The sequence below is a fragment of the Nostoc sp. genome, from assembly GCF_036917615.1.
Taxonomy (GTDB): Bacteria; Cyanobacteriota; Cyanobacteriia; order Cyanobacteriales; family Nostocaceae; genus Nostoc.
Genome location: NZ_JBALCZ010000062.1, coordinates 1 through 57,671 on the forward strand (window position 1 = coordinate 1; position 57,671 = coordinate 57,671).

The window sequence follows — 57,671 nt, forward strand, 5'->3', positions numbered from 1 at the left end:
TGGTCTCCGCAACAACTGACATCCGGAGACCGGGGTACCTCAGCCGCACCCGCCCTGGCATCTGATGGGGGCAGGTTGTACATGGTTTGGAAAGGCGTAGGGGATGACAGCGCAATCTACTATTCCTCTTTCGATGGTGGTTTCTGGTCTCCGCAACAACTGACATCCGGAGACCGGGGTACCTCAGCCGCACCCGCCCTGGCATCTGATGGGGGCAGGTTGTACATGGTTTGGAAAGGCGTAGGGGATGACAGCGCAATCTACTATTCCTCTTTCGATGGTAGTTCGTGGTCTCCGCAACAACTGACATCCGGAGACCGGGGTACCTCAGCCGCACCCGCCCTGGCATCTGATGGGGGCAGGTTGTACATGGTTTGGAAAGGCGTAGGGGATGACAGCGCAATCTACTATTCCTCTTTCGATGGTGGTTTCTGGTCTCCGCAACAACTGACATCCGGAGACCGGGGTACCTCAGCCGCACCCGCCCTGGCATCTGATGGGTACACGTTGTACATGGTTTGGAAAGGTGTAGGGGATGACAGCGGAATCTACTATTCCTTTTTTCGATAAATGATCTCTCCCGGTTTGCCCATTTTTTTTGAAGTTAGAGAAATTGGTAAATAACGTAGTCATAAGGGTTTGAGAAAAATCAAGTTTTTGGAGAGTAGCAAATGGTCAACCAATACCGAAGATTAATTTGCAACGCTTGCGATTGCAATCTGGGACAAACGCTATAACCCTAATTATTCCGTTCCGTTTTTTTTCTAACCACCTAAAAAATGAGCGAACCAGGAGTGATCTATATAAATATGGTATTAATGGTTTTTTGTTGCTTGGGCTATTTATAAATGGTGTTTTATAACACTAAATCGGCAGACTTCGATGAGATTTACTATTCCTTTAATATCAGATAAAACATTCTGCAATCTGATATTAATCTCTTATGCAAACCCTATATGCTCGATGAATTAGAAGCCATAATTCGCTGTGGGCTGGGGAGCAAATTCGCCTCTTACCTAGCTTTAGAGCTTTGTCAGGATTAGTAGTCCAACAGAAAAATATGAAGTTGAAAGAGAAGAACTTAAGTGTTTTTAGGTAGTTGCACAGTAAACAGACTACCTTTACCTAGTTCAGAGGTGACCTGGATAGTTCCTGCGTGCCCTTCTACAATCCGATGGGATAGATGTAGTCCTAAGCCACTACCTGAGCGTTTATGTTTACCTTGGCGAAATCGCTCGAAAATTGTTGCCTGATCATCTGGCGCAATCCCATATCCTGTATCTTGGATCTCAATTGTTACCGAATTTGGATTGGCCAGATTCGGTGATTTTTCAAAAATGCGGATTGTTATGCCTCCTGTATCTGTAAATTTGATCGCATTTGCGATCAAGTTATTTAGCACCCGCCGTAGTTCCAAGCGATCGCCCATAATAATACCAGCATTTTTTCCCTGTGAGTTTAATTCACGGGTGTCTATTTCCAGAGTCAAATCTTTTTCACTAGTTAGAGGACTTAGTTCGCTCACTACTTCTTGAGATATCTCACGTAAATCGCATTCTTCCCAATTCAACGTTTTTTTACCTGCCTCGAAGCGATAGACTTCTAGGAGGGTGTTCACCATTTCCATCAAATTTTTGTTACTGCGAATCATGACTGCGATCGCCTGTTTCATTTCCGGCGAAATTTTGCAGAATGTTTCCATCTCAAACAAATTCAACATGCGATCGGAGGCTACTAAGGGAGTTCGCAAATCATGAGTCAGACGGGAAACAAAATCTTCCCGTTGGCGGGCCATTTTTTGTTGTTCGTCCAGACTGTGCTTGAGGCGCAACAGCGATCGCACTCTTGCCAGTAGTTCATCAGTATCAAATGGTTTACGAATAAAATCGTCAGCACCAGCATCCAAACCTTCGACAACGCTGGATTGGTGAAAGGCAGTAATCAACAGAATTGGAATATAACTAATTGCTGGGTTCTTCCGAATCTGACGTGTGACTTCATAGCCATCTATTTCCGGCATCATCACATCTAACAGAATCAGATCGGGTGGAGATTGTTCAACTTGCCGCAAAGCCTTTATTCCATCTGAAGCCAAATCAATTTCATACCCTTCACTTTCTAAAATTGCTTGAACCAAAATGAGATTATCTGGAGTATCGTCAACTGCGAGGATACGAGAAATTTTATTATTTTCAACTACAAACATAATTTATCAACTTTTATTAGTTTTTTTGGAAGTAATTTATAGTTTAAATTTAGGATATTCTCTTGGAGCTTACCTAGCTTGAAAAGATGAATGATGCGGATTTTTTGCAGAGCAGAAAACCCCGTCGTCATCTAACTGTATAGCTGGAGTATCGGCTGCTACAGTCGATAATGTGATTTGACGCGGCAATTCAATTTTAAACATTGAACCGCTCCCCAATTTGCTATCAAGAAAGATTTTGCCGCCCATCATTCGTACCAGCGAATCTATAATTGCCAAACCCAGACCTGTACCTGGATATTTGCGAGTTATAGTTTGATCAACTTGCCAAAATGCTTCAAAAATACGTTTAAAATCTCTAGGTGCTATGCCAATACCTGTATCCCGAACAATAATTGCCACTCGATTTACAGGTAGTTCTTTAACCTCAACCCAAATTTCACCAGACTCGGTAAACTTAATAGCGTTCGAGAGCAGGTTAATTAAAATCTGTTTGAGCCGAGCTGGATCATTAAATACCAAAGTATTTTGCAAATCGGTTTGCATTAACAATGATAGATTTTTGGCGTCAGCTAGGGAACGCATTTCATTTACAGCCAAATTTATCACCTTTGATACATCAAATCGTTCCGCTTTTAAGTCTAATCGTCCTACCTCCAGCTTGGAAAAGTCGAGAACTTCATTCAGCAGCATCAGCAAATGCTTCCCATTATTAAAGATGCGCTCAACCATATCTGCTTGCTGGTGCGTTAGTTGACCAAACTTGGGACGCAACAGGATTTGCGAAAAACCAATAATCGCATTCATCGGCGTTCTGAGTTCGTGGGACATAGTTGCCAAAAAATGTGATTTTAGCTGTGATGCCTCCAATAACTTGAAGTTTTGCATTTGAATCTGTTGCTGTTGTCTCTCCAATTCTTGGTTCTTACGAATGAGATGTTCATGACTTTCTCGGAGTTGCTGGTTTGCCAAAGCTACCTGCATTTCAGCCCAATAAACTCGAATCGCAGTCCGCAAAACCTGTGCCAAGGTTTCTGGGGATATCCTAGACTTAGAAAGATATTCTGTAGCACCAGCTTTGATTAATTGGACAGCAATTTGTTCATCTCCTTCACCAGTTAGGACTACTAAAGGAACTTTAATTTCAGAAGAACGTAGCTGTTGAAGCAAGCTTAGTCCATCCTGGTCTAGTAAGCGATAGCCGAGGAAAACACAATCATAGGCAGTAGTGGTTAAGGCAGAAAACGCATCATTACCATTGCCTACTTCAGACAATTCCATCTGAACACCTGCTTCCGCTAGGGCACAACGGACTGCCATCCGGTCTCCTTGGTCATCATCTACAACCAAAATTTTCAGCGTCTTTTTCATCGGGTTTTATTTTCGCCACCAAACATAGGTTGATGTATAACATTTCTCTTTTAGGATTATGCAAGCAAAGAATATAAGATTTTCGGACATTTAAAATCTGTAACTTCATTGACTAAGGCATTTATCACAATATCCAATACTTGTTGAGCGTTGCCATCATTTCCATAAACTGAATCAGGTTAATAATATTAACTTTGTTGAATGCGTGCTTGACATTCATCAGATCAACTTCGTTATCCTCCACTAGTAGTATGTTAATCACTCTTTTGGGCTTTTCCTGAGGTCGAATTTAGTCTGTAGTATCCTCAATCTGGTTAATTACCCAGAGTATTGGAATTAAACTCTTAGCAAATGACCAATGGCTCTCAAAAAATTAGTAATTAACAAACCGAAAACTATTGATCTGAATACAGCAAACAGAACTGATATAAAGTAAAATAAAATACTTTACTTAACTTAAAACAATTGTAAATGAGTCAGCAAGCCACCGTCGTCACCCCTTGGTGAGAGTTGCATACCATTCTTGAGCAATTTTACCCATCAGATTGGTTAAACCAGGTAAATAAGAAAGTACTGCCTATACCTATTTGTGAATTTGAAGTAATCTACCTCCTGGAACTTCGACCATTTTCTAAACGATCGCCAAACTTGTGTTAGTATTTTTTTGGCGATCGCGGACTTCCACTATTTGGAAAGTTACCAACACTTCTGGTGAATTTTAGGAAGAATACCAAGTCCTTCCAAGCCTTTTGGCATTAATAAAGATTACTTGTCCACTTTGATTTTCTAAGGGTTTAACTTGTGAGCCGTGCGTCCACATGGTGGACGCACGGCTAATAACCCTTCGTAGTTGTGCTTGAATTCCTTTTGAAATTATCCACCATCGAGCCTGACTTTTTACGTTATGTAGAAAAACAAAAAAAAGACCTAAACCCTGAACAAGCTTTCCTAGAAGGGTTGGGCGAAAATTCAAAGCTTTATACAAGATAATAATAATTAACTAATGGAACATAACAACTCAAAACTGAATTCTAAGCAAGAGGAGCAATTTGCCTGTCGTCTCTATATTTCATACTTTTTGTGCAAATATCCATATATCTCCAGCTAGATTTGTCCTCTATCTAAATAGAAAAAATCCGATATTTATTATTTCTACCGATGGATGCAGGTTGGTTGAAATATCATCTATCTTTGGGGTGGGAAAATAAGAGATAGCGCTTACAAAAGATAATACTTTCAAAGATGCAAACAGCGTAAGAGTGAATGTAGCTATGAATGAAATTAGCATTATTTTAATTGAAGATCATGACTTAACGCGAATGGGGCTACGAGCGGCATTACAGTCTCACAGCGCATTGAAAGTAATTGGCGAAGCGTCAAATGCTACCCAAGGACTAAAACTATTAGAAACGGCAAAGCCAGATGTAGCTGTTGTAGACATCGGTTTGCCTGACATGGATGGCATTGAACTCACCCGTAAATTTAAACGCCACCAAGCTGAAACTGGGCAAACGACGACGAAGATTCTGATCCTGACAATGGATCATACAGAGGATGCTGTACTTGCAGCCTTCGCGGCGGGTGCTGATTCTTACTATATGAAGGAAACAAGCATCAGTAAATTGACGGAGGCTATACAAGCAACTTATGGCGGTAACTCTTGGATTGATCCGGCAATTGCCAACGTGGTATTGCGGAAGATGCGCCAAGGTATTCCTGGAGAGAGCCAAAATTCTGACAAGCCGAAGACTGTAAAAATTGAGGCGCTGGCGTCAGAATACGAGCAAGTTTTGGAAACATACCCTTTGACTCAACGAGAACTGGAAATCTTAGAGTTGATTGTAGCTGGGTGTAGCAATGGGCAAATTGCCGAGAAACTCTACATTACAGTTGGTACTGTGAAGACCCACGTTCGTAATATTCTAAATAAACTGTGTGCCGATGACCGTACCCAAGCTGCTGTGAGGGCCTTACGTTCTGGGTTGGTGGCGTGAGGGACGAGGGATGAGGGAGCAAGAATTTTAGATTTTAGATTTTAGATTTTAGATTGAAATTTAATCCAAAAGACGCTCTCTACGAGACGCTGTGCGTAGCTTGCTTCCCCGCAGGGGTACGCGGACTCGCTCTAAGCGTTGGCGCAGCCCAAGGTAGAGAAGCCATGCCGTTGGCGCAGCCCAAGGTAGAGAAGGCTTTACGCTGCGCTATCGTCAATCCAAAATCCAAAATTGAATTGCCCAATCCCCAATGCCCTTTCATCCCAATCGTTCCTGTAAACATTCAGTAATACGTAGTGCTGCACCTGGTTTACCCATGCGTCGCAGACCATTTTCGGCAATAATTTGCAAAATATCAGGATCTTTGAATAGGGACTGGACGATTTTGGCAACTTCTGTTGGCTGCTCGACTAAAATCAAAGATGAGCCTAAATGACGACTTTGAGCTTCAGCAAAAGTAGGGTTATATTGGGGCCCATTACCGGGAATCGCGATCGCAGGTTTCCCTAAACCGATAAACTGTTCTGTGGCTGTACCTGCCATTGCGATCGCTAAATCTCCCAAATGCAAGCAATCATTATAGGCTTGTTGTGTCAACAGAAGATATGCATTCCTTTGTTTAAATGTCAATACATTTAGCTCAGAAATTTGGATAGGACATGCTGATTCAGTGCGCCAGCCTTGGGATTGTACACTTTGGGATAAAATATTAGAGTCTAAACCAGGAGCGATCGCACCTAAAAACACCACTGTGCCAGAAGTGTAAAACACCGAATCTCGCTCTTGAAAACTTGCCATCAACGCAGATACGGCAATCATAATTGTCTCCCAGTTAGTATATGCCTCTGGCGGACGGGAGCCAGGAAGAAGAGTCACCATAAAAGGTCGAACTATCTCTTGCTGTTGACTATTCTTAGTATAAAATTGTTGGCGTGAAAACGTCGGTTGCAGACCATCCATCATCGGATTACCCAAATTAAAAGCTGGAATTGGCCATTGTTTTAATGTTTCTGTCGTCAGCGCATCTCTAGGAAACACCGCCTTACAATGGCGACGACTCATTAACCAACGTTCCCAAGGATGGTAAACTGAACCGGAGAAGTTTTCCCAACGCGCACCTTTGGATTTCCGTGGTAATAATCCAGCTTCATCCCGCACATAATATTCAGATTTTGCCGTACCCACAAAAGCATAATTGGTGCCACTGAAAGTTGCAAACAACAGCGGGACAATATCTCCCACTGCTAAAATCGCTCTTTTATTACCTAATTTTTTTTGAGAACTCACCCAACGGCGGATAGCTTTAATCTGGCTGAGGGTAAGTTGCAATAAACCACCGCGTACATCCCGCACTAATTGGCGTCCATCCATATAAATAAAGCCGCCAGAAGGCATAGTGCGGACTGAACCGATGAGGGGGATATCCAACTGTTGATAAGCACGTCCTTCACCCACCAGAGGTAAAGCAAATATCTCTGGTGGGTTTGATTGTCGTTGAAGTTCTTGCAAAATCCGAACTGCAATTACATCTTCCCCATGACCATTACTTAATACAAGTAACCGCAAAGGAGAAGTTGCAGCTTGCGAGTTAGAAGCTAGAGATAATCGAGATATATTACTCATAAGAAACAAAAGATCAAAATTAACTGTCTGTTGGGGTAAGAGGTATAAGAGGATGTTTTAAAAGGCGAATAGAATTCGCTACTAGACAAACGTACTCCTTCGGAGAAGCAAGCTACGCGTAGCGTCACGTAGGGAAGTCCACGGAGGTGGACTAAGAAAAAATCAAGGGTTTTTAACCTGCGATCGCGCAGCGTCCCGTAGGGAAGGCAGGTTTTGTCTGTGTAGCCGCGACTTCTAGTCGCCAGGGCTTTACAAACATCCTCCAAATAGGGAAATCCGCGAAGAAGCTGGAAGTTAGTATTATCCTTATTTCTTTACTTCCCTACAACTAACACCAATTTCGTATAGATAGTATTGTTTAAAATTCCTGGAACAGCCTTTTGTTAAAAAGAGGAAAATTCTAAAGTCATTTTCCCCGTCTCGCCTATAGCCAAACGCCTTAAAGCCAATTACAGCCAATATCTACCAGTGCAGTTATTTAATAGCAAACAACCACAAGTATTTGCTGTGAATGTCCAAGCTGGTACCGTCCTTGGTAATTTACCGCCTTACGAAAGCTTTAACTTGGGTGGTTACAACTCAGTGCGTGGTTATGATTCTGGAGATGTTAGCAGTGGGCGCAGTTATGTGTTAACTTCCGCAGAATATCGTTTTTCCGTCTTACCAATTGTTGGGGGTGTATTATTTGCCGACTTTGCCTCAGACTTAGGCTCAGGTGATACTGTATTAGGAGATCTAGCAGGTGTACGGGGCAACCCAGGTTATGGTTTTGGTTACGGGGCTGGAGTGCGCTTAAATTCACCACTAAGCTTAATTAGGGCGGATTTCTTACAAAAACCGAAAAAGAAGAGTCAAGTAGGTGAAAATTTCTCTAGCTTTAGGCAAAATTCCCGTTTTGGCACGATGACCCTTGGAAGTTGAAGTCGTCAGTTGACTACTGGATGCAGTGCGTTGCAGCAACATCCAACCGTGCATCAAATTCCGTTGCTAAATCGCCAACAACCTTGCTGTAAATAATAGCTAGACATTAAGTATAATCAAGGTTTAAATAGAAAGGGTTATTTCTTTTTAGGGAAGTGATAAATATGGAATCAATAGCACCCATTAGAAATAACATTTTTCTGCCAAATATTTAAAGGTACTATTATGGCACAGGATTTGACGGGTCTAGGAGAAGCTTCAAAAGCAATTGTAGAATTCTATAAAGAATCGGGAATAAAAGAATTAATAAAAACATTGTTTGGCCCAGCAGCTAAAGAAATCGGTTCTGGTTTAGGAGATATTGCAAAAAACTGGCGACAAGAGAATGCTTATAAAATTTTACAAAAAGTACAAAAACGGATAAAAGAAAAACATATTTCAGGAAGCAATGTTGACAAAAAGTTTCTTCTAAAATGGACAGAAGAAGCATCGCTTGAATCAAACGAAAGTATGCAAGAAAAATGGGCTAACTTATTAATATCAGCGTTGGCAGGAATTTCAATACATCCTAAATATGTAGAGACCCTAAGATTATTGGATGTTACAGATGCTAATGTGCTAGAAATTATACGCGATTATTGCAAAACTAATAATAGAGTAACAAATGATGGAGTAATAACAAAACTAAAACAAAAAGGAATAGATGTTTCAGACGAAATATTACGGGATAGTTTATTTAACTTAGTTACAAGAGATTTATGTGATGTAACTACCCTACAAGGTAAACCAACATACAATGAAATGAATGTTGAAAGTATTCGTATTAGCCATTTTGGGAATAAATTTTTAAATATAGTCAACGGCGAAAGCTGATATGAAAATTTAAAAATAACAGAGAAAGGAAACTAAATATTTATAAAAAAAGCAACAAAAATCACTAGTTAAAAGTTAAGGTCAACTAGAAACAAAAGTAAAAGTAGTGCATCTGCTAAATTCTATGTAATTTTAAAGATTACTGAATTGGTGTTTTTAAGTCAAGTCAGTGAATTGCTCTTTGGCATTGTAGCAACTAGCGTGTCAAGTCGTGTTTCCTCCCTGACATCACGGATATAGAAGACAGTTTTATCCTATTTCCTACTTCAGGATTCCTTTACTCCCGCGTTATCCTATGAAAAAGATAATACTGTTGTGATCATGGGGAGGTTTTTCCCGCTTAGGGAGTTCCAACAACTAAATTATCCCGTAAAATAGACAGGCGAAAACCCTGCCCTATATATATAAAATATGGGAAAAAATATGGGAAAATTTTTTGGAAATCCCTCAAGACTCAGAACTCGCTACTTAATCTGCTCACTCAGGACTCAGGACTCTTTATGTTAGCAGGCACAATTTTGCAGGATGGAAAATATACCCTAATTCAAGAAATAGGGCGGGGGGGCTTTGGCATTACCTTTAAAGCTACCCATCGCTACTTGGGTCAGGAGGTGGTGATGAAAACCATCAATGAACGGCTGCGACAACATCCTGATTTTGCAAAATTCGAGCGCCAATTTCAAGATGAAGCCAGACGATTAGCTACGTGTATCCACCCAAATATAGTCAGAGTCAGTGACTTTTTTGTGGAAGCTGGACTGCCTTACATGGTGATGGAATACATTCCTGGCGAAACCTTGGGAGACGCATTTGTATTACCAGGGATACCAATGCCAGAAGCCAGAGCAATTCATTATATCCGGCAAATTGGGGCAGCCTTACAGGTAGTACATAACAATGGTTTGCTACACCGGGATGTCAAACCAGATAATATTATCCAACGCCTTGGAACCCAGGAAGTAGTACTGATTGATTTTGGCATTGCCAGGGAATTTAATGGCGGTGTCAGGCAGACTCACACGGGTCTGGTTTCTGAGGGCTATTCTCCAATTGAGCAATATCTGACGCAAGCGCCGCGCACTCCCGCCACAGATGTTTATGGTTTAGCCGCAACCTTGTATGCACTGTTGACTGCCCAAGTTCCCATACCAGCATTATTGCGCGATCGCGAGCAAATGCCTGCCCCCCGCGAACTGCAACCACACTTGAGTGCTGCTGTCAATCAGGCGGTAATGCGCGGTATGGCGGTGGAGTCTCGTTTTCGGCCAGCGACAGTTGCTGAGTGGTTACAATTGCTACCTGAAGATGGGGTAAATGGGACACCGCAAGCCTTAGGCACTTACGCAGTGCCAACTGTCAATTTATCTGCCCAACAAGCAGCAACTTTAATTGGGAAAACTGCTCAAAATCGCATTCATAGATCATCTGCGTTGGCGCAGCCCGTCGCAGGCATCGCTAAGGAAAATGTACTGGCTAAAAAGCTGGGGTCATCTAAGGTATTTATTGGTATAGGTGTAGCCCTAGTTGCTGCTACAGCAGGTTTTGGTATTACGAGCATGTTACCCAAATCTCAGCCGCAGCCAACCGCAAAGCCGCTTTTTGAACAGCCAACTCCAGATCCGGCGGCGAAAGTACCTAGCTTCGATAGTACATCTTCACCTTCGGGTCAAGAGACTAACACCACCTCAAGAACCGAATCAGCACCTGTCTCTAATTCTAAGCAGCGCCGGCGCAATCGTCGTTCTTCCCAAGAAGAATCTTCCAGCAGCCCGACACGAGAATTACAACGCGGCGATTCCAAACAATCCACACCTTCACTTAGTGTTTCTCCCACACCCTCGCTAGTGGAGAAACTACGGGCGATCAGGTCATCTCGTAAAGCCTCCCCCGCACCATTGCGACAAAATAACTTACCCGCTTCTAGTCAAGATTCTACCTCCCCCCAACATGTGAATCCATCAAATTCTGTCGTCATACCAGCAGCGCCACCACTAGAATCCAAACAGTCAGATCCTTCTGGTGTAGTAGTACCAACACTGGAAAAGCAAAATTCCCCGACTAATAGTCAACCCCAAAATGATCAGCAATCCCAGGAAAATCTCCAAGATGACAATAATTAGTCAATTTTAGATTTTGAATTTGGGATTTTGGTGAGCAGATGCTGACAACGAGTTTCCCGACTTCTACTCCTATGTGAAGCAAAGCTGGGCGTAGCGTCTTTGAACAAGAGAAGGGACTGGCGATCGCGCAGGGTTATTTGCTATTTTATACAACAATTTCCCCCTTCTGATTAATCTTCACCGGATTCTTGGGAAAAGCTTGATTATTCAAATAACGCATAAGTCTTACAGTCTGAAAACGCTGATCAATATGAGGGATTCCCTGGCGATCCATCCGCACGGGGATAATTTTACTTGATACCAAATCTCCCACAGAGTTTAGTTTAATTTCTAAAATCATTGAGTCACCCGTCTCGGCATTTGTAGATAAAGTCCGATATCCCAAAAAGTTTCCTAAAGAATAGGCAATGATTTTTCCCTTATAAATTTCCATCGCTCTCGGAACATGAGGGCCATGTCCTAGTACTAAGTCTGCTCCCGCATCAATCATGTTTCGAGCAAACTTGATCGAATTACCTCGGTTTTCTCCATAAAAAAACTCTGTCTGATTCTTAACGTGTAGTGCCCCCGTTCCTTCGGCTCCAGCGTGCATCGATACTACTACAATCTTGGCATGATTTTTAGCTTTTACTACAAGGGCTTGGGCTGCTCCTAAATTCTCGATGGAATTGTACATTTCATAAGGAGAAAACCCGACCATTGCCACAGGGATATTGTTAGCTTTCAAATAGAGAATTTGATTTTTATGACCTAATGTTGCAATGCCCACAGCCTGAAGATTTTTCATTGTATCTTTGAACCCTACCGGGCCGAAGTCCATTGCATGGTTATTCGCCATATTAAATACATTAAAACCAGCCTCAGCAAATAGCTGGGCATATGCAGGTGGGGAGCGAAAGGCAAAGACTTGCCCTCGACTAATATTTTTGACAGTGTAAGGATAATTAGTTAAGCTACTTTCAAAGTTACCAAATAAAATATCAGCTCCTTGCAAATGAGTTCTCACTGACTTTGGTAATAATTGATCTCGAAATCGGGGTAATCTATAGTTAGGGAAATTCGTGCCGGGAATAATATCTCCAACGGCTTTAATAGTAATAGTGTCTGGAAAAGTTTGTTGTTCTGTTATTGATGGCGTAAGTTCAGGGATAGCTAATGGAAATTTCACAGGTTCGGTAGGTGTAGTAGCAGCGTTTAATCGCTGTGATTGCCCAAGCCGGATAACGACTCCTATACTAATACCCAGATATAAACAGACGCTGATAAAACTATATGAGAGCACTCTCCCCATGCTGTGATTTGCCATCGTTCACTCCTCGTACGATCGCATTAGTTTATCTCAAAAATCTGTGCTGGCAGTGTATATTTTAGTGTTTTGTGAGAAATATTTGACTCAGTAAATACTGAAGTATAATTCCGTTTCACACAATATCCGTTACATATACATAGTTAGGGGCGCAGCTGTGTGCCCTTACTTGCTAATAATCATACATGCCAATTATCAAGCCAAACATCATTGGTTTTTCTGGTTCTTCGGCAATCTTTTTCAACGGAGAGGGGGGGATTCGAACCCCCGTTGAGTTTCCCCAAAACGCATTTCGAGTGCGTCACCATCAACCACTCGGACACCTCTCCAGCTATTTATTCACAGTTATGAAGTATTTATTCTATACTCAAATGCCGTGAAGAAAGGAAAATTTTAGCGCATTTCTTATACTACTATAACATTATCGCTTTTTTTGGGTAACGGAATGCTCTGGCAACGTCCAAGCCCAAGACATTTCCGATCATCGTGGTTGGCGCAATTACTAGCGAGTCAATGACACCCAGAGATATTATTCTGCTGCTGTTGGCGCAGCGTCTCGTAGAGAAGGCTGATCCTCAGGTTGAGGTCAATTTCTTACACCAACTAAAAATTACTCCACGCGATTGCGACGAACAAGTTTGCAAACGTTGGGAAGAATTTCAACCAAGTCTAATACCTTAAAACTTACTTTATTCATCAATGCTTAAGTCAAAATCAATCAACATTCCCAAACCAACTCGCTATCAAAATGCGGCGATAGATTATTACATAGGACTCATAAATACCTCCTATCTCCATTACGGGTATTGGGAGCCACTACCTACTGCTGGTGAGGAATTGACCATAACTCGCATGCGTGCGGCGCAAGTTGCCTATGCAGCAAAGCTTTTTAGTTTCATTCCAGAGGGGACAAAAACTGTGCTTGACGTAGGCTGTGGTATTGGTGGTAACGCAGCATATTTGTGCGATCGCGGTTTGAGCGTTGAGGGATTAGCACCCGATGTACTCCAACAAGAAAAGTTTATCAAGAATACCAACTCTCAAATACCTTTCTACTTAACAAGATTTGAAGATTTTCACACCTCACGCTCCTACGACCTAGTTCTGTTCAGTGAAAGCAGCCAATATATTGCTGTTGACGATTTGGCTCAGGGTGCAGCTCGTTTATTAAGTAGTGGTGGCTATCTATTGATTGCGGATATGATGCGTTCTGATGCTGGATATCAAAAGGGCATTTTTTCTAATTGTCATGTCGCCAGCGAACTTCAGACAGCGTTGATCAAGTCTGGATTTAAGTTAATTAAGACTGAGGACATTTCCAGCCAAATTGCACCAACGATTGACTTGTGTCTTGAGAACTTCCGTACTTTTGGACTGACTACCATCAAATATATTGCTGATGTTGTAGCGATCGCAGTCCCACCGTTACACGCACTTGGTCGTTTAGCGTTCAAACGCTGGCTGGAAAAGCCGATTGTCGAAGGGTTAGCAGCACGCACCATTTTTGATAACCATCTCTGTTATCAAATCCAACTCTGGCAGTTATCAATTCATCAGGTTAATCAAGATCACCTCTGAAACAAATACCTAAGATTGACAATAAGCTTTTATCACCAACAATATATTAGCAGTTGGTTAGAGGATGTTTTAAAAGGGTCTTTTACTTTCATGATGATCACAGCGAAGCATCTCAGTACATGGCTGAAACCTTGTTTTTTCGTTGTAGAAGATTGTACCTTTTGGGACTTTTAAAACAACCTCTTATATAAAACTTCCCCAAAGTTGCCCATGATTTTACAAAGAAAGGACTTTGGCGTTTACTTCCTACTTAATTTTCAAGGTATCGACAAATACTCCATAGATGGGTAGTTTTTGGCAGGAATTAGCTCACAGTTTCTAACCCTAAGACTGACACATCTTCAAAGGTGCCGCAGCTACGCTCATCGTAAACATCGCTTCTCTAACTGCCAAGGTATTATCTAGTCGAACACCGTGCAGCATAAAGCTTGAGGTTTTGCATGAAAGTAGCAGTCTTCAGTACAAAAGCCTATGATCGGCGGTTTTTGTCAGATGCAAATTCTCTCACCCAACACGAGTTAGTGTTTTTTGAACCCCGTTTAAATCGGGATACTGCTATCCTCGCCGCCGGATTTGCGGCGGTTTGCGTATTTGTGCATGACCAGGTTGATGCCCCAACTTTAGAGCTTCTCGCCTCATGGGGAACTCGGCTGGTTGTCCTCCGCTGTGCAGGGTTTAACAATGTAGACTTACAAGCCGCAGCGGACTTAGGAATTACCGTTGTACGTGTTCCCGCCTATTCACCCTATGGGGTAGCAGAACATGCTGTAGGATTGATTTTGAGCCTGAATCGCAAAATTCATCGTGCCTATAATCGTGTCCGAGAAGGCAATTTTTCCATAGATGGACTGTTGGGATTTAACTTGCATGAGCGCACAGTGGGGATTGTCGGCACCGGCAAAATCGGTCTGATTTTAGGACAGATTATGAAAGGGTTTGGCTGTCACCTACTCGCCTATGACGTTTATCGCAATCCAGAATTGGAGGCGCTAGGTGGAAAGTATGTAGAACTACCTGAGCTATTTGCCAACTCTGATATTATCTCCCTGCATTGCCCTCTGACTCCGGAAACGCATCACTTGATTAACGCTGAGGCTATAGAACAGATTAAGTCAGGCGTGATGCTAATTAACACTAGTCGAGGAGCGCTGATTGATACCCAAGCAGTGATTGAGGGATTGAAGTCTGGTAAGATTGGCTATCTCGGTGTGGATGTCTACGAACAAGAATCGGAATTGTTCTTTGAGGATTTGTCTGGCGAAATTATTCAAGATGATATTTTCCAGCGTCTGACAACGTTCCCCAATGTACTTATTACCGGACATCAAGCCTTTTTTACAGCAGAAGCTCTCTATAATATAGCAGAAACAACTTTTGCTAATATTACCGATGTTGAACAGGGTGGTTCTTGTGCCAATGAAATTCGCGCTCAACCGTCAGCTTAGGTAATGCTTGGCGATCGCTAACCTAAATGACTAAATAACATTAATCTGCACATTCATGTACGCCTAAGAATAGATCACGCAAAGACTTGGGACTAAAATCACCAGTCGATCCTGATTATCAGGCAAATTTTCCATCTCCTCACTAATTAGCGCCTGAAAATCTTCGTCACAATGATTATGCAGATGAACCGCAGTAGCTAGGAGTCTGTCAAGAATTTCAGCTTGTTAGTCTAATCTTTTCTTGATGTTTAGTAATTCTTTGAGTTAAAGATTCAATCGCCTTTTGATAGTGCTTCGTCGCGTTTACTCCGAACGATAGGCAATGCGGAGACTTTGAACTAAAATCACCAGAGATGCGATCGCCATTAACCCGCCCCAAAACCAGTAAGGTAAAAGCAAGTACCGCTGCATTTGCGCTGTATCCGAGAGTCCAAGGGGGCCAGCAGAGCTACTAAATAAATAATCAAGTTGATGGTACGTACTTACACAAGCTTGTACACCCAGAAATTGAATAACAAACCCTTGTGCCCAGCGAGGAGCTTTCAGGGCGATACCCAAGATTATTAAACCCAGCAAGGGAATTGCCACCAATCCAAACCAGGAACGTACCCAAATTAATGTGGAAAATAGCAAAAAACTCCCTAATATTTTTAAACAGAGGGTTGCTGCTCTAAAACTGCGGGAAGCCAGAATCAAAGCTGCACCGGCAACAGGCGGGCCCATTGGGCCTGCTGCTGCGACCATTGCCGGGCCAATTGGCCCCAATGACGACTGGATGCCATAAGTTGCCACACCGGAACCATTGCTAAAAATCTGTAACTTCTGAAACTGCCCCCCAAATAGCAGTGCCATTAAGCCGTGACCCATTTCATGAAACCAAGTTGCCAGAATTGTAAACGGGTATAAGATATAATCACCTCCTGGTACTTGCCACAGTAAAGCAGTTGCGATCGCTGCTGCAACTAGCCACGTTAGCCCCATGCGTTCAACAACTGGCGGGGCTTCTTTGGTCAGCAAGGGTTTAAAATTTTTGTTTGGTTCCCTCATAGGTCACTCTATTTTTGATTTTAGATTTTCCCCACAGATGAATTTGGGGGCATTCTATTTTGAATTTTAGATTCTAGATTTTTTCTTCAATCCCTTCGGGTGACGCTCGTACCTCGCTAACGCTGCGCTAACAGCAGTCACTTATGGGGGAAACCCCCTTCTCTACGAGACGCCAAGGGCGAACGCGTAGCGTCTCGTAGAGAAGACCGCGCTGCTTCACCAAAATCCAAAATTTAAAATTGGTAGTGTATTTTCATCCATCCTAGTGCAATTATTAAGGTAGTGGAGTTGCTGGGCAATGCAACAATTCGCACCTAGAAGCGACGGCTGTAAACTATGGTGCGTTATCCGTAAATAATGCTTACTCCAACAACGTGGAATAACCTCAAAGATGTCGCCTCAAAGCAAAATATTAGTGTCAGTAAAATAATTGAGGAATGGGGAGGGCAAATTTATTCGCCCACGCCTTACCCCTGCATTAATGGAGGGGGTAAGGCGTGAAGATTTTGGTCACAATTGATGGAGAATCAGTTAAGCAAGTTGAAAGAGGAATGTCATCAAGTCTCCTTTACCCAAGCTGATGCGATCGCCTGGTCGCAAGCGGTGACGATTCCCCGGTGAGAGCGGCAAATTATTAATGTAGGTGCCATTAGAACTTCCCACATCCTCTACATAGTGAGCGTCTCCCTCGACGCGAATATCTGCATGAATCCGCGAGACAATTTCTGAATTGGGAAATCCGGAAACATCTATATCTGGGGGAATCCGGTCATTGAGCTTGCCAATATGAATCACAGAGAGATTTTGCGGCAATTCAATTAAGCGATCGCTTTGAATGTGGATTAACCGCGCTGTAACCTGCTGCAATTGCGTTCTAGCAGCAGTTGCAGTTGGTGCTGATGCTGGTGCTGCTGATGGAGGTACTTCGGCTTCAGAGGCTGGCGCTGGTTCCACAGGTGGTGGAGTCGGAATACTTTGTACAGAAACTACGGGTTGAGATGCAATGGTTGGCGGTGGTTCTGGGGAGCTGCTTTCTGTAACAGATACCTGTGGCGGAGCTCCTGAGGAAACAGCCACCTCTGTTGGTGGTAAAGATGAGCTGGGGGAATGAGAGCTAGTAGAACCGCTTATTCCCAAAGCATCTGGTTGTAAAAGTTCTAACAGTGGATCGGGTGCAACTAACGGCGGAGCTTCTACAGGAATATCGGGAGTAACTGTTGTAGCTACCGCAGTATGAACATGTAGAACTCCTGCGGAGTGAAGGTTATAGCCACACTGACCGCAGAATGCAGCATCTGCCTGCACAGTTGCCCCACAACTGGGACAGTTAGTAGTCGCGGGTAACGGTGTATAGCAAGCTTCACACTGGACAGCGCCGTCAGGGTTGGGATGATTGCAATTAGGGCAGACGATCATCGATATTTAGCCTTTGTTCAAGATCATCATAAATATAGGTAGGACTGGCAAGCAGAGGGCGGCCCTAGCTTTAGATTCTAGCAATTACTGCTGATAGAACGGTTAGAAGAATTCGTAATTGATAATTCGTAATTGCTTTACACATAAATACGCTTACTTAGAGCAAGGAATGTGTTTTTTTCTTTCCCATAAACAAGGTTAATTGCTTTAAAACCTTGATGAGTTAATTACGAATTACGAACTACGAATTACTAATTACTAATTACCTGTTCAATGTTGGAGTTCCAAACCTGCTGCCGCATCCAGTAGCCACCAAAGTTCTCCTTGGGGCTGAATTAAGCGGGATGGGTAAGTGAAGTCATCGGCTACAGGTGCAAAGACTTGCGCCAAAGCTGGTCGTTTATTAGCACCAGCAACCAGAAAAATCACGCTGCGAGCAGAGTTGATCAAGGGATATGTGAAACTTATCCTGGGGTTTTCGTTTTTGTTACCCACAGTAACCAGACGATCGCGTACTTTCAGAGCCTCTGTGTGGGGAAACAAAGATGCGGTATGTGCATCATCACCCATTCCTAGTAATACTACATCCAACGAGGGAAATTCGACCCCAGAAGAATTGAAAAATTCTTTGAGCTGTTGTTCATACTTAGCAGCAGCCAGTTCTGGATTGGCTTCTAAAGTTGGTACGGGGTGAATATTAGCCGCTGGGATATCAACACGATCTAGCCATGCACGACGCGTCATCAGTTCATTGCTATCAGGGTGATCTGGTGGTACGTAACGCTCATCCCCCCAGAATATATGAATTTTATCCCAAGGCAGTTTTTGATTAGCGATAGCTTCGTATAACGGTTTAGGTGTACTACCGCCAGATAAGGCGATGGTAAACCGCCCACGCTGCTCAATGGCAGTTTCTAACTTGGACAGAATTAATTCTAGCGCTCGTGCAACCAGTGCTGGCTGATCCGGTAGAACTTCAACAGTTTTGTTCATGGCTTCATCATATTGCTGGCTTCCAGCAATACAATACCGAACTTATTACAATCCCCCTTTTTAACTTTTGAAACATTTAACATCGTGGATTAAGTAGGCTGGAAAAATCTAGACGCTCATTATCACCTTCAACGGTGAATTGTCAGTAGTCAGTCGTACTAACTACTAACCACTCTGATGATTATTTTTATTTACACCCAGTTACTTGATACTTTGTTGATTAACGCCACAGAGGATACATTTATTAATTCTTATTAAAAATTAATAAAACTAATTAATCACAAACAACGTTTCCCAGTCAGCGATCGCTTCGCGTTGGGCAATTAACAATTGCTGAATTCCTTTTTCGGCGACATCTAGCAACTGATCCAACTGAGTCCGGCTAAAGCTGCCTTCTTCGGCTGTTCCCTGGACTTCAATGATTCCCAGATGTTGATTCATCACCACGTTAAAATCTACTGTTGCAGCCACATCTTCAATATAATTAAGATCCAAAAATGGCTCTCCCTCCAATAATCCCACAGAAACCGCTGCTACCTGTCCACATAGAGGCGATCGCTCCAACACACCCTGCTGCAACAATTTAGAAATCGCATGAGCTAACGCGACAAAAGAGCCTGTAATGGCTGTTGTCCGAGTTCCAGCGTCTGCTTGTAACACATCGGCATCCACAGTCAGCGTGCGTTCTCCCAGTGCCTCAAAATCCACTGCTGCACGTAAGCTCCGTCCAATTAGACGTTGAATTTCTTGCGTCCGTCCAGATAATTTCAATAATTCTCTTTCTTGCCGTTTTTGGGTAGCAGATGGTAGCATCCGGTACTCAGCAGTTAACCAGCCTTTACCAGTTCCTTCGAGAAACTTCGGAACTCCTTTAGTAACGCTAACGGTACAAAGTACTTGAGTATCACCGCATCTTGCGAGAACAGAACCAGGCGCAAAGCGCGTGAAACTGGGGTAAAAGCTGATCGAACGTAGTTCGTAAGGAATGCGACCGTCTGGACGCTGCCAAGCCATTGGAGTTGCCTCAAGTTTTACAATACTGCCTTAAGGTTACCTTAGTGTTGCAAATCATCATTTGAGAGGCATTGGGCATTGGGAAAGAAGAGGCAGAAGTTCTTTAATCTTTAATTTTGAATTTTGAATTTTGAATTTTGAATTGATTTGTCTCCCCTACTTCTTTTCTAAGGAACTGAAAGCAAAGTCAAAATATTTTGCTGCACCATCTCTGGTGACTGGTCGCCGTTGATGCTCAACAAGCAGCGACGACGGTCGTAATATTCTAGGATGGGAATGGTGCGCTCGTAAAATAATTCTACACGGCCTTGCACGATTTCCGGTTGGTCATCTGGTAGCGATCGCCCCAAGGATCGGCTAACCATGACAGCTTCTGGGACTTGCAGATAAATCGCCCAATCTAGCTTTTGCCCTAAATTATCCAATAAAAAATCTAATTCTTCAGCTTGGAAGGCAGTATGGGGATAGCCTTCTAACACCCAATTGCAGTTAATATCTGGTTGTCTGAGGCGAATTCGGATCAATTCAATGATCATTTCGTGTGGAACTAACTCCCCTTTTTCCATGTGGGACCGCACGTGGTAGCCTAGTTCACTCAGGCTAGGGTAAACCGAAACAGAAGTCCGGGGGTCAGCTTCCGACCATCGAAATTCCGGCAGGGGCTTGTCGCCAGATATTGCTTCCCGTAAAATCTCACCTGTAGAAATCAGAGGAATATCAAAATATCTGCAAAGCCTTTGTGCTTGAGTGCTTTTACCCGATCCTGAACCTCCCAGAAACACCAATCTCACAACAATTAACTCCTCATCCTGTCAAATTCACTACTTCCTAAGTCTGTTTTGCCCAAACAACCGGAAAATCTAAACATCTAGCGATTTTCAGCCGCTATGCCCAGCTTTGTTAAATAATTGGAACTTTAACTCATGTGCTTTCATTTTTACAACTACTTTCAGAGAAAAAACGAAAATAACTCTTGACTTCAGCATAAACGTAGTGTTTGACTAAGAATGCAATTTGCCAAATCCACCATACCTGTGAAAAACAGATTGATTATACAGGCAGATTTGTAATAAGTACCGCCAGCACAAACCTTTAATTTCTTGTAACTTTTTGAACTTCACCTTATGGTTGCCCAGCTAGAAACCCCAAGTATAAATTCAACTCTAACGTTACCATATCCAGTTGAAGGACTAGTACAAGTTTTCACTAGCTCCCATCGCAACTTTTTTACGAGCGTTATGGCTCAAGCACTGAGAATAGCTGGACAAGGAACGCCAGTATTAATAGTGCAGTTTCTCAAAGGAGGTATCCGTCAAGGACAGGATCGACCTATACAATTAGGACAAAATTTAGATTGGATTCGCTGTGATTTGCCTCGTTGTATCGATACACCACATTTAGACGATACGGAAAAACAAGCCTTACAAAAGCTGTGGCAGTATACACAGCAGGTAGTATGTGAGAGTAAGTATTCTCTCGTTGTCTTAGATGAGTTAAGTTTAGCGATTAACTTTGGTTTAATTCCTGAAAGCGAAGTTTTAGCCTTTCTGGTAAAACGCCCTCCCCACGTCGATATCATTCTTACAGGGCCAGAGATGCCAAAATCTCTCTTGGATGTGGCAGATCAAATTACAGAGATCCGCCGGAGTTATCGGCCCTAAACAAAATACTCAGTTCACGATATCCTAGTAATTCTGTTTGAATTAGCTGTGAAGTTGTGATTAAAAACGATATCTGGATTACTGAAATGGCTCAACAGGGTTTAATTTCGCCCTTTGAGCCAAGCTTAATCCGAAAAGTGCAAAAAGATGAGTCTGTAGCGGTTCAACCTGTAATCAGCTACGGTTTGTCTTCTTATGGCTACGATATACGCCTTTCTCCGGCTGAGTTCCGTATTTTTCGTCACATTCCCGGAACTGTAGTTGATCCTAAAAACTTTAATCCCCAAAATCTGGAGCCAACAGCACTGCACACAGATGCCAATGGCAGTTACTTTATTTTACCTGCTCACTCCTATGGTCTGGGGGTTGCTCTAGAAAAACTGGAGGTTCCTGAAAATATTACAGTAATTTGTATAGGTAAATCTACATATGCAAGGTGTGGAATCATTGCAAATCTAACCCCTGCTGAAGCTGCATGGCGGGGTCATCTAACTTTAGAATTTTCCAATTCTTCCAGCGCAGACTGTCGCATCTACGCTAATGAAGGCGTGGTGCAATTGCTATTTTTAGAAGGTGAACCTTGTGCTATCAGTTACGAAGCTCGTCAAGGTAAATATCAAGATCAACTAGAGATTGTAACGTTGGCTCGTGTTTAGACTGAATGATATCTAAAAAAACTTTATACAAAAATAGAACTTAAATCTATTTTGGCAAGTCCGAGTCGGTTTGCAATTTGGGCGTACTCATTAACTAAATAGTAGATATCAATAGTGAGAAGATCGTTTGATACATAGTTTATTTCAGAAAGAGTAAAGCTTTTCTTAATCAAAGTTTTGGGAGGTAAACCAGGAAGTGAGAAAAAAAGACTTAGGTTGTAAAAATATCCGTCTAAAGAGTCACAAACAGAACCGAGAAAGGAATAAATGCTCTTAAGTCCAGTACCGCCCTCAAACTGATAATTATTAATTCCTAGCTGATTACAGCTCTTTAACAGATCAATAATTTCACTTTTGTTTGAAAGTAAAAACTTCTGCTCTACACTGATATTCATAAAATTTTGCTATTTCATCAAATTTTGTCTTGATTGTAGCTTAAAAAATTCTAAAGTTTTAAACTTTAAATACTCAATTTGCTTAAGGTGCTAATCTTGCCTTTCCTAGACGCTGCTTTTCATACCATTGTGCGTAGGCATAGACATCGCACAATCTCCAAAGCTCAATTGATGGCAAACTCTGTAAATTGGCGCATATAAGGAGAGTGAAACGCCAAAACGATATCTTCTTTTGGTATACCCAGTTCGAGGAGTTGTGTCGCAATGCCGACTTCGGTTCCATCATGCTGTATCCAGATTTTACCATCTTTGATATCGAGATGTAGGCTGCATCCATGTGTTCGACGATTCCCGCGCCAGCCTGTATGTAGCAAGAGGTAGTGGTCACGTTCCGTATCTAGAATGGCTTGTGTTTCCATTTCCTCTGGTGATAAGCCTCTTTTTGCTCGTTCTAAAATTAACTGTTGAATGATTTGACGATACTGCTCTACAGCCATTGGACAATAACCTCCTGTTTTTCATCGTAAACCAATAGCCGAATTTGAGTTCGTGAAATCACTGACCGGATAAAACGACGCTGAAAAAATGAGTTATGAATTGATTCAGGCACTGCAAGATAAAGTTTGCCTTCCGGTTCAAATTCTTCAAGAGCAAATTGATAATTAATAAATTGTCTAAAGGCTGTGTGGAATTCTGATACACTTGATCGCCCAATAAAACTCTTAATTTCAACTGCAATTTTTTCGCCTGCTCGTTCGACAGCTAACATTTCTGCTGCCAAATCTATTTCAAAATCTACATCTCCAAGGCTGATCTCGTAGGGATCGGCAGTAATTGACCATCCTTCTTTTTCCAAAGCCATTCTAACTGCATCGTGAAAGCGGTCTTTAGCCATTCAGCTTTTTCTGAAAATTTATTAGGACACTTGACTAGTATCTCAATTTTATCCTCAGCCATTGGATTACTCCTCACTCCTGCTACTGTTCCACTTCTGTCACTGCCAAAACCGTTTTCTGAGGGATTGTTTCCTCATCTAATATATTCAGCAGTGATCGCCCTGAATCGAACCCAAATTTCGGAACGCCTAAACGCGAGGGGATAACAGTATAAGGAGACTCATAAGCCAATATTTAAGGTGCTAACCTTGCCTTACCTAAACGCTGCTTTTCATACCATTGTGCGATCGCAGGTGCCCAATCTTCAAAATGAGGCCACATCATTTCACATAACTTTTGAATTTCAAGTTGAGCATCTTTCTTGTTTCTCAAGTCACAAAAATGCAAGAAAGACCTTAAATTGAAACTAACTACAAAATGCTGGCGATAATCAAAAGGCACTTTACCTCTTGCATGTTCTTCAGACATTCCAGCCTCAAAATCAGCTTTATATCGTTTAGCTGCGTCTTCACACCATTGCAAATCTGCTGCTCGTTGCTCTGATGAATAGTGGTACTTTTTGCCCTGTCTATCAGTGTAATAACCAACGGGACGTAGGTAGAAAACATCTTCTATGTCTTTCTTACGTTCTACTACCTCAATAAATTGGTTGCCTGTGTACCTAAAAGATTGTACGTCAAATGATACACTTACACGATGAGTACGAGCCTGCTGCATGACACTGTGGGGAAAGTAGCCACAGTTGAAAACAATCTGGGGATGCTCTAGAGGCCCATAGTGTCCCCTCTCACCCGCTAAAAGTCGCTTAACAATAACTTCGCCGCTTTGTGACTCCGAGGGCCAGGAGTCGCGCTCATCAAACACGAACCCATCAGTATAGTCCTGGTGCATCGCGGCATAAATCACCTGCTGCGGGTTTGGTGTTTTGGCAATAACCTCTACTCGAAATCGATGCATTAGCTGTCGGGGAATGGATTTGTGACTGAAAGTGCTTATGAACAAGGAGCGGAGCCTGTTAGTTAAACATGGCTTTGAACTCGATCCATCATCATATCTCTGGCTTGGACTTCTACTTGAGGAGATTAAAATACTTTACAAATATTAATATGTTTGTTACAGTTATTTACATAAAGAGAAGACAGGGAAAAAACCATGCGTACAAACACTGCTATAATTGACGACCAGGGTAAACTGAACAACTTTGCGATCGAGCCAAGGGTTTATATAGATGAGCAAGGCGATCGCACAGGCTTCACTCCTTTTGCAGAACTGCTCAACGGTCGTTTAGCAATGATTGGTTTTGTCTCTCTGATAGCATTAGAAGTATTGACAGGAAACGGCATCGTTGGTATTTTGACAAGCCTGTAAAAACTGAATTCCTGTAACATAACTCTCAACAAATCTAAGAGACGGTAAATTTACCGTCTCTTAATTTATGGAAAACTTAGTGGTAGAGTAAAATATACTGATAGCAAAAGCCGTTAGTTATCAGCGTAAAGTTATCAGGTAAATTATGGCTTTAACTGCTTCAACGATGTTGCCGCTAGGCACGAAAGCACCAGATTTTGATCTACCGGAAGTGATATCTGGAAAGGCAACTTCACTTTCCACCTTTGCAGATAAAAAAGCGCTGTTGGTAATGTTCATTTGTCGGCATTGCCCATTTGTCAAGCACGTCCAAAAAGAATTAGCGCAGTTAGGAAGAGATTATTTTACAGGTGATTTAGCGATCGTTGCCATCAGTGCTAACGATGCACACAATTATCCAGATGATGCGCCAGAGTCGTTACAAGCATTTGCCACAGAACAAGGGTTTAATTTTACCTTGTGCTATGACGAGAGCCAGGAAACGGCAAAGGCTTACACAGCAGCTTGTACACCTGATTTTTTTGTATTTGATAGCGAACGCAAGCTTGTTTATCGGGGACAATTAGATGATAGCCGCCCCAGTAATGGTAAACCTGTAACAGGCGCAGATTTACGCGCAGCCATTGAAGCAGTGCTGGCGGATAAACCTGTTACAAGCGAACAAAAGCCGAGTGTTGGTTGCAATATTAAATGGAAACCTGGAAACCAACCCAGTTATTTTGGTTGAAAGGGACTAGGTATTGGGTATTGAGTATTGGGAAATCTTCTTAGTCCTCATTGCCTCCTTATCCCCAAAGAGCGCCACGTGTTCCCCATTGCCCCTTATCCCCAGAGGGGGCCCCGAGTTCCCCAGTCCCCATGACTATCAGTGTTTAATTTCCAAATTTAGTATGTAGCATCCTAATTGGACTTTTTCTGCCCATAATTCATATTCCAGACGCAAATGCTCTGGCAAGGGATGTCCATTGAGAGCTAGGCTACTAGTAAAATTTCGTAAACGAATAGGATCGTTAGGTTGCAATGATTCAGTTGGCAACCAATAACGACTAATACCATAAACGCCCTGTTCCCAAAAGTGACGGTAACTCACTTGAGCGTTACCTTGCATAGTCATGATCACCCGGTAAGGGGAAATCTCCAGCCACAAAATCCTGGGACTGCTAGGGGCGTAAGCTTTGCTCTTAGTTTGGGCAAGTGTGTCCTTTGGACTTAAAACACTCTCTACTTCGCAGCTAATTAGGGGCGGTGCAGTTAACAGCAAATGGAACCGATTAGTATCTTTTTGATACAATGTCCCGGCAGTTTCAACAACAGACCAGATTGGTAGGTCAGTGGAAATAAGTGATAAGCACACGGGCTTGCGGTGATGGGTCAGCATGGGAGCGATAAAGGCTAATAGCTATTGAACAAAGTGAAATGAACACTCTAGCTGTCTAATAGGTCAGGGTAAGAAACTAAATAGTAAAACAAGCTTAATATTAATGAATCCGCTGATTTGTTAAGCTATACGAATCCGGATAGAAACAGGTTAAATGTCAGCTTAGACAGCAAAAACAGTACTTTTTCTAGAGAGAGCTAATTCGTAAGTAAAGCTTGTAAATATTCTAAGGCTATAGCCTCAAAATAGTGGGAGTCGTTGTAGATGCTAAGAAACCTTCTTAAGGGAGACTTTCCGTAGATTGGAGTAAGTTTCATACAGCAAAAAGCGATAGGATACTAGGCCGGAAGTCACCAGCAGCGACAAACAAAGTAGCTGTTGAACTTCCGGTGTATTCAAAAGCCAGTGTATCCTAATGTCGGCTTGTGTTATAACCGTAGAAACTCACGAAGACCTTTGTCACAAGTTAATTATTCAGCTGCCCTCTTTTGGGCTATCTTTACAGGGTTACATCCGGGTAGCTGGGGAGCTTCACTATGCTCTAATCTTGGCGCTCTAGCCGAAGGTGAAATCGAAATTCAGTAACACTTCTGTTAAAAGAAGAACCCCGCAGCAGTGCTGGTTGTTTTCAAGCTATGATGCCCAAATTTCGGAACTTTGGGGCTAAACGAGCATCGACCCAGAAACCAAAAGCTTAACCGAACCGCATTGACCCCACACCTGTCTGGTTAATGTTAAGAAATATTTCCTTAATAGCATCTATGACTGGTGACGTGGATCACAAAGGATAAAACGCGTTACATTTATTTACGATGTCTTCAGTAGACCTTTATATATCTAACTCTATTTCATCACTCTAGAAAACGAAAAATCAGATGCCATTTTTAATATAAGACAAGAAATGGGTTTGAGTTTTTATTTTCTAATACAATGCACAAAATGGTGACTTTTTGACAAAAGCCACTTGTAAGAAGGATTCTAAATTATTCTCTGGCAATAGTGATCATAGAGCGCTAAACCCATTTAAAAGGAAATTGCATGTGGATCGTCAAAATTGCTTTACGTCTTCCGTATACATTCGCGATCGCTGCCTTGATGATTGTGATCTTGGGTGTAGTAACGATATTTGGCACAGCGGTTGACATTTTTCCCGCAATTAACATTCCGGTTGTCAGTATAGTTTGGACTTATACTGGTACTACATCTGAGGAAATGGCACAGCGAATAGTGACAATTAGCGAACGTGCCATGACAACAACCGTTGGTGACATCGAACACATTGAGTCTCAATCTTTAAGTGGTGTTAGCGTCGTCAAAGTTTTCTTCCAACCGAGCGTTAATATAGCCTCAGCCGTCGCTCAAATCACCTCTGTCAGCCAAACAATTCTCCGTCCTTTACCACCCGGGATCACGCCGCCATTCATCATTCAATACAACGCTTCTAGCGTGCCGATTATCCAGATGAGTGTCAGCAGCAAAAACTTGCCGGAACAAGCGCTCAACGACTTTGCTACTAACGTTGTCCGCACCCAGTTAGCAACAGTGCAAGGTGCGAGTGTACCTTTGCCCTATGGTGGTAAACCTCGGCAAATTATGGTTGATATCGATCCCCAAGCGATGTTGGCTAAAGGCGTTTCTGCCCAAGACGTGACTAATGCTGTCAGTGCCCAAAACTTGGTTTTGCCCGCAGGCAATATGAAGATAGGCGCTCGCGACTTCGCCGTACAAATCAACAATAGTCCAGATGTAGTGGCAGCCCTCAACGACTTGCCGATAAAACAAGTCAATGGTAATGTGACTTACATTCGTGATGTCGCGCAGGTACGAGATGGCTTTGCCGTACAAGCGAATATAGTACGTGAAAATGGCAAGCGCTCAAGCTTACTGAGTATTCTCAAGAGTGGCAATGCCTCAACTATTGATGTGATTGATCGGGTAAAAAAAGCTTTGCCTCGCATCCAATCCACTTTACCCCCAGGACTGAATTTAGCGTTTTTGTTCGATCAATCTGTATTTGTTAAAGCTTCGATTCAAGGCGTTCTCAAAGAAGGATTGATTGCCGGGTGTCTCACCGCGCTGATGATTTTGATTTTTTTGGGAAGTTGGCGCAGCACTGTAATTGTAGCGGTATCGATTCCCCTCTCGATGCTGGTTTCGATTATTGTGATGAGTCGTTTAGGACAAACTTTCAATATTATGACTTTGGGTGGTTTGTCCTTAGCTGTCGGTATTCTCGTAGATGATGCCACAGTAGAAATTGAAAATATCCACCGAAATCTCGGACAAGGTAAAGCAATTAAGCGAGCAATCTTGGATGGAGCTCAACAAATCGCAACTCCAGCACTTGTCGCAACATTATGTATTTGTATTGTCTTTGTACCGGTGGTGTTTTTGAGTGGAGTGGCAAAATACCTGTTTGTCCCGCTAGCGATGGCGGTAGTCTTTGCCATGCTTGCTTCCTATCTGCTATCTCGGACTGTAGTACCGACGATGGCAAATTATTTCCTACCACAGGAAGCGCACTTGCATAGAGAAAGCGAGGATCATAATGGTCATGGCGACAAGCATAATATAGATTCGCCAGTCCAAAACAATAATGGTCGTGATAACCATCATATAGATTCGCCAGTCCAAAACAATAATGGTCGCGACAACCGCCACACCCATTCACTAGTCGAAATCCATAATAGTCGCGACAACCACCACACACATTCGCCAGTCCAAAACAATAATGGTCATGACAACCACCACCAAACAGAAGAAGCAACAACGAAAACTGCCGAACCTGTTAAGAAAGATTGGATATGGCGGCTACACGAAAAGTTTAACCGACAATTTGAGAAATTTCGCAGTTGGTATTACGATGTCCTGACCTCAGCATTAAATCACCGCCGTATAGTCTTTGTGCTGTTTGGTGCTTTTATAGTAAGTGCAGGAGTTTTGTTGCCGTTCGTCGGTCAAGATTTTTTCCCTGAAGTCGATGGTGGTCAGTTTAGCCTACATGTTCGAGCCTTACCTGGTACTCGTTTGGAAGAGACAGAAAGAATTGTCAGCCAAGTCGAAGGCGTTATCCGCCAGACTGTACCGAAAGAAAATCTCTCGAAGATTCTGGATAACATCGGCTTACCCAACAGTGGCATTAACCTTACCTATGGCTACAACGGTGCTACAATTGGGCCGGCTGATGCTGACATTCTTGTGTCCCTAAAAGAATCTGGTTCAACTTTTTCTTACGTCAAGCAACTCCGCCAAAAATTGAAAGCGACATTTCCCAACTACACCTTCTTTTTTGAACCGGCTGATATTGTTACTCAAATTCTGAATTTCGGTTTGCCTGCTGCTGTTGACGTGCAAATATCTGGGCCTCTGCAAAACTCAAAGGCTAACTTTAAAATTGCCAAAGAAATCGAAGCCCGGATGATGCTCATTCCTGGCGCTGTAGATGTACACATGCAGCAAGTTGTCGATGCGCCAGAGTTACGTCTTGATGTAGATCGCACCGAGGCTCAACAACTGGGTATGACCCAGCGTGATGTTGCCAATAGCGTTCTCACTTCCTTAAGTTCAAGCGGTCAAGCCGCAATTAACCAATGGCTCGATCCTAAAAAAGGCGTAAGTTACACCCTTGCTGTACAAGTTCCCCAGTACAAAATTGACTCTATTGACAGCCTGAAAAATACGCCAGTTAGTAACGGTCAAACTGCACCCCAACTTTTAGGTAATTTGGCTAGTGTCAAACGCGACACAGTGATGCAAGTTGTAAATCACTACAACATTCAGCCAGTTTTTGATATCTACGCTAACTCTTACGATCGCGATCTGGGGGGAGTTGCCCGCGATGTAGATCGAATCATCGCTGATTATAAGAAAAAATTGCCTCACGGTAGTCAAATTAATGTCCGTGGGCAAGTGCAAACGATGAACTCTTCCTTTCTTGGACTTGGTTTCGGACTTGTATTTGCAATTGTGCTGGTTTACTGCTTAATGGTAGTGAACTTCCAATCTTGGCTCGATCCCCTGATTATTATGATGGCATTGCCAAGTGCTTTAGCTGGTATTGTCTGGATGCTGTTTGTCACCCGCACCACTTTTAGTGTTCCTTCGCTAATGGGTGCAATTATGAGTATAGGTGTGGCGACATCAAACAGTATTCTACTGATTACTTTTGCTAATGACCAGCGTCTGGAAGGTGAAAATGCCTATAAAGCAGCGCAAGCTGCGGGTCACACGCGATTGCGTCCTGTGTTGATGACTGCCTTAGCCATGCTCATTGGGATGGTGCCAATGTCTCTCGGTCTTGGTGAAGGTGGTGAGCAGAATGCGCCCTTGGGTCGCGCTGTAATTGGCGGCTTGTCAGCTGCAACAGTTGCGACTCTCATCTTTGTACCTGTTGTATACAGCATGTTACGGCGTAAACAACCTCGTCCTATTGATCAGGATGATGACGATTTAAATTTCTCAGATCCACAGACCGCATACTCGTTGTCATCATCCCAAGGTAAGGAGTAAGCAATTTAAAGAACAAAATTGCCAAAGCCAATGATGGTAATGACTCTAGCTGCTGAATTTCTGCAAATTAGATAATATGGGACAGCTTACCTATGGATTCTCAGCCTCCTGCATCTCCTGATTCTCAACAACAAACGACTTCTAAAAAAAGGCGCGGCATCGGTCGAATTGGTTGGGCTGTAATTGGTGCTGTTTTTTTTGGTAGCCTACTAGCCATAGGTATTCTGCCCCGGTTAAGCCAAAGGTCAGAATTAAAAGCAGCAGTCAAGGAAGCAAGCACCGTACCCTCAGTCAACATTATCACTCCCCGTCGCGCTGCTGCTACTACCAATTTGGAACTACCTGGGAGTGTTGTAGCCCTTAACCAAACGACCATCTACGCTCGTAGTACTGGGTATTTGCGGCGGTGGTACGCAGATATTGGCGATCGCGTGCAGGCTGGTCAATTATTAGCAGAGATTGATTCACCAGACATAGATCAGCAAGTTTTGCAAGCAAAGGCAGAGTTAGCACAAGCACAAGCTAACGTGCTTCAAAGTCGTGCTAGTTTAGCTAAAGGCGTTTCTGATGTGAAGCAAGCCCAGGCTAATCTATTGATCGCACGTCAGAGTTGGCAGCGCTGGAGTGTTCTTGTCAAGCAAGGTGCAGTGCCTCAACAAGATGCAGATACAAGATATGCCACATATCAGGCTAATCTTGCCAACGTTGAGGCAGCAAAAAATACTGTCAATTCTGACTCTGCTAACGTCAAAGCTGCACAAGCTAACGTTTATGCAAGTCAAGCAAACTTCCAGCGTAATACCGTATTGCAGTCTTACAAGAAAGTCACTGCTCCTTTCGCAGGGGTGATTACCGCACGTAATGTAAATACAGGTGTTTTAATTTCAGCAGGTAGTGGCACCAGCAATACTAGTAGTAGTAACACCAATACCAGCAATACCAACACTAGCAATACTAGCCTTTATACCATTGCTGCTTATGACAAGCTAGACGTGAATGTGAATGTTCCACAGAGTTTATCACCGTCATTTCAGACTGGTCAAACAGCAGAAATTACAGTCAAAGAGTTACCGCAACGAGCGTTTACGGGTAAAGTAGTGCGTACTAGCAACGCAATAGATCCAAATACTCGCACTTTGCTGACACAATTAGAAGTGGAGAATTACAACGCGACGCTACGACCTGGGATGTATGCCACTGTTAAATTTGCCATTAACCGCACTAATACTCCCTTTGTTGTGCCAGATAGTGCCTTAGTCGTTAACGCTGGAGGTACGCAGGTAGCAACTCTAACCAAAGACCAAACAGTGCATTATCAAAAAGTTGTCGTTGGGCGAGATTATGGTACTGAAGTAGAAATTACATCAGGTCTGACAGGAAATGAATCGCTGATTGCCACTCCTACGGTTGATGAGACAGAGGGTTTGCGAGTGCAGCCAGTTGCACAAACAAAGTAGACTCAATGTTGTCAATTTACAGCGCTTTCCATCTAAGTAAGGTACACTAACCCACCCGCGCGATCGCGCACCCTCCCCAAGGCATCGGGGAGGTTAGGGAAGGGGTCTACTCAATTAACTTGCAATCTGCTGCTTGCCGAAGGCATCGTTCTCAGTGAGGATTTTATTTTTTGGAAGTCCCTTATAAGCAGTAACCAATAGTTGAGGAACATCAAAACCGCCCTTAAGCACAAGGTCGTATATTATCTGCCATCCCCTTCGAGTAAACAACAGCTCCCAAAACGATGGGCTGGATTCTGAGTATAACTGTTTCCAGTAAAGCATCTCATTACGAGTCAAAAAACACTGGTCGCAACGGTAGTAATCTACACAAAAACCTGTTGTTTCTAAAAGCGTAAATATTTGATCCTGAGTGAAGGCATGAAGGTGGTATGGATCGAAATGGCGTGTTTCACCCAATGGTACAGATATTATCAATACACCATTAGTAGCTAAATAATTATGAAGCTGTTTCAAAAAACTGGTCGGATCTTTTAAATGTTCTATTGTCTCAAATGATACAATAACGTCAAAAGGCTCTGAACACTCAAACTGCTCTGCATCAGAGCAAATGAAATCTATTCCAGGTATTTGGTACTGTTTCTGAGCATATTCTACAATCTGTGAGGATATATCGACTCCAACTACACTACTTGCGCCTGCAACACGTAGCATTTGGCTACCATATCCACTACCACATGCAATATCTAAAACTCTTTTGCCTAAAACATAGTTAGTTGCAATTTCGTAGCGTCCAATATGTAACTCCAAAATCTTGCGACTAGCCGAATCCTTAGCTAGGCGATTAGGAATCAAACGTTCCCATGTTACAGGAACGTTATTTAAAGCTTCAGTCGACGAGGTAACAAAGTTACTCATATAATCAACGGTTTTCAAAGTGCTAGCGTTTTGATTTTCTCGCTCTAGATTATACAAGTAAGAATGATTAATTTTGAACTTTGGGACAGACTGCTGCGTCAGTATGTCGATCAACAGGATCGTGCAGACTATATTGCTTGGAAAAAAGAGCAGCCCCAAGCGATGACGCGACAAGCGAACAAAATAGTTAAAGGTCAGCAGTGTTAATCAAGCAAATATTTTATCCCGGTTATGGGGTGCATCAAAATCAATCATTGGGCCTTTTGGGACGATGCGAGTTGGGTTAACTTGGGGATGGCTCTTGTAATAATGCCGTTTGATGTGGTCAAGATTGCAAGTCTCTTTGACTCCCGGCAATTGGTAAAGTTCTTTGAGATAATTCCACAGATTCGGATAATCTACAATCCTGCGTAAGTTGCATTTGAAATGTACATAATAAACTACATCGAAGCGAAACAGAGTCGTGAACATACACCAGTCCGCCTCAGTAATTTCATTTCCGCAAAGATAACGCTGATTTCCTAATACTTTTTCCCAGGAATCAAGAGCCGCAAATAATTCCGTTACCGCTTCATCATAAGCTGACTGAGTGGTAGCAAATCCCGCCCGGTAGACACCGTTATTTATTGGTTGATAAATTGTATCAATCGTCTCGTCAATTACTTTTTGTAAATGTTCTGGATAAAAATTGATATTTTGTTTAGCGAAAGCATTGAATTCTGTATCAAACATCCGGATGATTTCACGGGATTCATTATTGACAATTGTCCCATTTTGGATATCCCATAAAACTGGAACTGTCACCCGGCCGCTATAGTTAGGGTCAGCCTTCAGATAAAGCTGCCAAAGATATTGAGTACCATTGACTGTATCGGGAATAGACCCCGGTTCATCGCCAAATTCCCAGCTATTTTGAGCAATTTCTGCTGCAACGACCGATAACCCAATGACATCTTGGAGTCCTTTCAATTGGCGGATAATGGCAGTGCGACACGCCCAAGGGCAAGCCCAAGAAATATAAAGATGATAGCGCCCCGCTTCAGCTTTCAACCCACTAGAACCATCATCTGTAATGTGGTTGCGGAAAGTTGTTGATGGACGAACAAATTTACCTTCTGAGTCTTCTTGATCCCTTTGAGATACCCACTGACCATCTTTAAGAATCCCCAAACCCATAATTATCTCCTTAGTTATTAGTCAACAGTCAAGAATCTAAAACTCTCGACTTTTGACTTTTGACTATTCAGCGTTGAGGATTTTTGGTACTTTGAAAAATTCACCTTCCTGTTCAGGCGCACTCTTGAGAATACTTTCCCGGTCTGGATAGAATTGCAATTCATCCTCTCGTGTGATATTGCTGACATCAATTGCCCGTGTTGTGGGGGGTACATTACTGACATCAAGTTCATTCAACTGTTCAATATAATCCAGGATACTTCCTAACTGGGTAGTGAATTGTTCCTCTTCTTCTGGAGTCAATTCTAAACGAGCAAGATTAGCTACTCTGTGAACTTGTTCTTGGTCAATCATCTTTTTTTAGTTAGGAGTTAGGAGTTAGGAGTGAGGAGTTAGGAGTGAATGATTTATAATTCCTAACTCATCAGTTTTAGAAGAATACGTCAATTTGCGATCGCTTAGTGGTTTTCAGCCAGTTTTGGGCTTCGATGTAGTTATTGGGAGCCATGCGAATAGCTCGAATCCAATAGTCTGCTGCTTGGTCAAACAGTGCTTCGCCAGCCTCGTTATCTCCAGCTTCTTTCTCCCTTTCGCCTTGGTAGTGATAAATCACGGCGATGTTGTTCAAGGCTTGGGGCATACGTGGGTTTAACTCAACTGCCTGGTGATACAGTTCTAAAGCTTTTTTGTGGTCACCATTGCTGGCATAGATTAACCCCATATTGTAAAGAATATAGCCGCGATCGTTGGTATCTTCCTCTAGTGTTAGAGCTTCTTCATAGTATTCCAATGCTTCAGCATATTCCCCTTCTGCTTGGGCTGACATGCCATCTCGATAATAAACAAACGCTTCTTTAGCTTTTTTGTTGGTTGGCAGGATTTTCAAGATGATATCCGCCATTACTGTAAAGGATTTGTCAACAAAATTATCGTTTTTTTGTGTTCTTGGCATATTTGTCTCTGGGGATTGGGGATTGGGGACTGGGGACTGGGGACTGGGGACTGGGGACTGGGCATTGGGCATGGGGCATTGGGCATTAGGCAATAATCAATAGTTTTTCTTCCCGTGCTTCCTCTGCTTCCCCATCTCCCTCATTTCCCCAATCCCCTAGTACACTCAATAGCTAATTTAACTGATTTGCGGGTGCATTCTGATCACTGAGGGGGATGATGCATTGCGGATTATTATGCCGAGCGTTATTGACCAAGGTGCTAACTGGATAGGCAGTCATTGCTGGCGCTGGATAGGGACGCAGTAGCTGCTGTAGGGTTTCGAGCGTTTGCGCTTGGGAATCTAGCCATAAATCGTAATCTTGTGGCTCTAGAATCACCGGCATCCGCTCGTGGATGGGTTGGAGTAATTCGTTAGCTGCCGTTGTCAAAATTGTACAAGAGATTATTTCCTCGTCAGCAGGCGATCGCCATTTCTCCCACAAACCTGCAAAGGCGAAGGGTTGTCCATCTTGAAGGCGAAAATAAAACGGTTGCTTTTTACCTTGTTGCCGTTGCCACTCATAAAAGCCATCAGCTAGCACTAAACAGCGTCGATGCTTAAAAGCCGAGCGGAAAGAGGGTTTTTCGGCAACAGTTTCTGCCCTAGCGTTAATCAGCTTTGCCCCCATCCCTGTATCTTTCGCCCATGACGGAATTAATCCCCAATGCAATTGCTTAAATTCACGCTTTTCGCTTTCGGGATTTTGTAACACTGTAGCCACCATTTGCGTAGGTGCAATGTTATATTCTGCTGCTAAATCCGAAACTGGCTCAACATGGAAAACTTGAGCTAAAGTTGCTGCCGACTGGTTTAGAGTAAATCTTCCACACATACTTTTATTCTCAACCACTGACTAAATTAAACATCTCAATCTAGAGATAAATAATACTTTTTTTATTTTTTTTAATGGTTTTATCTAGTACTCAGAAGCCAAATCTCAAAACAATTATCCGGTTTGGGGAAAATCTTTTGGTAAGATATTGTATTTTCAACTTTCACTTATCAACATATTCCTAACTTGATTTTAGCATGGAACTACTGTATTTGTACGATTTTTTACCTTCTGGCAATGGTTATAAGATACGTCTTTTATTGACACAACTAGGTATGCCTTTTGAGAGGGTAGAGCTTAACATCTTGAAAGGCGAGACTCGAACACCAGAATTTTTAAGTAAAAATCCTAACGGTAAGATACCCGTTCTGGAAATTAAGCCAGGGAAATACTTGGCAGAATCAAATGCCATATTGGTCTATCTGAGTGAATGCACAGAATTTTTACCCTATGACCGATTTTTACGAGCGCAGGTGCTGCAATGGTTATGTTTTGAACAGTATAGCCATGAACCTTTTATTGCTACATCAAGATTTTGGATTTCTATTTTAGGTAAAACTGAAGAATATAGTGAAGCTATCAAGCAAAAACGTGAACCAGGTTATGCAGCACTTAACTTGATGGAAAAACACTTAACTTCTCACACTTTTCTTGTGGGAGAGCGTTACACGATTGCTGATATCGCCTTGTTCGCTTACACTCATGTAGCTGATGAAGGTGGGTTCAATTTAACACAATTTCCTGCTATCCAAGCTTGGATAGGAAGAGTCAAATCTCAACCAAGGTATATCAGTATTACACAAGCATAAAAATTATATTTTGTGGGTTTCTATCTCTCGTTTCTTGGCTCTAGTAGAGGATGTACTGGGTGGGACATTACCTCACATTCAGGAGGCAGGCAAAGTCTTCTTAGAAGGTGTTACTAAACAGCAACTAGATATCAGCATCAATTTCTATCAGCTTTTGCCTAGAGGACAAACCTGACTTAATTCTGATCTGAGATTTGGTTACATCAAATTTCTCTGCTAGTAATTTAATTAACTCTTCATTCGCCTTACCATCAATTGGGAGTGATTTTAAATACACAGTCAAACTGCCATCAGGTTGTTCTTCAATCTTTTGCTGTTTTGAATTAGGTTTAACCTTGACTTTTTTTTGCATAACCTATTTCGTGTAATTGTCGCAGCCACAACCAACCTAAAACACAACCCAATACATAATGAGGAAAATCCCACCAAACAAAGGTGGTACCAAGTAACAATTTACCTATCAAGGTGGCGCGAATCTCCTCTAATAGGGGCGGATGCCAAAGTTGCAAGAATTCTAGTATACAGGTGATCACAAAAACCCATATAGGAATTTTGATTACCGTCGCTCGACTTCTGAAAAACCAAAATGCGAACAGACACCAAAATATTTCGTAAAATATAGCTGCTCCGTAGTCATTAAACCACTGATGGGCAGGCCCACTATAATACTTAAACAAAAAGCCCATCGGTACAACGATGAGCACAGAAAGAATAATAAATATTGTTTGGTTACGGTTTCGGCGCATTTTCTCAGGACTAAAGACTAAGCAAAATTTTAGCAGCCCGAACCACTAGAAGTCGGTTTACTATCTCCTGATTCTCTTTAAGCAATTATACTATATTCGATAGTATAAAAAAATTAAGTAATGATCCAGCCCTTGACCAGAATATACAATCTATCGCTCACCCATTGGAGTTGCAATCTCTATTAAATAGTCCAAAGGCAGATGTCAAAGGCGATAGCGCAGCCTCTTCTCTACGAAAGGCTATGCCAGGACGATAGTTTTCTACCCCGAATAGATATCATCAGAAAATGACCGTTCTGTAAAACCCTTGAGAGGGTTGTCTACTCCACAGCTGACACGGTAGAACTTACCGCCAACCGTAACGCTCGTAAACTCGCTATCAGGAATAAAAATTCCGTCAAACCAAGGGTAATACGCTTGGGTTAAGGATATCTGTAGGTTGGGTTGAACGAACGCGAACAGCGTCCTGTAGGCAAGTGAAACCTAAGAAATCACGAAAAATGTTGGGTTACCCTTCGGGAAACTACAAGGGCGCAGTGGTTCCCCAACCTACACTAGTTTTGGTTTTTGGCTTTAACCCAAGCGTATTGAAACCAACGGTCAATATTGTTAACTGCGTTTAAGTTTTTATCCTCAATGTGACCGCACACAGGACAGACATAAACGCGGTTTTTTAATGGCATATTGTGACGATGCAGGTATCAGAGCCAATACCCACATCTGAAAGATTGGATGCCTTAAATCAGTTGTAGGACAGAGCAATTTTATTTCTGGGCACTTCTAAGCCTTTGATGAGATGCTATAAACCTCTGGTTGTTCCGGCACTCTAAAAATATAACAATTAATACTACGGTAAATTTATCAAGATAAAGTATAAGATTCGCAGCTACGATCGCTTCCTTTAGAATTTTGCTTGCACTTGATAGCAAAATTCCAAAAGAAACGGACGAGTACGAACACCATCCTATGGATCAAACTCTGGAGAATCTACATGGGCTACAAACATATCGAAGTCAAACAAGTAGCTGGTTTCATCGGTGCCGAAATCAGTAACGTAGATTTTTCCCATCCTCTGAATGATGATGAAGTCAAAGAAATTCGTAAAGCACTATTGAAGTGGAAAGTTGTGTTCTTTCGTGGACAAAACATTGATCATGCTGCCCAAGTTGAATTCACATCTCGTTTTGGTGAAGTGACTTTCGCCCATCCACTCGGAGAGCCTGAACCAGTTCCGGGATTTCCGCAACTTAAACCCGTAGACCGGAGGCTCTATGAGAAGCAGTACGGTTTTCGCACTGGAGGTCCCTGGCACACAGACGTAACAGCGGCTATCAACCCGCCAGCAGCGTCAATTTTACGTGCGGTTAATGTCCCTAGCTTTGGTGGTGACACCCAATGGAGTAATTTAGTTGCGGCTTATGAGGGTCTGTCAGCACCTCTACGGGCGCTAGCAGACACATTGAAAGCTGAACATCGCTTCAATGGGAGTGGGTATCAGCCCGCTAACAGCAAGTTCGCCGAGCGCATTGCTGTCAATCCACTAGTGTCAATCCACCCAGTAGTAAGGGTTCATCCTGAGACTGGTGAGCGTGCGTTGTTCATTAACCCTGGCTTCACCTCACACATTGTTGATGTGTCATCACAAGAGAGCAAGCTGTTGCTTGAGTTGTTCTTTAACCAAATCACCAAGCCTGCCTACACCACCCGTTTCCGTTGGAACAACGGTGATATCGCGTTCTGGGACAACCGCGCCACCGTGCATTTGGCTCCTCAAGATTTAGATCATTTGGATGTCGAGCGTCTCCTATATCGCACCACTATCACTGGCGATGTTCCAGTTGGGGTTGATGGTTTTCGCTCAGAAGTGGTTCAAGGTGAGGCGTTCAGCTCAGAAGTACCAACCGTCTTCAAGCAAAAAGCCCAGAAGTTGGAAACACAACCAGTGCTTTCATAAGCTACAAAGTATTAAACTGGGCTGCTTGTATCTGACGCAGCCCAGCATGAAATTAGAGCAGATAACTTATTTAGGCAAATCTAATTACCATTAGAGTAAGGGACTTCCAAATAAAAAAATGTCCCATCGCTCAAAGACAAAGAAGAATTTAGGGATATCTTCTGCTACCTGCACCCACTACACCGATTTTGTGGCGATAGGAGAGTTCAGCACCGAACCAACCGGAAATACTAACCAGCGTACCGACAATCAGCGAGAGAACCAATCCCCAAGGTAGTATTCGGGATTCAGCGTCGCCCAAGCGCAGGAGGAAGTTAATTAGACTTAAAACTAGTAGAGAAACGTTAAGTATTAAATGCGCCCAACCTGCGCTGCGTTTGCGAACTCGTTCAATTCTAAAAAAGTCGCTCAGACCAATGACTGATGCAAGGACGCCTCCAGCTAATCCTAGTCCGATTAACCATAGTGAAGCTTTAGCCCAGAAGAAATCACCAGTTAACCAGTAGCCGATGTCGCTTCCCAAGGCGGCGGCTAAAAAGGCTATGGGAAAGGTCACACTCAGGGGATGTAGGGGATGTCCTGCGATCGCAACTGTACTGGGTACGCCGCTATCAAGATACTCACTATCGTTACTTTCAATAACTGGTGGAATATTTGGGAAAGGTGTTGAACTTGTTTGCGTTGTTTCTGTAGTTTCCATTATTAGTATCCTGAATTTATTAGTGTCCTATTTTTAATCTGAAGGAATTTGTTCAACATAAGCTTCAGCTTGTAGGGTTAGTTTGCCTACTTCAACTTTTAGTTGGTTAACTTGCAAGCTCATTCCTTCTAAATCAAAGTTACTCAAATTTAAAAGTTCGCTAGTTTGATCTACCAAAGCTTTTGTCAACTCTGGCGAGATTTCTTTACTTTCGCCATATTCGACATTTTCCAAAGTAACAGTTTTTCCATTAGCGCTGATCCTGGGTACTGCGGAAAAAGCAACTTGCTGATTTTCACCTGTTTCTACTATTTTTATGGTGGCATTTAGTGCTACTTTCCCATCACCTGGTAGTCGAAAGTCTACATGTTGAGGCTCAATAGTCGTCAATTGCCCGTTAACATGAATTTTTTGACTTTGCAGTTGCGATCGCACATATTCTGAGTTGAAGGCGCGATTAATATCAGCCTCGGTTAACACAACCCGTGCATTAGCTTCAGTAGGTTTAGTGAGTTCAATTTTGCCAAAAGCTACACTCAGAGGATTAATAGCAACATTAGTCATTTGCATTTCAAATTCCTCCATGCGGAGGTCTTTCTGCATAACTAAACCTTCACCTTTAATCGTGACTCCATCCACTTCTCCCTGAACTAGTTTCAGCGGATCGGTTTTGATGTTTACATCTAAATTTTCTACTTCATCTAATTGGCTAGATAATCCTATTTCTGCTGCTTTATTCAGCGCTTGCTCTCCTAATCCAGGACTGTCTGCCATTATGAAATTAACTCCTGCTTTAAATAATATTTCCTTGAGTTAGTCTAAATAATTAACATCAGAATTTTCTCTATCTGACGATGGAATATAGATTTAAATGCTGTCTATCTAAAAGGATAATTGTATCATTTGTAATCAATAGTTTGGCTTTTCTACCCAGAGTTTTTGAAGCGTAGATACAGAACGTCTTATTGTCAGATATCACTCAAAAGAAAGATTTAATATATATAACTTAGTAGTTATGTTGTTTATTTTTGAACTTTAGCTAAAATCTATTTAATAAAAAATATTCGCAATATACCTGAGAATCGAATTTTTGTTTTGCGTGACGCCTGCTCATATAGAATAGGTATAAAGTGGATAGATGTAAACAGCCGCAGCCATGGCTTTTACAATAATTTTTTCAAAGGCAGCATCAACCCAGGCACAACATCTTCACCGCTTAATATTGCTGTAGCCAGATATTGAGTAATTGAACCGTCCCGGCGATAAACTAAAGCTTGTTGATTTTTACTATCAATTAACCATCCTAATTGAACACCCTTAGCAATATATTCTTCCATCTTAGCTTTGAGTTTTGCCAAGCTATCATTTTTAGAAGGAATTTCAATTACAAAGTTGGGTGCTAAGTTGATAAATTTGTCCTCTTGCTGATCCCAACCTTCTGGTAAACGTCCTTTAGCCACAAAAGCAGCATCAGGTGCTCTGACAGCAGTATTTGCTAATTTAAAACCAGTACTCGACCCAAAAACTTCACCAAGCTCCTGACTTTCTACCCAATTGAACAGATAGGCTCCTGCTTTTATTTCTCGATTACCAGAAATTCCAGCAGTTGGGGGCATAGTTTCTAAAGTTCCATTAGCATTGCGTTCAAACCGCAGTTCTGGATTTTGCGAACTCATCAGCATTAATTCTTCATCAGTGACAGTATATAAAGACTGCACCGTTATTTTTTCACTGTTCATGATCATGCCATCGCAAGCTTGATAGATATTTCAATTTTAGGTTGAGATTCCATTACCTCTGTACTCCTCTCATCCTCTGCTCCACCAAAGTTCTGATCGGCTACCGAATTTCTGAGCGGCGGCTTTCAGCGCTCAGACTTCTCTCTGCGCCTGGAACAGTTTGTTATAAAATTGACACAAACCCATTATTCGGTAGATTTCTCCTGACCGGAGGCAAAGCGATCCCAAGCTTTGCTCCTGAATTCTGACTCCTTTTATACAATGCTCTCAGAACGTTTTACCACAGCCCTCACCTACGCTACCCAATTGCACGCTAACCAAGTTCGTAAAGGTTCAGGTGTCCCATACATTGCCCATTTATTAGGTGTCACCAGTATTGCTTTAGAATACGGGGCAAATGAAGATGAAGCGATCGCAGCCCTCTTACACGATGCGATCGAAGACCAAGGTGGCGCCGCAACGCGGGAAGAAATTCGCCGCCGTTTTGGTGACAATGTAACGGCAATTGTAAATGCTTGTACTGACGCTGATACAACTCCAAAACCGCCTTGGCGACAGCGCAAGGAGGCATACATTGCTCATATTCCTACCGCTTCCCCATCAGTACTGCTCGTGTCATTAGCAGATAAACTTTACAACGCCCAGTCTATTCTCAAAGATTATCGCCTTTTGGGCGAATCAGTTTGGGAACGTTTTCAGGGGGGTAAAGAAGGTACTCTTTGGTATTATCGGGCGCTTGTAGATGCCTTCAGGAAGACTAGAACTACTATAATCATTGAGGAATTAGAACGAGTTGTTGCACAAATTGAGGTATTAGCATCAGGGTAAAAATTTTATTTACCCAGAAGTAAATAAAAGATTCATTGGAACTAGACAAATAACCTTTTTACAGACACGATATAGTCATAATGTCTCACAAACAAATTTTGGCTTTTAGGTTCTCTCTCTAGATAAAAAATTTTTCTCTCGATAGATAGGTGTACTTACATTATTATGGCTGCTATGTTACCAATATGACGATAGTAAGACAAAACACCCTAAATACAACTGTAAGTCCTTCAGTAAGTCCTCCAGAAAACTTGGCAGAAAAGTATATTGAAGCAGAGCGGATGCATGATGTTCTGCTTTTACTGCAAAACTTGATTAACAGTGAAGAAGCCACTGTGAAACTAATTCTGGATTGTCTATATGATGTTGGTTCAGTCAATCTGATCAACCAAAAGCTTCGCCTGAAACCCTTAAATAGGGTGATGAAATTAATTGCCCGAATGTCCAAACCAGTTTTTAAAACCTTAGCTTTATATTGGTTTAAGAAAAACTGTCCCCAACTGATTACTAATTGGTTACACACGCAGGTCTCTTTTAGAAAACCCCTAAATACACCCCAACAAGTAGCTATCGAAGTTACAGAACTGCAACCATATTCCATACCACAAAGAGAAAGTCTGAGCCAAGAGATTAAAAATCTCCGCTACCAGGTTAGATTGCTAACTGTGATTTCGATAACAGCGATCGCTATTTTAGGAGTAATAGCCACTTGGTTAAACTCAAACCCATAAAACCCATAAGTAGTACCGTTATCAAATTTAATTGATTCAGCAAGCTATTTTAGGCGTAAAATCTAATTGGGTTTTACAGCAATCTGAAATTGTTTGTAAATATCTTCTCTATTCCTTTCTTCTGGTACATTTGCTGCGCGAACATATAATTTTTCTACTTAAAGTGCCTTTGATATGCGTAGCTCACTTCACTGTAAAAATATGTGTGTCGTTCTGATTATTTCTTGTTTATGACCTATCTAGGATTCTTGTATGAGCAAATAATTATTAATTTCTAATCCCTATTTGATGTTAAAGAGCAATTAAATTGATTTATCGAAATTACCCAAAGTCCACCATCATTATTTCAAAAAGCTCATTCATGGCTGGGGTAATAATTATGAATTATAAATTATTAATTATGAATTATTATGACTTTGCCCAAACCGGCCTTGGAGGACATCGAAATACATCTGCTTTTGGAAGGTCTGTATCAGTACTATGGTTATGACTTTCGCGATTATGCTCTTTCCTCACTCAAGCGCCGCATTCAAAGCTTCATGCAGTTAGAGAGGTTAGCAAATGTTTCTGCATTGCAAGAACGGTTACTCCACAACCGTGCCTATCTGGAACGATTTTTACTTGCTCTGACGGTGAATGTAACATTAATGTTTCGTGATCCCAGCTTTTATAACACCTTCAGAAATCAAGTTATCCCCTTCTTGCAAACCTATCCGTTTATTCGCATCTGGCACGCTGGATGCTCAAGTGGGGAAGAAGTCTACTCAATGGCAATTTTACTGCAAGAAGAAGGACTTTACCACCGTTGCCGCATATATGCCACTGATACGAACGAAAAGGTATTACAAAATGCCAAAAGTGGTATTTTCTCCCTGAAACTGATGCAAGAATATACTCACCTTTACCTGAAAGCAGGTGGCAAGAAGTCTTTCTCAGAATATTATACAGCAGCTTATGATAATGCTATTTTTCGAGCATCCTTAAGAGAAAACGTTGTCTTCGCCCAGCATAATTTAGCAACTGACAGCTCTTTTAATGAGTTTAATGTCATCCTTTGTCGTAATGTCCTCATATATTTCAATCAGGTACTTCAAAAGCGGGTACATGAACTGTTTTATAATAGTCTCTGCACCTTTGGCATCTTGGGTTTAGGAAAACAAGAATCTATCAGGTTTACCCCTTATGAGCAGTACTATGAAGAGATAATTAAGGGTGAAAAACTATACAAGAAGATAGCTGGCGCTTTAAGAGGACGTTCTCAGGGGGGACTGGAGAGATGAGGGAGCAGGGGAAGAAGAACTATTGATTATTGACTTATGCCCTATGCCCAATAGACATCTGGTGAAAATTAATTATGCGTTCACTCAAACCCTTGTAGAGACGCGAAATTTCGCGTCTCTACATTCTTCTCTGGAGATGTCTAATAAAATTAACACAAAGTGTTGTAAAAAAATATCATGAACAAAATTATGCTCGCTGTCAAAAGACAGTCCGTCAAACATTTTTAATTGTGTTCAAAAGCTAGATACAGCGATCGCTTAAGGTAAATTACACATTAGAGTCTTAAAGGAGATTGTCGATGCAACTTCTCGAATGTCCTCCTATTGCAGTCATTGCTGGAGAAAATGCGGTTCACGTTTCTCAACTACCTTCTACATGGCAAGACATTGCTAGAGGAACCACGAGTGTCGGACTTTCCCATCCCCAAAGCTATGTTGAGATGGCACAGTTGTTCCTATACAAATTAGAGCATGGTGATGTTGACTTATTTAGCGATCGCCCCCAACTAGCTCACTTGATACCGTCATTCTCGCAGCTATTTACACAACTGGCATGGGAAACTCTTGACTTTTTTGGGCAAGACTTTCTCAAACACAGCTATCCGAACTTTGCAGAAATTCTCCGTGATGTAGAGTCAAAGGGTATCGAGTTCGCTGATGAAGTAAAAGTGGCTCACATTGGTATAGATTTGTTTAATGAGTTTGGTTATGAACTACCTGCCAGCTTCTATCATGTGCATCTAGCACCAATTTACCGCGATCATGTTTTTGAAGAACGTGCCTTACGGTTTGATCAGCGTGATATTGAACACAAACGTGCTTGGGATGCCATACTCCATGCAGGTAAGGTGTTTGCTATCCAGATGAAGGTACAAAGTATTGCCTCCAAATACGGTTTTACTTATCAACACGGCTGCGGTTGCAACTCTCATCTATCTTCCATTGATGTATCTCGTGGGGCGTTTGAATATGAATTGAGTCTTGAAAAGCGTCAGCGATGGATTCGCAGTTTTATCTGGACTGCTTGGTATGAGTATGCCTTCTTTGCGATCGTACCCAATACAAGTTATTTAGTTTGAAAAAAAAGTAGACTGCATTGGGAAAATAGATAAAGCGAGTTCAATCAGCATTTAGGCAAATTAAGAAAGTAATTTGCCTAAATGCTTTCTCATTTTAAGGCTGACCAAGAAAGTCTTGTTTACCAAGTTCTACACCGCAGTGCCTGAGAATATCATATGCTGTTGTGACATGGAAATAAAGGTTTGGTAAAACAAAATATAAGAGAAATGGCATTCCTTGAAAATCAACAGTATTGTCACCTATTTTAAGGCTAATTGTTCTCTCCTCTGAACCGTCAATTTGCTCAGGTTTAAATGTATTTAAATCAGAGATAGTTTGATGAATGCGGTCAATAAGTTGAGGGAATGTAGTTTCATTGTCCTCAAACTGGGGTGGTTCTATCCCAGCTAGTCGTGCGGCACCTCTATTTACTATGTCAGAGGCAATTTGCACTTGTTTTGATAATGGAAACATATCTGGGGATAGACGACTATTGATCAACACAGAAGGATCTATTTTTTTAGTTTCAGCGTATGTAGCACCTTTTTCCAGAATACTTACAAGGTTAGTCAGTGTGCGAATAGACACGGGTATTGAAGCTTGGTACATTGAAATAGTCATTGATTATTTATCCAGAAAAAGTTTAATGAAAGGCACAAACAAAACCATGACTAAAGTCATAGTTCAAGCATACACAATATAAAAAATAGTTGTTAACTTAGTAATACTTTGCAATTACTGCAAAGTTAAAAGGTTCGATTGATATCGGGGCTTGTGACTTAATTTCCTTACTCTTTCAGCAAGTCATTTTTTATGTGTAGATTAATAGGCTACCTTGGTAATCCCATCCGATTAGATGAGTTGCTGTATAAACCAGAGCATTCGCTTTACAAACAAAGTTACAGTCCTTTGGAATTAAAATCAGGAGTAGTTTGTGCAGACGGGGTGGGTGTAGGCTGGTACGACGAAGTGGGTAAACCCTTCATTTACCGAAACACGATCCCGCTTTGGAACGATCCGAATCTGGAAGAGTTAAGCAACTATGTAGAATCTACTTGTACTGTAGGCTATGCCCGATTAGCTGGGATAGGTGAATCGCTGAACATTAGCAACTGTCAGCCATTTCGCAGTGGGAAACTGTTGTTTGTGCATAATGGTGAAATCTCAGACTTTCAACAGACTCTCTATAGACCAATACGTGAGAGCCTCTCTGATTCCACATACCGCTTGATTAAAGGTATGACTGACTCAGAACACATCTTCGCCCTGCTAGTCCAAATATGGCAGTCGTCTCCAGGCAGCACTCTGTTTGATGCCTTACGTGCGACACTTCAAAAATTGACTGAGTTGGCATCAGAACATGACACCAGCTTTAGTGCCAATATAATTGTCAGTGATGGTCAAGCAGTTGTAGCAGTTCGCTACGCTTACCGCACACAAGCCCCTACTCTTTATTGGTCAAGTGATTCTCTCAAGCACCCAAACCAAGTTATTGTTGCCTCTGAGCCTTTAACCAACCAAAATTGGACTGCTTTTGCTGAGCAAAGTATACTATTTGTTCAACCCTACTCATTACAGCCAACAATTAGCCTGTTGGAGAGATTTGCTCCCATTGGGGTTTAGATAAACAAAGATGCACACAGATCAATCTGTGTGCATCTGTGATTCTAAATATCTTTAGACCGTATTCTCACCAGAAGTCTAATGTTTACTGCCAAACATAGATAAGGACAAACAAAATAATCCAGATAATATCGACGAAGTGCCAAAACAACGAAGTTGCGTTGACGCCGAAGTGACCTGTGTCGTAGTTGCCGGGGATGAAAGAACGTACCAAAATTATCAACTGCAACAGAATACCTGTGAAAACGTGCAAACCGTGGAAACCTGTTAGTAGATAAAACGTCCCACCGAATGTCCCGGAGGTGAAGCCAAACTCCAGGTGCCTCCATTCAATTGCTTGTCCAGCCAAAAAGTAAGTTCCCATCGCCATTGTTGCCAAGAGAAACAGGCGAAATTTCACTAAGTCATGGCGTTGAAGGGCGCGTTCGGCGAAGTAAATCACAAAGCTACTGGAAACAAGAATTACTGTGTTGATTGTCGGATCTTTTACTTCTAGTCCAGAAACACCAGCTGGTAGCCAGTTAGGAGTTGTTGTTTTGTAGATGATATATCCTGCGAAAAAACTCAGGAAAATGACGCTTTCAGACAGTAGGAACACAATGAAGCCAAACATCTTGTTGCCTTCTTCGTCGTGGCTATGTTCTGCGCTTGTCTGGTGCAACTCATTTGAATTGATATAACTGTCCATTGGTGGAATTCTCCTTTATCTTGCAAACTGCGATGTGTAATTGCCTCATTCCCTCGTTCCTAGCCTCTGGCTGGGAATGCCCATTATTGAGGCTCCGCCTTTCTTACTCGCGGCAGCCCAATAAAGATCATTTCCAGGTTCTACCTGGAAACGAGATTTAAAAAGGTTTTTGGTTCCGAAATAAAAGTCAGTCTGCGCTTGTCAATGTTGAGTGGCTTTCGCGTAGGTTAGCTGTCAACGGTTCAGATTTGCCGTAACCGTATGGTTCAGAGATGATAATCGGAATTTCTTCAAAGTTCTCTACTGGGGGCGGTGAAGAAACTAACCACTCTAATCCAATTGCCCGCCAAGGATTGTCAGGTGCTTTCTCGCCTTGCATCCAAGAAATCACCATGTTGAAAATGAAAGGTAAAGTGGACATTCCCAACAAAAATCCGCCCAGGCTAGCGATGACATTCCAGAATTGATACTCTGGGGCGTAGGAAGCAACTCGGCGTAACATTCCTTGCAATCCTAAGGGGTGCATGGGCAAAAAGTTGAGGTTGGTGCCGATGAAAGCTAACCAGAAGTGGATTTTACCCCAGCTTTCGGAGTACATCCGCCCAGTCATCTTGGGGAACCAGTGGTAGATGGCAGCATACAAGCCCATCGTCACGGTACCGTAGAGGACGTAATGGAAGTGTCCTACCACAAAGTAGGTATTGTTAACGTGGACATCAACCGGCACCGAGGAAAGCATAATGCCTGTGATACCTGCGAAGACGAACATTACCAACGCACCTAGAGCGAACAGCATTGGTGTGTGCAGTCGCAGTTTACCTCCCCAGATGGTCGCCACCCAAGCAAATACTTTAATACCAGTGGGTACAGACACGCACATTGTTGTCATCATGAAAATCAACCGCATCAAGCCTGAGGTACCGCTGACGTACATATGGTGTACCCAAACAATACCGCTGACTAGTGCAATCAAGATGGATGAAATGGCAACTACTTTGTAACCAAATAGAGGTTTACGTGAATAAACCGGGAAGATTTCTGAGAAAATCGCAAACACAGGCAAAATAATCACGTAAACGGCGGGGTGGGAGTAGAACCAGAAGTAATGCTGAAACATTACTGGATTCCCACCTTTGGCTGGGTCAAAAAAGCTAGTGCCAACTGTAAGGTCGAGTAGCAGCATCACTGCCCCCGCCGTCAGTGCAGGTAGTCCGAATAGTTGGATAATCTGGGCACTAAATACTCCCCAGACAAACAAGGGCATCCGAAAGAAGCCCATTCCTGGGGCCCGCATCTTGACGATTGTGGTAACAAAGTTTACTGCCCCCATAATTGAAGATACGCCAGATATTGCCACCGCTAGGAGCCAGATAACTTGACCATTAATTAAGTTACCTGTGGGATTTTGGAGACTGACGGGCGGGTAAGACCACCAACCGGCTTGGGCTGGGCCACCAGGGACGAAGAAACTACCCATCATCAAAATCCCAACTACTGGTACCATCCAAAAGGCAACGGCGTTGAGGCGGGGAAATGCCATATCTCGCGCCCCAATCATCAGGGGCACTAAATAATTAGCAAAACCAACCAGTGAGGGAAATGTCCACAAGAACAGCATCACAGTGCCGTGCATGGTAAACATGCCGTTGTAGACAGTGCGATCGACTAAATCTGATTCGGGTGTTAGCAGTTCTCCCCGCATCACCATCGCAAAAATACCGCCGACGAGAAAGAAAAAGAATGAGGTAACGAGATACTGGATACCAATTACTTTATGGTCAGTACTAAAGCTGAAGTATTCTTTCCAGTTACTTGGAGATTCGTGGTTAGGCTTTTCATTAGGGAAAATGATGCCTTCAATAGGAACATTAGTCATCGGTTACTTTCCTTTCAACCAGGTGAATTGACTAGAGGAGGTGCAGCAGGTGGAACTGTGATCCAACCAGTTTGGACTGATTGATTGGATGTTTGAGCATACTCAGAAGCTGCCTGATTATTTGCTAGGGATGGCTTTTGGGTTGCAGCTTGGGCCAGCCACTGCTGATAATCTTCAGAAGATTCGACGACTACATTCGCCTGCATCGTCGCAAAGTATGTGCCGCTGTATTGGGAATCAGTCAATCGGTATTGACCAGGGCGGATAGGAGTAAATTCAAAGTCGAGCGGATGGTTAGGAATAATATCCTGCTTGAGACGAAATGCAGGTATATAAAAGCCGTGGAGTACGTCTTGCGATCGCAGTGCCAAACGCACCCGGCGATCGCTCGGTAAATGCAATTCGGTACTGGTAATATCTCTCTCTGGGTAATGAAAAACCCACGCCCACTGTTTGGCTAGTACGTCGATTTTCTCAACGGGTTGTGCTAAAGAGTTAGCTGATACATCTTTTGCTGCTACTGCCAGTGGATTATGCAGGTGAACTAATTCTGATGGGCCTTGAATCCCCATTTGCTCATAGACTTGGTAGCTGTAGCCCGCAATCCAAAACACTAAAAGAATTGGGATCGCTGTCCAGACAACTTCTAAGGTGACATTGCCATGAATTGGGGGGCCGTCGGTGAAGTCATCTTTGACTGCCCGATGGAAGATAACAGAATACATCAGAGTACTTGTCACTCCCAAGAAGATGAAGGCACCGAGGGTTACTAAGAAGCTAATCAAATCATCAATTAGTTGAGATTCGGCTGCTGCTTGGGGAGGAAGCCAAAAGTAAGCCTGCTTGCCGATCCAGAGACTACTAACAGTCACTGCGATCGCGCCTGTAAGCAGCGTCAAAATATTTAAAATCTTCTGGATTTTCATGATCAAGAGTCATTGGTCATTGGTCATTGGTCATTGGTCATTGGTCATTGGTCAAATGACTTACTTGAGCGTTGTGTTGAGGTCTTGGCCCAATCGCAGCAAACTATCTGCTGTATTGTGTATGCCAAATTCGGTAGCCATTTGCGCCCCTAATGTACCGTGGACGTACATAATCAACATGATTGCTATGCCTGCGAACAGATAAATCCATTGCACTTCTCTATCTGTCTGTTTATATGCTTGTTTGCCCCAAACGAAGCGCTGCCATCCTCTCCAGATAGTCATGCCAACAATCAGCGCTAATAACAACACACCACCCACACCATGCCAGAGCATAGTTTCCATTGCCTGCAATCCCCAGGCACTCTTGGTATCAGCTGGTGGTGTTGCCAACAGCATTTCGTAAAAGCCTGCTCCCACCGTGAAAAATGTAATGATGCTGGCAGCTAGCATGTTGTACCAGCCAACATCAAATAAGTTGTCACGTTCCACAGTAATTGCCAAAAATTTGAAGACCCATTTTTGGAAGGGGAACAGAACACCAACGATATCAAAGGTCATCCCAATAATGAACAAACCTATGGTCAGATGGACTAAATTGGGATGAATGGGAATGGTGTAAGGTAATCCGTTTGCGCCTAGAGAGCCGGTCAATTGGTCAATCAATTCTGAGTTCATCGCAACAGACCATCCTTTAATGCTTCCACAACTGGCACGGTATGCAATCCATACACCCAAACAAGTTCATCTCCGAGATATACCTGCAAGCCAACTATCAAAGTCAAAACTAGTCCGGCTCCCAAATAATAAATCGGTACTTTTTGCGGGTTGCGGGCACGAATTACATAGCGCCAAGCTGTAATCGCCGTGATCATTCCCGAAAGCGACCAACCAATCAGCGTATGCAAATTCAGCACCGATTTAACTAGGCTATAAGGTTGTGCTAAACCCGCTTCAAACTGACCAAAAATGATTGCGACGAAGATGGCGATCGTGGCAACTAACATATTCCACCAACTCACCTCAAAAAGACTGGCTTTCCCAGTAAAATAGCCAATTACATCGCAGAAGAAGGAAAACAACACCATCGCTATTACGAAGTGGACAACGATGGGATGAATTGTATCTGGATAGGGTAAATTGTGTTCGTTCAAAGATGTCAAATATTCAAGCATTGTCTTCTCCTGGACATATCTACCGCACTTTGGTCAATCAATTTTGGATAATGGAATTGCCAATTTTGGATTACCGATAGCACAGCCTCAACTCTTGGAGAGACTATACCAAAGAGTTATCGAGCGTCTTTTAGATTTATTCCGCACCTGATGGAGCATAAACTAGAAGACCCTAATCCAAAATCTAAAACCCAAAATCTAAAATCTAAAATCGCTAGTCAAACTTCAATGATTGATGGATAGTCACTAACATCACCACAAGTATCCATCCATAAATGACCAAAATCTGTTCAATATGTGCGCGGTACAATACGCTTAATCATGTCTTAGCTTTTTGTAAACAAATCTAGTAAACTTGCTTACAATGAATAACTTTCTTGTGATTAATTTCCTCATGCCAATAGTCTGCAACAGCAATTTTTGATGTAGCTAAACAAAATCGCTGTCGTTTGTTGATTTGCTTAACTTATCTTTTAGCTTAAGTAAATTTTTATGAATTGTCAAAACAATAATAATTAAAATTCAAAATGTTAGTTAGTTAGCAAAAAAATATTTACAAAATGTATCAATTCTGGCATTAATTAAGATTTTAAAAAGCCTAAAAATAATATTTTTATGTAAAATATTTCACAATTATAAAATATTTAATTGTCGTGCGAATGACAAAAATATATAATTTTGATTAGTTAGTATAAAAGTGAATCAGGTCAGTAGCAAGTTTTATTCTTAGCTAAAAGCGAAAAATAGTTACTTGTACAACTTCAGCAAATATTTATAATAAAGTATAAAAAATCAACATTGTAGATTAGCTCTTTCCGAAGCTCCTCGCTAACACAAATGTCACCTTCATGGTGATCTAATTAGCACAATACAAGCTTTGGTCAATCAACATCAATAACTTCTGACTGTGCTTGAGTCTCAAACTTTTAAATACTGATTAGACAGTCAGGGGTTGGGGGTATACGAAGTTTACCGGGACTGCCTTCTCTTTTTTAAAGAATGCCATATAAATTACGTAATTAGACTGCTTACCAATCTTGATTTAATGTGAGTTACTTATGTAATTAACTTAGAGATGTGGTTATTGGGATTTTTGAGACCATCCTGGTTATTACACAATGTGGTGGCTAATCTTTACATTTGCCATCACTAAATTAAGATTCTATTTAATTTTGCCTAACTGAGGTTCAGTATGAGTTGCCTAATTCCTTTGACTAGCTTGCTCTACCCTAGAAAAACTGCTTGCCATCTTGTTTTAATTGATGAAGCCGTGCAGGACTATGAGTTTTTATTAGCAGGCGTGTTGCCTAGTGTTCAATCACTCGTGCTGAGGGGCGATCGCAATTTCGTAGTTCAACTTAGTGAAATCTTGGCAAGGCAGAATGTCGCGTCTGTAAGTCTTGTAGTACATGGCACGCCGGGATGTTTGCACTTCGCTGCTGGCACTCTTAATCTAGCAAGTCTTGAGTGCAACTCATCTTCATTTCAGCAGCTAGCAACACATCTGTTTGGTGTTTCTCTGCGGCTTTATAGCTGTACAGTGGCAAAGGGAGCAATTGGTCAAGCATTTGTTGGGCGATTGCAGGAACTAACTAAAGCTAAAGTTTCCGCTTCTACAAAGACAATTGGTCAAGGTAGTGATTGGGTTTTAGATTACCACTCTGATGCTGAAATAATTGCATCTCCTTTTCAGCCCTACGTATTGCCAGCGTATCAAGGCATATTGGGATCAGCCAACGATCTGTTTAATCAGGCTGTCACTGGTATTCCCCTAGCGTTACAAAAACTCTCTGACAGCCTCAGAACTCAACAATCTCAACTGCAAGTTGCGGCTCTACCCTTAGTAGGCAACCTAGTATCTGACAATTTCGTTTACGACTTCATCAGCAAAATCAAAACCCCTATTCAGGATGCACTGAATAAGGAACAGAGTACCTTCAATGCCAATATCCAAGACCCACTACAGGTATTACAACAAGCAATTAAGCAGGGGTTGAAGACCGCCGGATTCCCGGAAGATGTGGTTAAGTTTACCACCTTAGTAGATGGGGTGGCTCCCTCTGGGAAGATTAATTACACCCAAGGGGACATTCGCTTGGTCATGCAGATAAAGAATCTGTCCTACGAGCCGGAGGTTAAGTTTAATAAAATACGCGATCTGCTGGTCGATACTTCCATAGGGTTTAAGATTTCTGCTCCCGAAGCCCCTCTCTTCAATGAAACTCTGGAGAAGAGTATTACTCAATCATCTAAATTAACACTGTCTGGAGATTTTGGAGTTCCACAGATAGGATTGGATATCAAACCTCGCACTGTGGAAGAGGTGCTGGGGGGTAAGCCAAGCAACTTGACAGATAGGCAATGGAATTTTATCAAAGACAGAGCTACTAAAATCAGTTCTTACGAACTTAATGCCAAAGTCGCTGCTAATTTGGAGTTACCGATTGGCTATAAAGCAAATTCTGGCACATTTTATATTGACCCCCAAAACAGCAAAGTCACTGGCAATCTAGAAATTAAGTTCCCAGATAGCTTTGCTAATGTTGCGGCGACAAAATCTATACTGCCGTTTGAGTTGAACCTATCAGATCGCGGTCTTACAACAACCTATTTTATTATACCCTTTACCAAGAATGACCTGAATTATGTGTCGCAGCAATATGTACCGCCATCAGCAACTAATACAGGGTTAACCGCTCAATATTTCGGCAATCCTGATTTGCTGGGGCTGCCAGTAATGACCAAAGTTGAGAACACGATTAACCAAAACTGGTATCTAAGCTCTCCTAACCTAGCAGCATTAAATACCAATTACTTCAGCACCCGGTGGAGTGGGCAAATTGCTGCACTGTCAACAGGCACGTATACTTTTACTGCCAAAGTTGAGGACGGAGTGCGGTTGTGGGTGAATGGTCAGCAAATTATTAATAGTTGGGGCACAGCCAGAGTCGTCTCATCCTATACAGGTACGATCGCTCTGCAACAAGGTCAGAAGTATGACCTAGTGATGGAGTACCAGCAGTACACTGATAATGCCAGCGCTCAATTGTCTTGGACTCCACCGGGCGGACAGCAGCAAATTATTCCGGCGACAGTGTTGACACCCACCCTGTCTGGTGTTAAAGGTGAATACTTTAATGGAACTAACGAAATCATTCAAAGTAACCCACTGCAATTAACCAAGACCGATGCAACTCTTGATATTGCAACTTTTTCTCCTGGCAACGGCGTGGATACTAGGTATTTTGCAGTGCGCTGGACGGGATTACTCAATGTAACCAATGCTGGGGATTATCAGTTCCATGCCACTTTTAATGATGGCGGTCGGGTCTGGATTGATGGGCAACTGGTAATTGATCGTTGGATCGATCTCTTCTATTCTAACCGAGCATCAAGCCAGAAAATCAGCCTAGAGGAGGGACAGCACAACATTCAGGTAGAGTACTTCAATGATGACCGTAACAGCTTTTTTAAATCAAGCAGCATCACCTTGGAGTGGGAAGGTCCAAATATCAATCGCCAAGAGATTCCGAGCGATCGCCTCACTAGCTTAGGCACTCAAAGGGTTGAGCGGGGATTTTTGGTCGAGTACTTTCTACCCGAAGATAAAGCTCAACTCAGACCTATCTTCAAGCGGGTAGAAACGACAATGGGAGTGGATCGCGATCAGACACTGCCGCAGGCGATCGCTCAACTGGTTAGGCAAAACAGTGGCTACAATGCCCGATGGACGGGTGAGTTTGAAGCTCCCTTCACCGGCACTTACAAAATCAACAGCAATGTAGCAAAACGAGACTACGGTACCTTCGCACCCAAAATTGATGGTCAAGCCCTAGCTGATTTTGATGGTCGTCAAGGAACTATATTTTTAGAAAAAGGGAAACATACCCTAAAATTCACCTACACAACCTCTGGATATAGTAGTGAACCCTTCCATCCAACCATTGAACTGCAAAAACAACCCTTTGATGAGGTGCTAAAACCCGTTACCACTAACGCCTCACCTACTATTAGTCAAGGGTTTGCAGTAGAAGTTTATAAAGATGATCAATTTCAAGGCACAGCACTTCTCAGTACTTTTGTGCCTACAATTGCGGCTACTCCTAGTAATCTCACTTCACAAAATAGAACCCAGGTATTTAATGGAATAGATTACCAGAATCTGAGTCTAGTCGAAGGCAGTTTCTCCGGGGACAAGATTAGACCTTTGAGTATTCGCTGGAGTGGCAAGCTAGAAGCGAAATACACAGGCTTCTTACAATTTACAATTAACCAGATGCGGGATTCCGATCAAATTCGGATCTGGATTAATGGTCAGGAAGTAACTCTGAATCAGACCAGAACAATTACATCAAGGGGTGGCATTAGTGGAGTCACTGCGATTAAAGAAAAGACTGGCAGGATTGATCTGATTCAGGGACAAACCTACGATCTAAAAATTGAATATGCTGCTTCTCAACTCACTGAACATAGTTTATATGAACAGGTAAATGGGCAAAATGTCAAGATATCTCCCTTCGAGATTTTCACTCAAACACCATTCCAGTCATCTCGTCAACCTTTTGACCCAATCGAGCTAGCTATTTCGCCTCCACCCAATAGTGGTTTGAAACCGCCCCAATTTATCGCTTCATATTATTACGATACTGAGCTGGAAAATGGGCCAGTTTTCACTCAAACCGAGTCCAAAATTAATCAAAATTGGGGAGACGGTTCACCATCACCAGGTGTTATCCGGTCAGACTTGTTTAGTGTCACTTGGCAAGGCACAATTCAACCAACCTACACAGAAAATTACACCTTCACTCTGGATAGTGACGAAGGTAGTCGCCTCTTCCTCGATGGCAAACTCGTTTATGACAACTGGAATAATCAGGGTAGTAAGGTCAGTTCACCCATCAAACTAGAAGCAGGTAAAACCTATAATCTGAAGTTTGATTATTACGATAACACTGGGCCAGCTTTTACTCGCCTTTATTGGCAAAGTGCCAGCCAGCCCAAAACCCTAGTTTCCCCGGTTTACACCCCCCCACCATCCACAGGGGTGCAGGTTGAATTCTTTAAGAATCTTTCAGCAGAAGGATTAGCGGCGTTTTCCTTGGTGAGCAACAGCTTTGGGGAAGGAGTGTCTGAACTAGCAGAAGGATTGGGGTTAAAGGGAGAATATAGCGTGCGCTGGACGGGGCAATTTGTTGCGCCTACCACGGGTAATTATACCTTCTTGCCTCAACGCCAGAAAGGCCCATTCCCCCCCGGTGTCAAAGAGCCAGGCGATAGTATTGGGCTAATTCTGGATGGTACTCCCATTTACTTTACTCGCGGTTGGGATGCTTACGATCAGTACATTCCAAATACTTACAGAGTCAACGGTCAAGTTCAGTCCCTTAACA

The 57,671-nt window shown here is 42.3% G+C and carries 51 protein-coding genes, 1 tRNA gene and 1 pseudogene (1 of these 53 running past the window's edge); 21 read left to right on the top strand and 32 right to left on the bottom strand.

Annotated elements, in window-relative coordinates; genetic code table 11:
* Window positions 1-1,081: 1,081 nt before the first annotated feature.
* Together V7K85_RS22270 and V7K85_RS22275 are read right to left on the bottom strand one after the other, a co-directional pair.
* Window positions 1,082-2,206: a hybrid sensor histidine kinase/response regulator gene (locus tag V7K85_RS22270; RefSeq protein ID WP_334816623.1), complete on the bottom strand. Its 1,125-nt coding sequence runs from the start codon at window positions 2,204-2,206 to the stop codon at window positions 1,082-1,084.
* Window positions 2,207-2,275: 69 nt separating this feature from the next.
* Window positions 2,276-3,577: an ATP-binding response regulator gene (locus tag V7K85_RS22275; protein WP_334816625.1), complete on the bottom strand. Its 1,302-nt coding sequence runs from the start codon at window positions 3,575-3,577 to the stop codon at window positions 2,276-2,278.
* Window positions 3,578-4,848: 1,271 nt separating this feature from the next.
* On the opposite strand from V7K85_RS22275, the gene V7K85_RS22280 reads away from it, so the two are divergent.
* On the top strand, window positions 4,849-5,571 hold the full coding sequence (locus V7K85_RS22280; RefSeq protein ID WP_334816627.1) for a response regulator transcription factor: 723 nt from the start codon (window positions 4,849-4,851) through the stop codon (window positions 5,569-5,571).
* Between the two features lie 79 nt (window positions 5,572-5,650).
* Here V7K85_RS22280 and V7K85_RS22285 read toward each other — a convergent pair whose 3' ends face one another.
* Window positions 5,651-5,833, bottom strand: a complete 183-nt coding sequence (locus V7K85_RS22285; protein WP_334816629.1) for a hypothetical protein — start codon at window positions 5,831-5,833, stop codon at window positions 5,651-5,653.
* Window positions 5,830-7,194, bottom strand: a complete 1,365-nt coding sequence (locus tag V7K85_RS22290) for a lipid-A-disaccharide synthase-related protein (protein ID WP_334816631.1) — start codon at window positions 7,192-7,194, stop codon at window positions 5,830-5,832. The genes V7K85_RS22285 and V7K85_RS22290 overlap by 4 nt, the downstream gene beginning before the upstream one ends.
* 435 nt (window positions 7,195-7,629) lie before the next feature.
* On the opposite strand from V7K85_RS22290, the pseudogene V7K85_RS22295 reads away from it, so the two are divergent.
* From V7K85_RS22295 to V7K85_RS22305, 3 genes and pseudogenes are all read left to right on the top strand, one after another.
* A pseudogene (locus V7K85_RS22295) lies at window positions 7,630-8,115 on the top strand (BamA/TamA family outer membrane protein); the annotation flags it as partial.
* A gap of 225 nt (window positions 8,116-8,340) precedes the next feature.
* Window positions 8,341-8,988, top strand: coding sequence for an Abi-alpha family protein (locus V7K85_RS22300; protein ID WP_334816633.1), 648 nt, complete (start codon window positions 8,341-8,343; stop codon window positions 8,986-8,988).
* Window positions 8,989-9,488: 500 nt separating this feature from the next.
* A complete protein-coding gene (locus tag V7K85_RS22305; RefSeq protein WP_334816635.1) occupies window positions 9,489-11,108 on the top strand; it encodes a serine/threonine protein kinase in 1,620 nt (539 codons plus the stop codon).
* 145 nt (window positions 11,109-11,253) lie between these two features.
* On the opposite strand, the gene V7K85_RS22310 is transcribed toward V7K85_RS22305, so the two are convergent.
* Together V7K85_RS22310 and V7K85_RS22315 are read right to left on the bottom strand one after the other, a co-directional pair.
* Window positions 11,254-12,414, bottom strand: a complete 1,161-nt coding sequence (locus V7K85_RS22310) for a CapA family protein (protein ID WP_334816637.1) — start codon at window positions 12,412-12,414, stop codon at window positions 11,254-11,256.
* Between the two features lie 244 nt (window positions 12,415-12,658).
* Window positions 12,659-12,743 (bottom strand) — tRNA-Ser (locus tag V7K85_RS22315).
* A 157-nt stretch (window positions 12,744-12,900) separates the two neighbouring features.
* On the opposite strand from V7K85_RS22315, the gene V7K85_RS22320 reads away from it, so the two are divergent.
* The 3 genes from V7K85_RS22320 to V7K85_RS22330 all read left to right on the top strand — a co-directional run bounded on the left by V7K85_RS22320 (window position 12,901) and on the right by V7K85_RS22330 (window position 15,437).
* Entirely contained in the window at window positions 12,901-13,095 is a 195-nt protein-coding gene (locus V7K85_RS22320) for a hypothetical protein (protein WP_334816639.1), read from the top strand.
* A gap of 18 nt (window positions 13,096-13,113) precedes the next feature.
* Window positions 13,114-13,992: a class I SAM-dependent methyltransferase gene (locus V7K85_RS22325; protein ID WP_334816641.1), complete on the top strand. Its 879-nt coding sequence runs from the start codon at window positions 13,114-13,116 to the stop codon at window positions 13,990-13,992.
* Window positions 13,993-14,432: 440 nt separating this feature from the next.
* Entirely contained in the window at window positions 14,433-15,437 is a 1,005-nt protein-coding gene (locus V7K85_RS22330) for a 2-hydroxyacid dehydrogenase (RefSeq protein ID WP_334816643.1), read from the top strand.
* Between the two features lie 303 nt (window positions 15,438-15,740).
* On the opposite strand, the gene V7K85_RS22335 is transcribed toward V7K85_RS22330, so the two are convergent.
* From V7K85_RS22335 to V7K85_RS22355, 5 genes are all read right to left on the bottom strand, one after another.
* Window positions 15,741-16,484, bottom strand: a complete 744-nt coding sequence (locus V7K85_RS22335) for a M50 family metallopeptidase (protein WP_334816645.1) — start codon at window positions 16,482-16,484, stop codon at window positions 15,741-15,743.
* 531 nt (window positions 16,485-17,015) lie between these two features.
* Window positions 17,016-17,900: an FHA domain-containing protein gene (locus V7K85_RS22340; protein WP_334816647.1), complete on the bottom strand. Its 885-nt coding sequence runs from the start codon at window positions 17,898-17,900 to the stop codon at window positions 17,016-17,018.
* 270 nt (window positions 17,901-18,170) lie between these two features.
* The gene (gene pgl, locus V7K85_RS22345; RefSeq protein ID WP_334816649.1) at window positions 18,171-18,893 is read right to left on the bottom strand and encodes a 6-phosphogluconolactonase; all 723 of its coding nucleotides are present in this window, start codon (window positions 18,891-18,893) and stop codon (window positions 18,171-18,173) included.
* Window positions 18,894-19,163: 270 nt separating this feature from the next.
* The gene (gene rph / locus V7K85_RS22350) at window positions 19,164-19,907 is read right to left on the bottom strand and encodes a ribonuclease PH (RefSeq protein WP_334816651.1); all 744 of its coding nucleotides are present in this window, start codon (window positions 19,905-19,907) and stop codon (window positions 19,164-19,166) included.
* Window positions 19,908-20,074: 167 nt separating this feature from the next.
* Entirely contained in the window at window positions 20,075-20,698 is a 624-nt protein-coding gene (locus V7K85_RS22355; RefSeq protein WP_334816653.1) for an adenylate kinase family protein, read from the bottom strand.
* A gap of 333 nt (window positions 20,699-21,031) precedes the next feature.
* On the opposite strand from V7K85_RS22355, the gene V7K85_RS22360 reads away from it, so the two are divergent.
* Window positions 21,032-21,568 carry a P-loop NTPase family protein gene (locus V7K85_RS22360; RefSeq protein WP_334816655.1) on the top strand — a complete coding sequence of 179 codons (537 nt, stop codon included), beginning with the start codon at window positions 21,032-21,034 and terminating at the stop codon, window positions 21,566-21,568.
* Between the two features lie 86 nt (window positions 21,569-21,654).
* Entirely contained in the window at window positions 21,655-22,224 is a 570-nt protein-coding gene (gene dcd, locus V7K85_RS22365) for a dCTP deaminase (protein WP_334816719.1), read from the top strand.
* 23 nt (window positions 22,225-22,247) lie between these two features.
* On the opposite strand, the gene V7K85_RS22370 is transcribed toward dcd, so the two are convergent.
* The 4 genes from V7K85_RS22370 to thyX all read right to left on the bottom strand — a co-directional run bounded on the left by V7K85_RS22370 (window position 22,248) and on the right by thyX (window position 24,472).
* Entirely contained in the window at window positions 22,248-22,619 is a 372-nt protein-coding gene (locus V7K85_RS22370; protein WP_334816657.1) for a hypothetical protein, read from the bottom strand.
* Window positions 22,620-22,783: 164 nt separating this feature from the next.
* Complete coding sequence (locus V7K85_RS22375; protein ID WP_298919376.1) at window positions 22,784-23,116, bottom strand: XisI protein; 333 nt, start codon at window positions 23,114-23,116, stop codon at window positions 22,784-22,786.
* Window positions 23,107-23,514: a XisH family protein gene (locus V7K85_RS22380; protein WP_334816659.1), complete on the bottom strand. Its 408-nt coding sequence runs from the start codon at window positions 23,512-23,514 to the stop codon at window positions 23,107-23,109. The genes V7K85_RS22375 and V7K85_RS22380 overlap by 10 nt, the downstream gene beginning before the upstream one ends.
* 235 nt (window positions 23,515-23,749) lie before the next feature.
* Window positions 23,750-24,472 (bottom strand): FAD-dependent thymidylate synthase, encoded by a 723-nt coding sequence (gene thyX / locus V7K85_RS22385; RefSeq protein WP_334816661.1) that lies wholly within the window; start codon window positions 24,470-24,472, stop codon window positions 23,750-23,752.
* Between the two features lie 195 nt (window positions 24,473-24,667).
* Here thyX and V7K85_RS22390 point away from each other — a divergent pair, with 195 nt between their 5' ends.
* Together V7K85_RS22390 and V7K85_RS22395 are read left to right on the top strand one after the other, a co-directional pair.
* A complete protein-coding gene (locus tag V7K85_RS22390) occupies window positions 24,668-24,883 on the top strand; it encodes a high light inducible protein (RefSeq protein WP_334816663.1) in 216 nt (71 codons plus the stop codon).
* Between the two features lie 145 nt (window positions 24,884-25,028).
* Entirely contained in the window at window positions 25,029-25,610 is a 582-nt protein-coding gene (locus V7K85_RS22395; protein ID WP_334816665.1) for a thioredoxin family protein, read from the top strand.
* Window positions 25,611-25,748: 138 nt separating this feature from the next.
* Here the strand turns inward: V7K85_RS22395 and V7K85_RS22400 are convergent, their stop codons facing one another.
* On the bottom strand, window positions 25,749-26,261 hold the full coding sequence (locus tag V7K85_RS22400; protein WP_334816667.1) for a hypothetical protein: 513 nt from the start codon (window positions 26,259-26,261) through the stop codon (window positions 25,749-25,751).
* Window positions 26,262-27,299: 1,038 nt separating this feature from the next.
* On the opposite strand from V7K85_RS22400, the gene V7K85_RS22405 reads away from it, so the two are divergent.
* Complete coding sequence (locus tag V7K85_RS22405; protein ID WP_334816669.1) at window positions 27,300-30,770, top strand: efflux RND transporter permease subunit; 3,471 nt, start codon at window positions 27,300-27,302, stop codon at window positions 30,768-30,770.
* A 92-nt stretch (window positions 30,771-30,862) separates the two neighbouring features.
* Window positions 30,863-32,227, top strand: coding sequence for an efflux RND transporter periplasmic adaptor subunit (locus V7K85_RS22410; protein WP_334816671.1), 1,365 nt, complete (start codon window positions 30,863-30,865; stop codon window positions 32,225-32,227).
* A gap of 114 nt (window positions 32,228-32,341) precedes the next feature.
* Here the strand turns inward: V7K85_RS22410 and V7K85_RS22415 are convergent, their stop codons facing one another.
* The 5 genes from V7K85_RS22415 to V7K85_RS22435 all read right to left on the bottom strand — a co-directional run bounded on the left by V7K85_RS22415 (window position 32,342) and on the right by V7K85_RS22435 (window position 36,147).
* Window positions 32,342-33,163 carry a class I SAM-dependent methyltransferase gene (locus V7K85_RS22415; protein WP_334816673.1) on the bottom strand — a complete coding sequence of 274 codons (822 nt, stop codon included), beginning with the start codon at window positions 33,161-33,163 and terminating at the stop codon, window positions 32,342-32,344.
* Between the two features lie 189 nt (window positions 33,164-33,352).
* A complete protein-coding gene (locus V7K85_RS22420; protein WP_334816675.1) occupies window positions 33,353-34,321 on the bottom strand; it encodes a glutathione S-transferase family protein in 969 nt (322 codons plus the stop codon).
* A gap of 63 nt (window positions 34,322-34,384) precedes the next feature.
* Complete coding sequence (gatC, locus tag V7K85_RS22425; protein WP_334816677.1) at window positions 34,385-34,675, bottom strand: Asp-tRNA(Asn)/Glu-tRNA(Gln) amidotransferase subunit GatC; 291 nt, start codon at window positions 34,673-34,675, stop codon at window positions 34,385-34,387.
* A 76-nt stretch (window positions 34,676-34,751) separates the two neighbouring features.
* On the bottom strand, window positions 34,752-35,273 hold the full coding sequence (locus V7K85_RS22430; protein ID WP_334816679.1) for a photosystem I assembly protein Ycf3: 522 nt from the start codon (window positions 35,271-35,273) through the stop codon (window positions 34,752-34,754).
* Between the two features lie 172 nt (window positions 35,274-35,445).
* Entirely contained in the window at window positions 35,446-36,147 is a 702-nt protein-coding gene (locus tag V7K85_RS22435) for an SOS response-associated peptidase (protein ID WP_334816681.1), read from the bottom strand.
* Between the two features lie 197 nt (window positions 36,148-36,344).
* On the opposite strand from V7K85_RS22435, the gene V7K85_RS22440 reads away from it, so the two are divergent.
* Window positions 36,345-36,956, top strand: coding sequence for a glutathione S-transferase family protein (locus V7K85_RS22440; protein WP_334816683.1), 612 nt, complete (start codon window positions 36,345-36,347; stop codon window positions 36,954-36,956).
* Between the two features lie 124 nt (window positions 36,957-37,080).
* Here the strand turns inward: V7K85_RS22440 and V7K85_RS22445 are convergent, their stop codons facing one another.
* Window positions 37,081-37,308 (bottom strand): DUF167 domain-containing protein, encoded by a 228-nt coding sequence (locus V7K85_RS22445; RefSeq protein ID WP_334816685.1) that lies wholly within the window; start codon window positions 37,306-37,308, stop codon window positions 37,081-37,083.
* Window positions 37,286-37,702 (bottom strand): ribosomal maturation YjgA family protein, encoded by a 417-nt coding sequence (locus tag V7K85_RS22450; RefSeq protein ID WP_334816687.1) that lies wholly within the window; start codon window positions 37,700-37,702, stop codon window positions 37,286-37,288. Before V7K85_RS22450 ends, V7K85_RS22445 begins: the two co-directional genes overlap by 23 nt.
* A gap of 991 nt (window positions 37,703-38,693) precedes the next feature.
* Here V7K85_RS22450 and V7K85_RS22455 point away from each other — a divergent pair.
* Window positions 38,694-39,656, top strand: a complete 963-nt coding sequence (locus tag V7K85_RS22455; RefSeq protein WP_334816689.1) for a TauD/TfdA dioxygenase family protein — start codon at window positions 38,694-38,696, stop codon at window positions 39,654-39,656.
* Window positions 39,657-39,804: 148 nt separating this feature from the next.
* Here the strand turns inward: V7K85_RS22455 and V7K85_RS22460 are convergent, their stop codons facing one another.
* The 3 genes from V7K85_RS22460 to V7K85_RS22470 all read right to left on the bottom strand — a co-directional run bounded on the left by V7K85_RS22460 (window position 39,805) and on the right by V7K85_RS22470 (window position 42,095).
* Window positions 39,805-40,356: a DUF2231 domain-containing protein gene (locus V7K85_RS22460; protein WP_334816691.1), complete on the bottom strand. Its 552-nt coding sequence runs from the start codon at window positions 40,354-40,356 to the stop codon at window positions 39,805-39,807.
* Window positions 40,357-40,389: 33 nt separating this feature from the next.
* The gene (locus V7K85_RS22465) at window positions 40,390-41,130 is read right to left on the bottom strand and encodes an LmeA family phospholipid-binding protein (protein WP_334816693.1); all 741 of its coding nucleotides are present in this window, start codon (window positions 41,128-41,130) and stop codon (window positions 40,390-40,392) included.
* 389 nt (window positions 41,131-41,519) lie between these two features.
* On the bottom strand, window positions 41,520-42,095 hold the full coding sequence (locus V7K85_RS22470) for a Uma2 family endonuclease (protein WP_334816695.1): 576 nt from the start codon (window positions 42,093-42,095) through the stop codon (window positions 41,520-41,522).
* Between the two features lie 261 nt (window positions 42,096-42,356).
* Here V7K85_RS22470 and V7K85_RS22475 point away from each other — a divergent pair, with 261 nt between their 5' ends.
* The 4 genes from V7K85_RS22475 to V7K85_RS22490 all read left to right on the top strand — a co-directional run bounded on the left by V7K85_RS22475 (window position 42,357) and on the right by V7K85_RS22490 (window position 46,013).
* Window positions 42,357-42,923 carry an HD domain-containing protein gene (locus tag V7K85_RS22475; protein WP_334816697.1) on the top strand — a complete coding sequence of 189 codons (567 nt, stop codon included), beginning with the start codon at window positions 42,357-42,359 and terminating at the stop codon, window positions 42,921-42,923.
* A gap of 185 nt (window positions 42,924-43,108) precedes the next feature.
* Window positions 43,109-43,654, top strand: a complete 546-nt coding sequence (locus V7K85_RS22480) for a hypothetical protein (protein WP_334816699.1) — start codon at window positions 43,109-43,111, stop codon at window positions 43,652-43,654.
* A gap of 410 nt (window positions 43,655-44,064) precedes the next feature.
* Complete coding sequence (locus tag V7K85_RS22485) at window positions 44,065-44,934, top strand: CheR family methyltransferase (protein WP_334816701.1); 870 nt, start codon at window positions 44,065-44,067, stop codon at window positions 44,932-44,934.
* A 299-nt stretch (window positions 44,935-45,233) separates the two neighbouring features.
* Entirely contained in the window at window positions 45,234-46,013 is a 780-nt protein-coding gene (locus V7K85_RS22490; RefSeq protein WP_334816703.1) for a hypothetical protein, read from the top strand.
* 94 nt (window positions 46,014-46,107) lie between these two features.
* On the opposite strand, the gene V7K85_RS22495 is transcribed toward V7K85_RS22490, so the two are convergent.
* Complete coding sequence (locus V7K85_RS22495) at window positions 46,108-46,614, bottom strand: DUF1993 domain-containing protein (protein ID WP_334816705.1); 507 nt, start codon at window positions 46,612-46,614, stop codon at window positions 46,108-46,110.
* 192 nt (window positions 46,615-46,806) lie between these two features.
* Between V7K85_RS22495 and egtC the strand changes: the two genes are divergently transcribed.
* Complete coding sequence (gene egtC / locus V7K85_RS22500; protein ID WP_334816707.1) at window positions 46,807-47,616, top strand: ergothioneine biosynthesis protein EgtC; 810 nt, start codon at window positions 46,807-46,809, stop codon at window positions 47,614-47,616.
* An 85-nt stretch (window positions 47,617-47,701) separates the two neighbouring features.
* Here egtC and V7K85_RS22505 read toward each other — a convergent pair whose 3' ends face one another.
* From V7K85_RS22505 to V7K85_RS22525, 5 genes are all read right to left on the bottom strand, one after another.
* On the bottom strand, window positions 47,702-48,304 hold the full coding sequence (locus V7K85_RS22505; protein ID WP_334816709.1) for a cytochrome c oxidase subunit 3: 603 nt from the start codon (window positions 48,302-48,304) through the stop codon (window positions 47,702-47,704).
* Window positions 48,305-48,491: 187 nt separating this feature from the next.
* Window positions 48,492-50,180, bottom strand: coding sequence for a cytochrome c oxidase subunit I (gene ctaD, locus V7K85_RS22510; RefSeq protein WP_334816711.1), 1,689 nt, complete (start codon window positions 50,178-50,180; stop codon window positions 48,492-48,494).
* A 14-nt stretch (window positions 50,181-50,194) separates the two neighbouring features.
* The gene (locus tag V7K85_RS22515) at window positions 50,195-51,106 is read right to left on the bottom strand and encodes a cytochrome c oxidase subunit II (RefSeq protein ID WP_334816713.1); all 912 of its coding nucleotides are present in this window, start codon (window positions 51,104-51,106) and stop codon (window positions 50,195-50,197) included.
* Window positions 51,107-51,166: 60 nt separating this feature from the next.
* Window positions 51,167-51,784, bottom strand: a complete 618-nt coding sequence (locus V7K85_RS22520; protein ID WP_334816721.1) for a DUF2231 domain-containing protein — start codon at window positions 51,782-51,784, stop codon at window positions 51,167-51,169.
* Entirely contained in the window at window positions 51,781-52,281 is a 501-nt protein-coding gene (locus V7K85_RS22525; RefSeq protein ID WP_334816715.1) for a DUF2231 domain-containing protein, read from the bottom strand. Before V7K85_RS22525 ends, V7K85_RS22520 begins: the two co-directional genes overlap by 4 nt.
* Window positions 52,282-53,473: 1,192 nt before the next feature.
* Between V7K85_RS22525 and V7K85_RS22530 the strand changes: the two genes are divergently transcribed.
* The coding region annotated (locus tag V7K85_RS22530) for a PA14 domain-containing protein (RefSeq protein ID WP_334816717.1) crosses the window boundary (this coding region is incomplete at its 3' end): on the top strand, window positions 53,474-57,671 show 4,198 of its 4,452 nt. The annotated region continues 254 nt past the right edge of the window.

Bases quoted from the DNA above. Each gene is read 5' to 3' on its own strand.
- V7K85_RS22470 (WP_334816695.1), bottom strand. From the start codon at position 42,095: ATGAACAGTGAAAAAATAACGGTGCAGTCTTTATATACTGTCACTGAT.
- V7K85_RS22375 (WP_298919376.1), bottom strand. From the start codon at position 23,116: ATGGCTGTAGAGCAGTATCGTCAAATCATTCAACAGTTAATTTTAGAA.
- V7K85_RS22390 (WP_334816663.1), top strand. From the start codon at position 24,668: ATGCGTACAAACACTGCTATAATTGACGACCAGGGTAAACTGAACAAC.
- V7K85_RS22370 (WP_334816657.1), bottom strand. From the start codon at position 22,619: ATGAATATCAGTGTAGAGCAGAAGTTTTTACTTTCAAACAAAAGTGAA.
- V7K85_RS22440 (WP_334816683.1), top strand. From the start codon at position 36,345: ATGGAACTACTGTATTTGTACGATTTTTTACCTTCTGGCAATGGTTAT.
- V7K85_RS22305 (WP_334816635.1), top strand. From the start codon at position 9,489: ATGTTAGCAGGCACAATTTTGCAGGATGGAAAATATACCCTAATTCAA.
- V7K85_RS22520 (WP_334816721.1), bottom strand. From the start codon at position 51,784: ATGAACTCAGAATTGATTGACCAATTGACCGGCTCTCTAGGCGCAAAC.
- V7K85_RS22435 (WP_334816681.1), bottom strand. From the start codon at position 36,147: ATGTGTGGAAGATTTACTCTAAACCAGTCGGCAGCAACTTTAGCTCAA.
- V7K85_RS22480 (WP_334816699.1), top strand. From the start codon at position 43,109: ATGACGATAGTAAGACAAAACACCCTAAATACAACTGTAAGTCCTTCA.
- V7K85_RS22410 (WP_334816671.1), top strand. From the start codon at position 30,863: ATGGATTCTCAGCCTCCTGCATCTCCTGATTCTCAACAACAAACGACT.
- V7K85_RS22405 (WP_334816669.1), top strand. From the start codon at position 27,300: ATGTGGATCGTCAAAATTGCTTTACGTCTTCCGTATACATTCGCGATC.
- ctaD (WP_334816711.1), bottom strand. From the start codon at position 50,180: ATGACTAATGTTCCTATTGAAGGCATCATTTTCCCTAATGAAAAGCCT.
- V7K85_RS22505 (WP_334816709.1), bottom strand. From the start codon at position 48,304: ATGGACAGTTATATCAATTCAAATGAGTTGCACCAGACAAGCGCAGAA.
- V7K85_RS22465 (WP_334816693.1), bottom strand. From the start codon at position 41,130: ATGGCAGACAGTCCTGGATTAGGAGAGCAAGCGCTGAATAAAGCAGCA.
- dcd (WP_334816719.1), top strand. From the start codon at position 21,655: ATGGCTCAACAGGGTTTAATTTCGCCCTTTGAGCCAAGCTTAATCCGA.
- V7K85_RS22430 (WP_334816679.1), bottom strand. From the start codon at position 35,273: ATGCCAAGAACACAAAAAAACGATAATTTTGTTGACAAATCCTTTACA.
- V7K85_RS22325 (WP_334816641.1), top strand. From the start codon at position 13,114: ATGCTTAAGTCAAAATCAATCAACATTCCCAAACCAACTCGCTATCAA.
- V7K85_RS22335 (WP_334816645.1), bottom strand. From the start codon at position 16,484: ATGAGGGAACCAAACAAAAATTTTAAACCCTTGCTGACCAAAGAAGCC.
- gatC (WP_334816677.1), bottom strand. From the start codon at position 34,675: ATGATTGACCAAGAACAAGTTCACAGAGTAGCTAATCTTGCTCGTTTA.
- thyX (WP_334816661.1), bottom strand. From the start codon at position 24,472: ATGCATCGATTTCGAGTAGAGGTTATTGCCAAAACACCAAACCCGCAG.
- V7K85_RS22290 (WP_334816631.1), bottom strand. From the start codon at position 7,194: ATGAGTAATATATCTCGATTATCTCTAGCTTCTAACTCGCAAGCTGCA.
- V7K85_RS22455 (WP_334816689.1), top strand. From the start codon at position 38,694: ATGGGCTACAAACATATCGAAGTCAAACAAGTAGCTGGTTTCATCGGT.
- V7K85_RS22340 (WP_334816647.1), bottom strand. From the start codon at position 17,900: ATGATCGTCTGCCCTAATTGCAATCATCCCAACCCTGACGGCGCTGTC.
- egtC (WP_334816707.1), top strand. From the start codon at position 46,807: ATGTGTAGATTAATAGGCTACCTTGGTAATCCCATCCGATTAGATGAG.
- V7K85_RS22280 (WP_334816627.1), top strand. From the start codon at position 4,849: ATGAATGAAATTAGCATTATTTTAATTGAAGATCATGACTTAACGCGA.
- V7K85_RS22270 (WP_334816623.1), bottom strand. From the start codon at position 2,206: ATGTTTGTAGTTGAAAATAATAAAATTTCTCGTATCCTCGCAGTTGAC.
- V7K85_RS22360 (WP_334816655.1), top strand. From the start codon at position 21,032: ATGGTTGCCCAGCTAGAAACCCCAAGTATAAATTCAACTCTAACGTTA.
- V7K85_RS22330 (WP_334816643.1), top strand. From the start codon at position 14,433: ATGAAAGTAGCAGTCTTCAGTACAAAAGCCTATGATCGGCGGTTTTTG.
- V7K85_RS22450 (WP_334816687.1), bottom strand. From the start codon at position 37,702: ATGCGCCGAAACCGTAACCAAACAATATTTATTATTCTTTCTGTGCTC.
- V7K85_RS22275 (WP_334816625.1), bottom strand. From the start codon at position 3,577: ATGAAAAAGACGCTGAAAATTTTGGTTGTAGATGATGACCAAGGAGAC.
- V7K85_RS22460 (WP_334816691.1), bottom strand. From the start codon at position 40,356: ATGGAAACTACAGAAACAACGCAAACAAGTTCAACACCTTTCCCAAAT.
- V7K85_RS22485 (WP_334816701.1), top strand. From the start codon at position 44,065: ATGACTTTGCCCAAACCGGCCTTGGAGGACATCGAAATACATCTGCTT.
- V7K85_RS22495 (WP_334816705.1), bottom strand. From the start codon at position 46,614: ATGACTATTTCAATGTACCAAGCTTCAATACCCGTGTCTATTCGCACA.
- V7K85_RS22490 (WP_334816703.1), top strand. From the start codon at position 45,234: ATGCAACTTCTCGAATGTCCTCCTATTGCAGTCATTGCTGGAGAAAAT.
- V7K85_RS22285 (WP_334816629.1), bottom strand. From the start codon at position 5,833: ATGAAAGGGCATTGGGGATTGGGCAATTCAATTTTGGATTTTGGATTG.
- rph (WP_334816651.1), bottom strand. From the start codon at position 19,907: ATGGCTTGGCAGCGTCCAGACGGTCGCATTCCTTACGAACTACGTTCG.
- V7K85_RS22475 (WP_334816697.1), top strand. From the start codon at position 42,357: ATGCTCTCAGAACGTTTTACCACAGCCCTCACCTACGCTACCCAATTG.
- V7K85_RS22380 (WP_334816659.1), bottom strand. From the start codon at position 23,514: ATGGCTAAAGACCGCTTTCACGATGCAGTTAGAATGGCTTTGGAAAAA.
- V7K85_RS22445 (WP_334816685.1), bottom strand. From the start codon at position 37,308: ATGCAAAAAAAAGTCAAGGTTAAACCTAATTCAAAACAGCAAAAGATT.
- pgl (WP_334816649.1), bottom strand. From the start codon at position 18,893: ATGAACAAAACTGTTGAAGTTCTACCGGATCAGCCAGCACTGGTTGCA.
- V7K85_RS22300 (WP_334816633.1), top strand. From the start codon at position 8,341: ATGGCACAGGATTTGACGGGTCTAGGAGAAGCTTCAAAAGCAATTGTA.
- V7K85_RS22400 (WP_334816667.1), bottom strand. From the start codon at position 26,261: ATGCTGACCCATCACCGCAAGCCCGTGTGCTTATCACTTATTTCCACT.
- V7K85_RS22525 (WP_334816715.1), bottom strand. From the start codon at position 52,281: ATGCTTGAATATTTGACATCTTTGAACGAACACAATTTACCCTATCCA.
- V7K85_RS22515 (WP_334816713.1), bottom strand. From the start codon at position 51,106: ATGAAAATCCAGAAGATTTTAAATATTTTGACGCTGCTTACAGGCGCG.
- V7K85_RS22420 (WP_334816675.1), bottom strand. From the start codon at position 34,321: ATGGGTTTGGGGATTCTTAAAGATGGTCAGTGGGTATCTCAAAGGGAT.
- V7K85_RS22310 (WP_334816637.1), bottom strand. From the start codon at position 12,414: ATGGCAAATCACAGCATGGGGAGAGTGCTCTCATATAGTTTTATCAGC.
- V7K85_RS22395 (WP_334816665.1), top strand. From the start codon at position 25,029: ATGGCTTTAACTGCTTCAACGATGTTGCCGCTAGGCACGAAAGCACCA.